This window comes from Janthinobacterium sp. MP5059B, from assembly GCF_001758645.1.
GTDB classification, from domain to species: Bacteria; Pseudomonadota; Gammaproteobacteria; order Burkholderiales; family Burkholderiaceae_D; genus Janthinobacterium; species Janthinobacterium lividum.
In genome coordinates, this window is sequence record NZ_LRHX01000002.1 from 1 (window position 1) to 57157 (window position 57157).

Consider the following 57157-nt stretch of genomic DNA (forward strand, 5'->3'; position numbering starts at 1 on the left):
AAGTTAGACGCCAATCCGAAGATTGACGCTGCACTTACATCAAATGCCCACACTTATCGACTGTTAATTGTTAAAGAACTGTATTCGGTTACTGCTTTCGCGCTATCGACAAAGCGTTGTGTTTGTCAGCTGCGAAGAAGGAAGAGTATGAAGCATTTCAGCACAATCGTCAACTCCTTCTTTTTTCTCACCGCACTCAGCATTTGCATGCGTCGTTCAGCGAGGGGGCGAATTATAGCCTTGCCCCGCACGCCCCGCAAGCGCTAATTTGCATCTGGGCAAATATTGCTGTGTGATATCGTAGTGCCGACCATACCTTGCCTCATCCATATAGATTCCCATGCCTATCCCACACATCTGCTCCACCGCCAATCCCGCACTGGCCAGCGCACTCGAACACGCCATCAATAGCAAGACCAAGCCGCTGGGCAGCCTCGGCATGCTGGAAACCCTGGCCCGCCAGATTGGCCTGATCCAGCAAAGCACGCAGCTGGCATTGCACCAGCCGGCCATCATCGTTTTTGCGGCTGACCATGGGGTCGTCGCCGAAGGCATTTCCGCCTATCCACAAAGCGTGACCTGGCAAATGGTGGAGAATTTCCTCGGCAACGGCGCCGCCATCAACGTTTTCGCCCGCCAGGCAGATTGCGCCCTCTATATAGTAGACGCCGGCGTGAACCACGCTTTCGGCCCACGCGACGGCTTGCTCGACCGCAAGCAAGGCCCCGGCACCCGTAACTTCGCCAAGGAACCCGCCATGAGCCAGCAACAATGCCTGGCCGCCATGCAGGCGGGGATGGATCTGGTCGCCACCCTGGATGGCAATGTGCTGGGCTTTGGCGAAATGGGTATCGGCAACACCACCGCTGCCGCAGCGCTGATGCACAAGCTGACGCAAACACCGGTCGCCGACTGCGTGGGCGCCGGCACCGGCCTGTCCAAGGAAGGCGTATTGCACAAACAGCAGGTGATCGAAGCGGCCGTCGCCCATCATGCGGCAGTCACCGCGCCGCTCGACGTGCTGGCCACTTTCGGCGGCTTCGAAATCGCCATGATGGCCGGCGCCATGCTCAAGGCGGCCGAACGGCGCATGATTCTGCTGATTGATGGCTTCATCGTCAGCAGCGCCCTGCTGGTGGCGGCCCGTCTGCAGCCGGCCATCCTCGATTACTGCGTGTTTTCGCACTGCTCCGATGAAAACGGTCATCGCCAGCTGCTGGCCAGCCTGGGTGCGCGTCCGCTGCTGCACCTCGATTTGCGCCTGGGTGAAGGGACGGGTTCGGCGCTGGCCTTGCCGCTGCTGCACGCAGCCGTCAATTTCATGCGCGAGATGGCGACGTTTGCCTCGGCCCAGGTCAGCGAAAAATCCACGCCAGATTAAGACCATGGCCAATCCCGTTTCCGCCGCAGTCCATCAGTGCCGCCTCTTCTTCATCGCGCTGCAGTTTTTCACGCGCCTGCCCATCCCCCGTTGGGTGGGTTTCGAACCGGCCTGGCTACAGCATGCCTCGCGCTACTTCCCGCTGGTCGGCGTGGTAGTGGCGGCCATTAGTGGCGCCGTGTATCTGCTGGCCAGCTGGCTCCTGCCGTCGGCGGTAGCCGTGCTGCTGGCCGTCGCCGCCGGCATCTATCTGACGGGCGCCTTTCATGAAGACGGCTTCGCCGACATGTGCGACGGCTTTGGCGGCGGGATGACGCGCGAGCGGGTATTGGAAATCATGAAGGATTCGCGCATCGGCGCGTATGGCGCCATCGGCATCCTCTGCCTGCTGGCCATCAAGTGCGCGGCGCTGGTTTCGCTGCCGCCCGCCGTCATCGTGGCGACGCTGTGCATCGCCCATCCGCTCTCGCGCATGGCCGCCGTCTCGCTGATCCGGTTCATGGACTATGCGCGCGACGAAGGCAAGGCCAAGCCGATGGCGCAGGAGATGAATACCGCTGAATTCCTCATCGCAGCCATCTGCGGCCTGCTGCCGGCCGTCGTGTGCGGCACCCTGGGAATCTTTTACTGGGCCACGCTGGTCTTCGCCGTCGTGGCGGCGGCCGCGGCTGCATTCTGGCTGGGCCGCAAGTGCCAGCAACGCCTGCAAGGCTACACGGGCGACTGCCTGGGCGCAGTGCAGCAAGTGGCGGAAGTGGCGGTCTATCTGGCCATCCTCTCCAGCTTCCAGCCTCCCCTGCGCTTCTATTAAAAAAGCATGCGCCTGATCCTCGTTCGCCACCCCGCACCGCAAGTGACCAGCGGCACCTGCTATGGCCGCAGCGACGTGGCGGTGGCGCCGCACGAACTGGCCACGGTGCGCGCCAGCCTGCGAGCGACTTTGCCAGCCGGCGTGCCGCTGTATACCAGTCCGCTGCGCCGCTGCGCCGGCCTGGCGGCGGCATTGGCGCAAGACTTGCCTGCGAGCGCCCTGCGCCTTGACGCGCGGCTGGCGGAGATGGATTTCGGAGCATGGGAAATGCAGCCCTGGCACGCGATTGCGCGCGCGGAAATCGATGCCTGGGCGACGGACCTGGCCTGGTACCGCCCCGGCGGGGGCGAGAATGTGCTGGCGATGGCCGCCCGCGTCGATGCATTTTTAGGCGATCTGTTGCGCGAACAACACGAAACGGTCGTCATCATCTGCCATGCGGGCACCATCCGCCTGCTGTCGGCACTGCAAGCCCGGCTGCCATTGGAAAAAACGGCCCTGCTGGCCGCCCATTCCGCCCATAAAATCGCCTATGGTGCGACGGTCGTCGTCGATTTCTGATATCGAATCGCCCAGCCAGCCATTTCAGTCCACGCCTGCTGCACGTATAATGGCGGGGTTTTGGTGCCCGCGCTCATGTCCATGAGCGCAGTTAAACGGGAAACACGATGCCGCGACTGCGGCGAACGTGTGCTGCCCCCGCAACGGTAAGCAAGTGTCGCCCCTCTCTACAGGAAGCGGGCGACAAGCTATCTCTGACAACCACTGTGCTTGCAATCATCGAGCATGGGAAGGTGGGATAGCCCTACTTGCCAGCCCGGATACCGGCCAGGACAGGTGGAAGTGCGGGCCTTGCCGGGCGCCGCGCCTTCCGTTGAATCTGGCTTGCGGGGACGCGAGCCGGGTGCTTTTTCCGAAGAAAACGATATCATGACTGCTCCCGTATTACACCGCCGCGCGCCGGCAATGGCGCCGCGCGCCCTGGTTTCCGCCATTTCCCTGTGCTTCATCGCCGCCGCTCCAGCATTCGCGCAAACCGCGAACAACACGCTGGACCAGATCGTTGTCACCGGCTCCCGCTTCAACAGCGACCCGGCATTGCAACCGATCGGCGCCACCGTCATCACGGCAGATGAAATCCGCCGCGCGGGCATCAGCGACGTGAACCAGGCCATCCGCAAGATCGGCGGCGTCTATGGCCGTCAAAGCCTCACCGGCAGTCCTGACTTTACCCTCGACCTGCGCGGCTTCGGCGCCACCGCCAGCCAGAACACGGTCGTGGTCCTCGATGGCGTGCGCCTGTCGGAAAATGAACTGACCGATCCAGTCCTGGCCAGCATCCCCATCGACAGCGTCGAACGCATCGAAATCACACGCGGCGGCAGCAGCGTCCTGTATGGCGACGGCGCCACGGGCGGTGTGATCAATATCGTCACCAAACGTCCAGGCAAGCAGGCTGGCCGTGGTACGGTCTTCGCCGAAGTGGGCCAACTGGGCCAGCGCGAAGTGCGCGGCTCCGTAGCCCAGACCTGGAATAACGTCACCCTCGACGCCGCTGTCGGCAAGCAGGAAACCGACAACTATCGTGACAATAACGAATACAAGCAGACCAACTTCGGCGGCGGCGCGCAATGGCAGGACAAGAATGTCCGTGCAGGTGTGCGCATCGACAGCACGCGCCAGGATAGCCGCTTCCCTGGCTCGATAACACTGGCTCAGTTTGAAGACAATCCGCGCCAGGCGAAAACACTGAAAGATTTCGGTTCGGTCGACAGCGACCGCTATACAGCCTTCGCCGAAGGCCGCCTGGGTACCGTAGATCTGGCCGCAGAACTGTCGCACCGCGAAAAGACGGCAAAGTCCACCTATTTCAGCAGCTTCGGCCCTTCCGCGTCGGAGCGCAAAACCAAGCAAAACCAGTTTTCGCCACGCCTGCGCCACTTGGGTCAATTCGACGGCATGCTCAATGAAATCGTCGCTGGCGCCGACTTCATCAAGTGGGACCTGGCAGTCGACGCTTCGTACTCCCAAGCCAAGGCAAAGCAGAAATCGCAGGCATTCTATGTGCGCGATGAACTGAAATTCGCTGGCCCGCAAAACTTCCGTATCGCCGCCGGCGTACGCCATGAAACTTTTGACAAGGACTCCGTTGATCCGGTACCGTTCACTACGGCTACCTACAAAATCAAGCAGAACTTCAATGCCTGGGATGTTCAAGGCAGCTTCGATGTCGTGCCGCAGGTAAACCTGTATGCCAAGGCCGGCCAGAGCTATCGCGTGGCAAATGCCGATGAAAACGGCTACACGCCAGTAGAAAACAAACCTCTGCAAGGCCAGACTTCGCATGACCTGGAACTGGGCGCGTCCTACAACAACAGCATCGTCAAGCTTGATGCACGCGTCTTCCGCCACAAACTGACCAACGAGATCTACTACGATCCAACGGCAGGTGCGTTCGGTTTTGGTGCCAATACAAACCTGGATCCGACCAAACATCAAGGTTTCGAACTCGATGCCAGCACCAATATCGCGGCTGACTGGCGCCTCAGCGGCCACTACCAGCACGTGAAGGCAACCTTCACCGAAGGCGTCAATTCGGGCAAGGAACTGACCCTGATCCCGAAAAACACCCTGTCGGCCCGTTTGTCGTGGGTACCGAAAGATGGTCAAAGCGCGGATTTCGGCGCGCAATGGGTGGACAGCCAGCGCTACGGCAGCGATTTTGCCAATACCTGCGACGCCAAAGTGCCATCGTTCACCACGTTCGATGCCCGCTATGCACGCAAGTTCGGCGCCTGGGAAGTGGCGGTGAATGCCTTGAACCTGACGGACAAGCAGTACTTCACCAACGCCTTCAGTTGCAAAGGCGGCATCTATCCTAGCAATGGCCGCCAGATGAAACTCTCGGCACGCTACGATTTCTAAAGCGGCCAGGAGTTGATTACAATGGCCCGTACGCGCAATCGCATGCGGGCCATTTTTCGTATACTCCCCACCAACGCATCTGAGGAAGTCCGCAGCCACTTGCACCGCTCCCGTTTCACCTAAGGCAGTACATGCACCCATTTTTCCGCAACATGCGCCACCGCGCCACCGTGATCCTCACGGTGCTGATCGTGTGCGCGGTTGCCAGCCTGATTTTCTCCGGCATGATCGGTTCGATCGCGATTCCGCTCGCCGACCTGCCTTCCGCCCTGTTCCATGTCGTGCAGGGCAAGACCGACACCCTCGCCGCCACCCTGCTCGACCTGCGCCTGGGCCGCGCGCTGACCGCGTTTGTCACCGGCGCGGCGCTGTCCTTGGCCGGCGTCATGATGCAGGCGCTGCTGCGCAATCCCCTGGCGGACCCGTATGTGCTGGGCATTTCCGCCGGCGCTTCCGTCGGCGCGCTGGCCGCGCTGCTGTTCATGTGCGCGCTGTGGGTGGTCGACGCGGCCGCCTTTGCAGGTGCCGTCGGCGTGTCCATGCTGCTGTATTTCTTTGCCCGCCGCGACCTGCGCGGCGGCACGGCCGCTGAAGGCGGCGCCTCGCTCTTGCTGCTGACGGGCGTGATACTGGCTTCGGCCTGCATGGCCATCGTCACCCTGATGCTCTCCATCGCCCCGGAAAGCCGCTTGCGCAGCATGGTGTTCTGGATGATAGGCGACCTGTCCGGCGCGCCCGCGCGGCTGATGCCGTGGCTGGTCCTGGCCGGCGCCATGGTCTTCGCGCTGCGCTGCGCGCGTTCGCTGAACGTCATGGCGCTGCACGCGGAAGCGGCCAGTACCCTGGGCGTGCGCGTGGGCGCCCTGCGCAAGGGCCTGTTCTTCTGCTCCGGCCTGCTCACGGCCAGCGCCGTCACCAGCGCCGGCAGCGTGGGTTTTGTGGGCCTGATCGTGCCGCATGCGCTGCGCTTTGCCTGCGGCCCCGATCATCGCCTGCTGATACCCGCCGCCGCGCTGGCCGGCGGCACCTTCCTCGTATTGGCCGATACCTTGGCGCGCACCGTGCTGGCGCCATTGCAGCTGCCCGTCGGCGTGGTGACAGCCATGATCGGTGCGCCCGTCTTCCTGTACCAACTGCACCGCTTGCGCCGCACATGATCCGCACCTACCAACTCGGCCTGAAGGCAGGCACGCGCTCCCTGGTGGAAAACCTCATCTGGCACATCAGGGATGGCGAATGCTGGAGCGTGATCGGCCGCAATGGCGCAGGCAAGAGCACCTTGCTGCGCACCCTGGCCGGCTTGCGCGAACCGGATGCTGGCCACGTGACGATACAGGGCCGCGCCCTGATCGACTGGCCGCTCGACGAACTGGCGCGCGAACGGGCCTTCCTGGCGCAGGCGCGCCACGATGCGTTCTCTTACCGCGTCATCGAAACCGTGCTGTCGGCGCGCCACCCGTACCACGACAACCATTACTGGGAAGGCAGCGACGACCAGCGCATCGCCCTGACGGCGCTGGCGGCGATGGAAGTGGAACACCTGGCCGAGCGCGACGTGCGCAGCCTGTCCGGCGGCGAGCGCCAGCGCGTGGCGATTGCCGCCATGCTGGCGCAGGATACGCCCCTGCTGCTGCTAGACGAACCGGCTAACGCGCTGGACCTGGCGCACCAGGTCAGCGTCATGGGCCTGCTGTCAAAACTGTGCCGCGAACAGAATAAAACCGTGGTGATGGTGGGGCATGACCTGAACCTGGCGCACAGCGTCTCGACCCATGCGCTGCTGCTGATGGGCGACGGCGGCTGGCTGGCCGGTCCCGTGGCCGATGTGATGCAGGCATCCATCCTGGGCGACTACCTGGGCCATCCGATCGAGATCATCGATCACGGCAAACGCAAGATATTCATACCGAAAGAGGATCAGACATGAGCGACAACAAACCTAGCGACGTAGAAACAGCCGCAATCAACGAACGCCACCGCGTGCGCATGGAACGAAAAAAGGCCATCATCGACGCGGCCATCGCCAAGGCCGACAAGGAAATCGGCATCATCATCGTCAACACGGGCAACGGCAAGGGCAAGAGCTCGAGCGGCTTCGGCATGGCCATCCGCGCCATGGGCCACGGCATGAAGGTAGGCGTGGTGCAGTTCATCAAGGGCGCCATGTCGACGGGCGAAGAAAAATTCCTGCGCCGCTTCCCCGATGAAATCAGTTTTCATGCGATGGGCGAAGGCTATACCTGGGAAACGCAGAACCGCGAGCGCGACATCGAAAAGGCCGAACTGGCATGGGAGCAGGCGAAGACCTTCCTGGCCGACCCCAGCTACGGCCTGGTGCTGTTCGACGAACTCAATATCGCCCTCAAGTACAACTACCTCGATGTGCACAAGATCATCGCCGACCTGCTGGAACGTCCGCAGATGCAGCACGTGGTCATCACGGGCCGCGGCGCACCGGACGAACTGATCGCGATCGCCGACACCGTCACCGAAATGGCCGTCATCAAGCATGCCTACGCGGCCGGCATCGGCGCACAAATCGGCACCGAGTGGTAACAGCGCCATGACGCGCACCCTGGTCTTCGGCGGCGCCCGTTCCGGCAAGAGCGCCCATGCGGAAATGCTGGCCCGCGAGTCCGGCAAGGAAGTGATCTACCTCGCCACCGCGCAGGCGGGCGATGCTGAAATGGCCACGCGCGTCAGGCATCACCGCGCACAGCGCCCGGCCGAGTGGACAACCCTGGAAGAACCGCTGCGCCTGGGCGACGCCATCCTGCGGGAAGCACGGTCCGGCCGTCTGCTGCTGGTCGACTGCCTGACCCTGTGGCTGACGAATCTGATGTTTTCCAGCGGCGAGACGTATCCGGACGTGGGCGATATCATCCTGCCCGAACTGTTCCACAGCGAGCGCGCGCACCTGCTGTATGCGCTGGCCGAAATCGGCGACACCGACTGCGACCTCGTTCTCGTATCAAACGAAGTGGGCATGGGCATCGTGCCGTATGGCGCCATCTCGCGCTGCTTCACCGACGAGGCGGGCCGCTTGAACCAGGCCGTGGCGGCCGTGTGCGACAAGGCTGTCTTTGTCGCCGCCGGCCTGCCGCTGTACCTGAAAGGCGGCCCATGCTGAGCGGCTTGTCGCTGCCAATGCTGGCCGCCTTGATGACGGCCGGCGTGCTGCTCGACATGCTGCTGGGAGAAACGCGCCGCTGGCATCCGCTGGTCGGCTTTGGCCGCATCGCCAGCACACTGGAACGCCTGCTGAACCGGGGACGCGCACGTTTTATGCGCGGCATGCTGGCATGGTGGCTGGCCGTGCTGCCCATCAGCTATGCCGCCTACTGGTTGTGCGGCCTGGCGGATGCCGCCCTCCACGTCTTCCTGCTGTATCTATGTCTGGGCCTGCACAGCCTGCGCGACCACAATCAACCGATTGCCAATGCCCTGGCCATCGATGACCTGGACAATGCGCGCCTGCTGACGGCGCGCATCGTCAGCCGCGACACGGCCGACGCCGATGCGGCCAGCCTGGCCAAGGCCAGCACGGAATCCCTGCTGGAAAACGGCAACGATGCCGTCTTCGGCACCCTGTTCTGGTTTGCCGTGGCGGGTGGCCCCGGCGCAGTCCTATTCAGGCTGGCCAATACCCTCGACGCCATGTGGGGCTACCGCAACGAACGCTACGACTGGTTCGGCTGCTGCGCCGCGCGCATCGACGACATCCTCAATTATCTGCCGGCGCGCCTGACGGCCCTGTCCTATGTCTTGCTGGGCAAGAGCATGGCGGACAAGAAGCGCGCCTGGCAGTGCTGGCGCACGCAGGCCCCAAACTGGGGCAGTCCGAACGCGGGTCCCGTGATGGCCAGCGGCGCCGGCGCCCTGGGCCTGGCCCTCGGCGGCGACGCCATCTACGATGGCGAACTGGAACGCCGCCCGCCGCTGGGCGCCGGCCGTCCCGCCGAAGCGCGCGACATCGACCGCGCCTGGCGCCTGGTGGCCGAGACGGCCGTGTTGTGGCTGATCTGGGTGGCGCTGCTGGCGGGCCTGTTCTACCTGAAAGGGAAATACCTTGCTTGAACATGGCGGCAACCTGCGCGACGCCGCGCGCGAGTATGGACGGCCCATCGCCGACTGGATCGACCTGTCGACCGGCATCAATCCGCACTGGTATGCAGCGCCGGCAGTCGATGCCAACGCCTGGCACCGGCTGCCGGAAGCCGATCCCGCGCTGGCCGCTGCCGCCTGCGCGTATTACAACGCACCCGCCATGCTGCCGGTTGCCGGCACGCAGGCCGCCATCCAGGCCCTGCCCCGGCTACGCGCGCCGTCGCGCGTGGCGGTGGCCGCGCCGTCGTATGCGGAACATGCGCACCACTGGCGCCAGCACGGCCACGCATTACACCAAGTGCCATATGCGCGGCTGGCCGATGCCGTCGACCACTGCGACGTGCTGGTCATCTGCAACCCGAACAATCCCACGGGCGAACGCATCGCCCCCGCACTGCTGCTGGAATGGGCTGGAAAATTGGCCGCGCGCGGCGGCTGGCTGGTGGTCGATGAAGCGTTTGGCGACACGGAAACGCACGCCAGCCTGGGGCCGCATTCGGGCCAGCCTGGCCTGATCGTGCTGCGCTCCATCGGCAAATTCTTTGGCCTGGCGGGACTGCGCCTGGGCTTTGTCGCCGCCCATCCCGCACTGCTGGCACAACTGGCCGATATGCTGGGCCCGTGGACCGTCAGCGGCCCGGCGCAGCAAGTGGCACTGGCCGCCTTGAACGATACGCACTGGCAGGAAGCGATGCGCGAGCGTCTGCGCGGCGAAGGCGCCCGTTTGCAACAGCTATTGGCCGCGCACGGCATCGCCAGCAGCGGCACGGCGCTGTTTCAATGGTGGCCGGACACGCGCGCCGAAGCGTTCTGGCAGCACATGGCAGAATCGGGCATCTGGGTACGCCTGTTCCGCCATGCGGCCCACGGCATCCGCCTGGGCCTGCCCTCCGACGAACACGCCTGGCTGCGCCTGCAGCAGGCCCTCACCGCATGGAAGCACACATGAAAATCCTGAAAATATCGCTGCTGCTGGCTGGACTGGTCTCGCTGCAGGCGCATGCCGCCATCACCGTGCGCGACGATGACGGGAATACCGTCACCGTGGAAAAACCGGCACAGCGCATCCTGGCGCTGGCGCCGCACGTGACGGAACTGCTGTTCGCAGCCGGCGGCGGCGAGAAGATCGCCGGTGTCGTCAGCTATAGCGACTACCCGGAAGCGGCAAAGAAGATCACGCAAGTGGGCGACAACCGCCAGTACGACATGGAGCGCATCATCGCCATGAAGCCGGACCTGATCGTCGTGTGGATGCACGGCAGCGCCGAGCGCCAGATCGCCATGCTGCGCCAGCTGAAGGTGCCGATCTATCACAGCGAACCGCGCAAGCTGGCCGATATCCCCGACAGCATGGAGCGCCTGGGGCAATTAATGGGCACGGAAAAAACCGCCAAACCGGCCGCCGCGCAGCTGCGCGCCAAACTGGCCAGCCTGACGGCCCGGTATGCGCAGCGTCCGCCCGTGCGCGTGTTTTACCAGGTGTGGGACAAACCCTTGTATACCTTGAGCGGCGCGAGCATCATCAGCGATTCCATGCGCGTGTGCGGCGGCCAGAATGTCTTTGCCGCGATGAAGGTGGTGGCGCCCGTCGTCACGCCGGAAGGCGTGCTGCAGGAAGATCCGGAAGTCATCTTCGGCACCAGCGAAAAAAGCGATCCGCGCAGCGAAGGCGGCCTGGCCATGTGGCGCGCCTTCCCGTCGATGACGGCCGTGCGCCGGAATAACCTGTTCCGCCTGAATGGCGACCTGCTGAACCGCGCCGGCCCGCGCATGATCGAAGGCACGGCCGCCATGTGCGAACAGCTGGAAGCGGCCCGCCAGCGCCGCAACGCTCCCGCAGCCAAGGCAGCGCCATGAGCCACTACCAGCGCATCGCGTGCCTGTCGACGGAAGCCGTGGAGACACTGTACGCGCTGGGCGCGGAAGACGTCATCGCGGGCATTTCCGGCTTTACCGTGCGCCCACCCCGCGCGCGCGAGGAAAAAACCAAAATCAGCGGCTTCTCCTCCTCGAACCTGGAGCGCATCCTGGCCGTCCAGCCCGACCTCGTGATCGGTTTTTGCGACATGCAGGCCGATATCTGCCGCGACCTGGTCAAGGCCGGCATCGAAGTGCACCAGTTTAACCAGCGCACGGTGGAAGGCATCCTGCGCATGATCGCCGTGCTGGCCGCACTGGTGCGGCGCGAGGAAGCGGGACGCGCACTGATCGCCAGCCTGCGCGCGGACATCGCCGCCGCCCGGGCCCGTGCCGCAGCCTGGACACGCAAGCCCGTGATCTACTTTGAAGAGTGGAACGATCCCCTGATGAGCGGCATCGGCTGGGCGGCCGAATTGATCGGCATCGCCGGCGGCACGGACGCCTTCCCGGAGTTGTCCGCGCATCCGGGTGCAAAAGAGCGCATCATCGCCGATCCTTTGACCGTGGTGCGGCGCGCGCCCGACATCATCATCGCCACCTGGTGCGGCAAGAAGTTCCAGCCGGCGCAGCTGACGGCACGTCCGGGCTGGGATGCGATTCCCGCAGTACGCAATGACATGCTGTTCGAGATCAAATCGCCCGACATACTTTCTCCCGGTCCGGCCGCCATCACGGAGGGACTGCGCCAGATCAGCGACATCATCGCGCAATGGCAGGAGAATCAGAAAGAGCAGCAGGCATGAAGAGTCCCTTCCCCGCCCTGATGGTGCAGGGCACGACGTCCGACGCGGGCAAGAGCACCGTCGTCGCGGCCCTGTGCAGATTGTTGAAACGCCGTGGCGTGACGGTGGCCCCGTTCAAGCCGCAAAACATGGCCTTGAACAGCGCCGTGACCAGTGACGGCGGCGAGATCGGCCGCGCGCAAGCCCTGCAGGCGCTGGCCTGCGGCATCGCGCCGCACACGGACATGAACCCGGTGCTCTTGAAACCGTCTTCGAACACGGGCGCGCAAGTGATCATCCACGGCAAGGTGCGCGCCGAGATGGATGCGCGCGACTACCAGCAATATAAAACCATCGCCATGGGCGCCGTGCTGGAATCCTACACACGCTTGCGCCAGCAATACGACGCCGTCGTCGTCGAAGGCGCGGGCAGCCCCGCCGAAGTCAACCTGCGCGCGCGCGACATCGCCAATATGGGCTTTGCGGAAGCCGTCGACTGTCCCGTGATCCTGGTGGCCGACATCGACCGGGGCGGCGTCTTCGCCCACATCATCGGCACCCTGGCCTGCCTGTCCGACAGCGAACGGGCGCGCATCCTCGGCTTCGTCATCAACCGCTTCCGCGGCGACATCTCGCTGCTACAACCCGGCATCGACTGGCTGGAACAGCAGACGGGCAAGCCCGTGCTGGCCGTGCTGCCCTACCTGCAAGGCCTGTTCCTCGACGCGGAGGACGCCGTCGAAGCGATGCAGGCGGAACGCGGCGCCTTCAAGGTGGTGGTGCCGCAACTGCCGCGCATCAGCAACCACACGGACTTTGACGCGCTGCGCGTCCACCCCGATATCGACCTGCAATTCGTCCAGCATGGGCAGCCGATTCCAGCGGCCGACCTGGTGATCCTGCCGGGCAGCAAGAACACGCGTGGCGACCTGGCCTGGCTGCGGCAGCAAGGCTGGCCCGCCTATCTGGCGAAACACCTGCGCTATGGCGGCAAGGTGCTCGGCATCTGCGGCGGCTTCCAGATGCTGGGACAAAGCGTGTGCGATCCGCTGGGCGTGGAAGGCGCGGCGGGAGAGTCAAAGGCACTGGGCCTGCTCGACATGGTGACGGAGCTGACGAGCGACAAGCGGCTGGCACAGGTGCGCGGCCGCTGCGCGTTTGCCGTCGCGGCCGATGCGCCCGTGGCAGGCTATGAAATCCACATGGGTGTCTCGCATGGCGCGGCGCTGGCACAGCCGGCCTTTGTCATCGATGGGCGGCCGGAAGGGGCCGTGTCGGGCGACGGTCAAATCCTCGGCAGCTATTTGCACGGCATGTTCGACACACCTGCCGCATGTTCGGCGCTGCTGCGCTGGGCGGGGCTGGACTCCGGCCACACGGTGGACACCGCCGCCCTGCGCGAGGCCAGCCTGGAGCGCATCGCCGATGCCGCCATCCCGCTGCTGGCGGCCCTGGATGACCTCAAACGCTAGCGGCTATTTTTTCAGGCACACGCCCATGTATGAGCGGTCGGTCGAAAACTCGACCGCCATGCTCGACGACACCGGCATGAACATCGAATAGTCGGCCGGCACGTCGGCCGGGTCCTTGAGCACGGCGATACCATCGAAATCGGCGGCCTGCGCGCCCAGGCCCAGCCTGTTGACGGTGATGGTTTCCGCATGCGTCTTGCCGGTCGTGTTATTCGTCAGGGTGGCGGTGCTGCCGGCAACCTCGATCTTGGCGCTGATGCCCTGCGCCGCACAGGCGTAGCTGCCGTTGATTTCCGTGCCGATCTTTTGCTGCCTGGCGGCCACGATGGTACCCACGCGCAGCACGTTTTCCTGGTTGCGGCTGTAGCGGTCGATGAACAGCGCCAGCCCCCGGTCCCCCGCATGCACGTGCACGATGCCAAAGTCCTGGCCACCCTGGCGGGCGACGATCAAGCCGTTCTTCGCATCCTTGACCAGGGTCAGGCTGGCGTTTTCCGCTTCCAGCTGCGGCGATACTGCGGAGCACACGCCTTGCGCATTGAACACGCCGCCATTGCACAGTTGGGCCGCTCCGTCGGCGGAGATCTTGAGACTGCCTTTCGGATTGAAACGGTCGCCGCCGTTCGAGGCATTGCGCATGGCACCCAGAAAAATATAGCTGCCGGCCAGTTTGGCCACGTCACCCACCGCATAGCCGGTGCCGCTGACGGTCGAGACCATATTACCCAATTTGATATTGCCCGACAGAAGACGCGTGCGCGCATCGACGGTGACGCTGAAATCCGTTGCCGTGTAAATAGTGAGATTGCCGCTGGTGGATGCGGTAAACGTGCCGCTGCGGTCGCTCAAGCCGAACTGCGTCGACAGCACGCGGATGGTGTAGGTTTTCCTGGCGCTGTCCAAGGTGATGCGCCAGGTGTCGCCGATATCGGCAGCCACGTCATACACGCTTTCATCGGCGCTGGCGCCGGCAATGACGCTCAATCCCGCCTCTTTGGCCACGGCGGCGGACGCCACCGTCACGCTGTCGGCGGAGGGAATGGCGGGCGTGACGACGACAGGCGGCGTGATGGGCGCTTCCGGCGCGCCGCCATCACTGCCGCCACCGCATGCGGACAGGGCCGCGCCCAGGACGAGGAACGTAAGTGCATTTTTCATGTGATGTGACTTTCGGGGAAAGGAGACCGGAACTGCCGGAAACACATGCTAGCCTTGCCCGCAATCTATTGCCATAGAACAAATGTTCCATGGACGATGCCACCGGCACGAGGTCAAAATGGATGGCGCGGGCGGCACGCCTGCGCCATTTATGTAACAATTCATCGTACTGTCGGCTCCGTTTTTCCTCCTCAGGCTCGCATCCATGACCAGTTCCCCGATCAAAAGCTACCTTCCCTGGGTGGTCGCCACCGCCCTGTTCATGGAGCAACTCGACTCCACCATCGTCAACACCGCCATCCCTTCCATGGCCGCCAGCCTCAACGTGACGCCACTGAGCCTGAAGGCCGTCGTCACCAGCTACATCCTGAGCCTGGCCGTGTGCATTCCCATCAGCGGCTGGATGGCCGACCGCTTCGGCACACGGCGCGTGTTTTCCGCCGCTGTCGCCATCTTTACCATCGCCTCCATCCTGTGCGGCCTGTCCGTGAATGCGCCCATGCTGGTGGCTGCGCGCCTGCTGCAAGGGGTGGGCGCGGCCATGATGATGCCGGTGGGCAGGCTCACCATCATCCGCACCTTTCCCAAGTCGCAATTGCTGGCGGCCATGAATTTCGTCATCATTCCGGCCCTGATCGGCCCCCTGCTGGGGCCCACGGTGGGCGGGCTGATCGTGCACTGGCTGTCATGGCGCGAGATTTTCTTCGTCAACGTGCCTGTCGGCCTGGTGGCGCTGTACCTGGCGCACCGCTACATGCCCGATTACTATGGCGACAAGCCCCGGCCGCTGGACCTGATCGGCCTGGTGCTGTTCGGCACGGGCATCGCGCTGCTGTCGTGGCTGCTGGAAATCTTCGGCGAACACCGCATCGACGGCACCTCGTTTGCCGTACTGCTGTTCATTTCCATCAGCCTGCTGGCCGCGTATGTCTGGCATTCGAGCGAAGTGCTGCACCCACTGCTGCGCCTGACCCTGTTCAAGATCCGCACCTTCCGCGTCTCCGTGGTGGGCGGCTTCGTCACGCGCCTGGGCGTGGGCGGCCTGCCCTTCCTGCTGCCGCTGCTGTATCAGCTGGGCCTGGGCTTGCCCGCCTGGCAATCGGGCTTGCTGATGATGCCGTCGGCCGCGGCCGCCATGGGCATGAAATTCATTTCCGCGCGCGTGCTGGCCCGCTTCGGCTACCGCCAGGTACTGATCGTCAACACCGTGCTGATCGGCGTCACCATCGCCATGTTTTCGCTGGTGGGCGTGGGCACGCCCCTGTACGTGATCGTCGCCATCAGCCTGTGCATGGGCTTTTTCAATTCGCTGCAGTTTTCCAGCATGAACACCATCGCGTATGCCGATGTCGACAAGGCCGATTCCAGTATGGCCAGTACCATCGCCAGTTCGATGCAGCAGCTGTCGATGAGCTTTGGCCTGGCTTTCGGTTCGCTGATCACGGGCTGGTACCTGGGCGACATGCCGCAATCGGACCGCGCCATGCTCAGCACGGCCCTGCACCATGCCTTCCTCACCCTGGCGGCCCTGACGGTGCTGTCCTCGCTGACTTTCTGGACACTGCGCCGCGACGATGGCGAAAGCATCAGCAAGGGCACGGACAGTGACGAGGAGGATGCGGCCGACGTGACGGCACAGGCCGTTGTGCAGACGGAAGTGCAAACCACAAAAGGCTGAGCCACATCAAGCTTGCCGCCAGCGCCGCTGGTGCTTTTTCCCGGCCCTGCTACCGTGACGGCAGGAGGTGCACATGGCGGCCGAGCGGCGCTTTGCGTGGAAGGGCACGGACCGCCATGGCAGGGCGGTCGATGGCGTCTTGCGCGCTGCCGACGCCAGCGCCGCCAAGGTCGCGCTGAGACGCGAGGGTATCCTGGCCACCCGGGTGCAGGCTGAACGCGCCGCGCCCGGCAAGGCCATCACGCGCAAGGATATCGCCCTGTTCACGCGCCAGTTGTCAACCATGATGGCGGCCGGCGTGCCGCTGCTGCACGCCTTCGACATCGCCGGCAAGGGGCACGCCAAACCTGAGGTCACGGAACTGATGCGCGACTTGCGCCACGACATCGAAGCGGGCAGCAGCCTGCAGCAGGCATTCCGCCAGTTCCCGCTGCTGTTTGACGAGCTGTACTGCAACCTGCTGGCGGCAGGCGAACAGGCCGGCATCGTGCAGGATTTGCTGGCGCGCCTGGCCACGCACCAGGAAAAGGCCATCGCCCTGCGGCGGCAGGTGCGCGGCGCACTGATGTATCCGCTGGTCATCGTGCTCGTCGCCATCGTCGTCACGGCCATCATCATGAGCGTGGTCGTCCCCGCTTTCCGCCAGGTCTTCGACAGCTTTGGCGCGCCCTTGCCGCTGCCCACCCTGGTCGTCATGGGCTTGTCCGCCTTTGTTGTCCGCTACTGGCTGGCCTTGCTGGCGGCGCTGCTGCTGGCCTGCCTGCTGCTGCACCTGGCCTGGCGCCGCTATCCCGCGTGGCGGCGCAACATCCAAATGCAGGCCTTGCGCCTGCCCGTGTTCGGCCCCCTCCTGCGCAAGGCGGCAATCGCCCGCTGGACGCGCACCTTGGCTGCCATGTTCGCCGCCGGCGTGCCGCTGCTCGACTCGCTCAGCCTGGTGGGCGCCGCCTCCGGCCACACGCTGTACCAGGAAGCGACGACACGCATCGAACGCGAAATCCGCGCCGGCGGCAGCCTGGCCCTGGCCATGGAACACAGCGGCGTATTTCCACCCTTGCTGACGCAGCTGGCCCTGATCGGCGAGGAATCGGGCGCGCTCGACGCCATGCTGTCGCGCGCGGCCGATATCATCGAGGCGGACATCGACGCCACGGTCGCCACCCTTTCCACGCTGCTGGAGCCGGCGCTGATGGTGGTGCTGGGCGTGCTCGTCGGCTCCCTCGTGATCGCCTTGTATTTGCCGATTTTCAAGCTGGGCGCCGTGATTTGACAGCGCACGCTGCGCAAAACGTCCCCATGTACTGGCAGATGTTTTACACTGCGGCAGTGCCAGGCAATGTTTGCGCGGCAACATCATTACCTCAGACAAATCCACCATGCTGCAAGATACCCTGCTGTTCGCCGCGCCCGGCAACCTGCCCGTCACCCTCGTCGCCGCCCTGTTCGGCCTGATCGTCGGCAGCTTCCTCAACGTGGTGATCCACCGCGTGCCGAAAATGATGCAGCGCGAATCCGATAATTACGTGGCGGAAGAAAGCGGCTTGCCCTTGCCGCACACGGACCGCTACAACCTGATGCTGCCGCACTCGAACTGCACCGCTTGCGGCCACCGCATCACGGCCATGGAAAACATCCCCGTCATCAGTTACCTGCTGCTGCGCGGCAAATGCAGCGCCTGCCAGGCACCGATCTCCGTGCGCTATCCGCTGGTCGAACTGCTGACGGGCGCCCTGTCGGCCCTTCTGGTCTGGCACTTCGGCAGCGGCTGGACGGGTCTCGCCACCCTCGTGTTTGCCTGGCTGCTGATCGCCATGACCTTCATCGACGCCGATACGCAAATGCTGCCCGACGATCTCACCTTTCCCCTGCTGTGGGCGGGCCTGCTGGTCAATATCAATGGCACTTTCGTGCCCCTGCAAGACGCCGTCATCGGCGCGGCCGCCGGCTACCTGGCCCTGTGGGGCGTGTACTGGGCCTTCAAGCTGGCGACAGGCAAGGAGGGAATGGGCTATGGTGACTTCAAATTACTGGCGGCGCTCGGTGCGTGGCTGGGCTGGACGATGCTGCCAACGATCATCTTATTGTCATCGCTGGTCGGCGCCGTGGTCGGCATCGGGCTGATCGTGTTTGCCAGGCGCGGGCGCGACAAACCGATTCCGTTCGGCCCCTACCTGGCTGCGGCGGGCCTGATCGCCTTGCTGTACGGCACGCCCCTGTCCCGCCTCACGCTGGGCCTGATTGGCTGACCGGCGCAGCACTGCCCCCTATGGATAAATACATGCAAAGACAAAACGTCCCTTATTTCAGCGTGGGTCTCACCGGCGGCATCGGTTGCGGCAAGAGCACGGTGGCCGACCTGTTCGCCGCGCATGGCGCCTCCATCGTCGATACCGACCAGATCGCACACAGCCTGACGGCGCAAAATGGCGCAGCCATGCCAGCCCTGGTGGCGGAATTTGGCCCCGACTACGCCGATGCGCGCGGCGCCCTCGACCGCACCAGAATGCGCAACCTCGTGTTTTCCGATGCCACCGCCAAGGCGAAACTGGAAGCCATCCTGCATCCGCGCATCCGCCAGGCGACCCTGACGGCGGCCGCCGAAGCGACAGGCAGCTACGTGATCTTTGCCGTGCCCCTGCTCGTCGAGTCCGGCGGATGGGTGGAGCGGGTCAACCGGGTTCTCGTCATCGACTGCCTGGAAAGCCTGCAAGTGTCGCGCGTGATGGCGCGCAATGGCTTATCGGAAGAACAAGTCAAAGCCATCATGGCCACGCAGGCGACGCGCGCCATGCGCCTGGCGGCGGCGGACGATGTGATCGACAATAATGGCGATTTGGCCGCCCTGGCGCCGCAGATTGCCCAGTTGCACGATTTATATCTGGCATTTTCAAAAAGAATGGCCGGAATCGGGCCGCAACGTTTGTAATTTGTCGACGCTTGGTTCAAAATCACGGGATTGTTTGCAGGTCCTTACTTAAGGGAATTATTTTGATTGTCTACGAATACCCTTTCAACGAACGCATACGTACCTTGTTGCGGCTGGAAGACCTGTACGACAAATTCAAGTTCTTCATCCAGCAAGAGCATGCAATGCAGCATCATGTTGCCTTGGCAACTATTTTCGACATGCTCGAAGTGGCCGGCCGCGCCGACCTGAAGTCAGACCTGTTGCAGGAACTCGAGCGCCAGCGCCAGAGCCTGCTCGGCTACCGCAGTAATCCAAATGTGGAACCGGAAACCCTCGATGCCATCTTGGGCGAACTCGACAGCGTCAGCGGCGCCCTGGTGGCGGCGCAGGGCAAGACGGGCCAGAATATCCGCGACAATGAATGGCTGATGAGTATCCGCGGCCGCACCATTATTCCGGGCGGCGCCTGCGAATTCGACTTGCCGTCCTACTTTGCCTGGCAAAAACGCAGCTCCGAGCAGCGCCTGACCGATATCCACGCGTGGTTTGCCCCGCTGGCGCCCCTGTTCGATGCGCTGGCCCTCGTATTGCGCCTGCTGCGCGATTCCGGCGGACCCGTTAAACTGATCGCCAATGGCGGCAGCTACCAGCAAATGCTGCAAGGCAAGGTGTACCAGATGCTGCGCCTGAGCCTGGATGAAAACAGCGGCGCCATCCCAGAAATTTCCGCCAACAAATATATGCTGTGGGTGCGCTTTACCACCCAGGGCGGCGACTTGAAACCCAAGCCGCTGGAAGAAGATGTTCCGTTCGAGCTCACGCTCTGTAATTTTTAATTGTTACTTATTTTGCCCCATCATGACCGTCGTTAATTGCCCTACCTGTGCCGCCAAAGTCGAATGGACTGAAGCCAACAAATACCGCCCCTTCTGCTCGGAACGCTGCAAGCAGATCGACCTGGGCGCCTGGGCCGAAGAGAAATACACGATCCCCGCCGCCGATCCGTTCGAAGATCCCCTCGCGGACGAAGACAACAAGCCGCAATAATTCTCAGCGAAACGGATTTTCCAGGCGCAGCCCTTGCGCCACGAAACTGTCGAGCCTGCCACTGACCACCGTCAAGCCATAGGCGATGCCCATCGCCGCAATCTGCCCATCAACGCCATGCGCGTGGCCGCGCGCATGCAGGCGCGCGCACACGAGCGCGCAATCGAGGTCGAATTCCAGCAGCCGCGGCGCATATTCTGACAGCACGGCTTCCAGCCAGCCCTCCAGCGCCAGTGCTTCCAGCGCCGCTTCGCGCCGCCAGCTGCGCTGTATGCCTGCGCGCAGTTGCGCAATCACCTGCACGGGCACATAGCGCATTTCCGGTGCCACCCGCTCAAAAAAATCGAGCACGCCCGCCGGCGCAGCGCTGCCCTTGCGCCCTGCAACAATCACATCCGTATCGACCAGGTAGGCGGGCATGGCTCAAGAGCGGCGCTCGAAATCCGCATTGTGTCCCACGTCGGGCATGCCGCGCAAAATATCGTCGAGCGGGCGCTTCGGCAGCGGCCGCAAGGCGCTGCGCAGGATGTCGCGATGCTCGTCCTCGATGCTGCGTCCATGCGCGCGGGCACGCTTGTGCAAGGCGGCAATCAGCAATTCATCGGTATCGGTAAAGGTCAGTGTCAGCGGCATGCGAGACTCCCCAATGCGTGATGAAAGCACTGTAGCGCAAAGCGCGCGCGATACAAGGAAAGTAACAGGAAAGCTTGCGCCAGCACGCAGCATGCTGCTGCCTGCTGGCACAAGTTGGGATCAGGCAGGCGCCAGCGATTCGCGGCGTACCTCGTCGAGCCATTCCAGCAGGGGAATGGTGGCCGGCAGCAAGGGTTCCACGCCGACCGTGCCTTGCCAGGCGAACGCTTGTCCTTCCAGGCTTTGCGGCTCGCCCCGCCACTCGCGGCTGATATAGAAATGCAGGCGCACATGGGCGTGCGGATACACATATTCGACGCCGCACCAGGCTTCGGCAGTATCGATATGCAAGCCCAGCTCCTCGACAAACTCGCGTTTCAAGGCATCAAAAATGGCTTCTCCCGGTTCGACTTTGCCGCCAGGAAACTCCCAATAGCCGTCATACGGCTTGCCGGCCGGGCGTTGGCCCAGCAGCACGTCGCCATTCGGCTTCATCAGGATACCGACGGCGACATCCACCGGTGTGACTTTCACTTCGCTCATTGCGGCAACTTTCCCGCAGGTAGTTTCCCAGCATAATCGCGCGCGAATTGCCACGCCACCCGGCCTGAACGGGAACCGCGCTGCAGTGCCCAGCGCAGGGCGTCGCCGCGCGCAGCGGCGATCTGTTCCGGCGTGCAGCCGAACGAAGCGAGCCAGTGCGCCGTGATATCGAGGTAATCGTCCTGCTTGAACGGGTAGAACGACAGCCACAGGCCGAAGCGCTCGGACAGCGAGATTTTCTCTTCCACCGTCTCGCCCGGATGCAGGTCGCCATCGTCGTCCGTCTTGTAGCTGCTGTTGTCCGACATGCGTTCCGGCATCAGGTGACGGCGGTTCGAGGTGGCGTAGATCAGCACATTGTCCGATTGCGCGGCGATGCTGCCGTCGAGCGCCACTTTCAGCGCCTTGTAGCCGCTCTCGCCCTCTTCGAACGACAGGTCGTCGCAAAAGATGATGAAGCGCTCGGGGCGCGCCGCCACCAGGTCGACGATGTCGGGCAGGTCGGCCAGGTCCGCCTTGTCCACTTCGATCAGGCGCAGGCCCTGGTCGGCGAACTGGTTCAGACAAGCCTTGATCAGCGAGGACTTGCCCGTGCCGCGCGCGCCCGTCAGCAGCACGTTGTTGGCCGGACGGCTGGCCACGAACTGGCGCGTGTTCTGCTCGATCTGTGCCTTTTGCGTACCGATATTGTGCAAGTCATCCAGAGCGATGGACGACACGTGGGCCACTGCCTGCAGATGGCTTGCCGCGCCCTGGCGCCGGCGCCAGCGGAAGGCAAAGCTGTTCCAGTCGGTCGCCGGCAAGGCCGGCGGCAAGATCGACTCGAGGCGCGCCAGCACCCGCTCGGCGCGGATCAGGAATTGATCGAGGCTGGTCATGAGCGGTAGTCGGCGTTGATCGACACGTAGTCATGCGACAGGTCGCACGTCCACAGGGTGGCCGTGGCGTCGCCGCGCGCCAGCTTGACGCGGATGGTGATTTCGCTTTGCTGCATCACGCGCTGGCCGTCCTGCTCCTGGTAGTCCGGGTTGCGGCCGCCATTCTTGGCCACCCACACGTCGTCCAGGTACAGGTTCAATTGGCCCACGTCCAGGTCGTCCACGCCCGCATAGCCGATGGCGGCCAGGATGCGGCCCAGGTTCGGGTCGGAGGCGAAGAAGGCCGTTTTCACCAGCGGCGAATGGGCGATGGAATAGGCGATCTTGCGGCACTCTTCCACGTTGCGGCCGTCTTCCACCGTCACGGTCATGAACTTGGTGGCGCCTTCGCCGTCGCGCACGATGGCTTGCGCGAGAAAAGTAGACAGTTCGGTCACGGCAGCGGCCAGTTCAGCATAGTGCGGCGAATCGATGGAATCGATCACCAGGCTGCCTGCGCCCGTGGCCACCAGCATGAACGAGTCATTGGTGGACGTGTCGCCGTCGATGGTGATGCAGTTGAACGATTTGTCGGCCGCCTGTTTCACCAGCTGGTCCAGCACCGGTTGCGCCACGGTGGCGTCAAACGCAAGAAAACCCAGCATGGTGGCCATGTTCGGCTTGATCATGCCGGCGCCCTTGCTGATGCCCGTCAGGGTGACCGCGTGGCCACCGATGGTGACCGTGCGCGAACCGGCTTTCGGCTGCGTGTCGGTGGTCATGATGGCTTCGGCGGCCGAGAACCAGTTGTCCGATGTCAGCGCGGCCACGGCTTGCGGCAAGCCGGCGACCAGGCGCTGCACAGGCAAGGGTTCGAGGATCACGCCGGTGGAAAACGGCAGGATTTGCTGCGGGGTGCAGCCCAGCAGCTCGGCCAGCGCGGCGCAGCTGGCCTGCGCGTCGGCCAGGCCCGATTCGCCCGTGCCAGCATTCGCGTTGCCCGTGTTGACCAGCAGCGCGCGGATCGGCGCGGCGCCAGCCGTCACGGCGGCCAGGTTGGCTTTCGAGATTTGCACGGGCGCGGCGCAGAAGCGGTTCAAGGTGAACACGCCAGCCACGGTGGCCGTCGGCGCCAGTTTCAATACCAGCAAATCCTTGCGGTTGGGTTTCTTGATGCCGGCTTCGGCAACACCGATTTCAATGCCGGCGACGGCTTTCAAGTCGGCGGCGACGGGCTTGGGAGAATTGACGGCCATGGTGATTTCTTCTGCGAGGGAAAAGGGAAGCGCTATTGTAGCGCCTTCGCGGCTCGGGTGAACATGCGGCAAGGGAATCGTCGCGCCGGCCAGGGCAGTCGCGAAGCCGGTCGGCAACATGACCAGGCTTGCGATTTATCAGAACGCCGCCGCCTGGCGGCGCTAAGGTGTAAGAACCGACGATCACGCGTCTCGCACAAGCGCCCGGGGAGGGGATGTCATGGCGCACGGAAAACCCTACCGCATGCATCGCAGCGATTCAGGCTCGGCACGCCCGTTGCGTCTATGGTGTTTATGCTGCCTGTTTTGCCTGCTGGCCTCGTTGACGGCCTGTACGCTGCCAGGTGAAGCGGCCGATCATGCCATCGGCCACGCCACCGATCTGGCATCCACAGCTCCGACGGCCGCTGAAACGCCGCCAGCCGCAGAATTTCCACCCACGACCGGGGTGGGACGGCCACCGCCAACCTTTCCATGGAGCAGCTCATGGTCAGGCATCGGCGGTTTGGTCGGCAACCTGGGTAACCTGACCGGCAGCAGCGGCATGCTCACGGGCAGTAGCGGCATGGCCAAGCCTGGCAACGATCCACCGCCGGCCGGCGCCGTGCACGTCACCGTGTACTACGCCACCGACAGGCAATACCAGGCCAGCAGCCGCAGCTATGGCTGGCAGCCCAACCGCGCCGCGCCCCACCTGAGCTACGGCAGCGTCCTCGTCAGCATCCCGGAAAAAAGAGCGCCGGGCGAACTGCCGCTGCCGCCCTGGTACGCCATCCTGTCCAGCGACAATGCGCAAAAATATGTGCTGATCAAGGAAGCCACGCGCCTGTCGCGCGAGGATTTTCTCGCCACCGTCAAGGCCAGGATACAGGCCGCCCCGGAACGGCACGCCGCCTTCATCTACATCCATGGCTACAGCAACTCCTTTGACGACGCCGCGCGGCGCACGGCGCAGATGGCGGTCGACCTCGATATCGGCGCCCTGCCCGTGTTCTACAGTTGGCCATCGAAAGGCACCCTGGCCGGCTATGAATTCGACCAGAATTCGGCCGAATGGACGCAGGCGCACCTGCAAGCCTTCCTGGCCGACTTCGCGGCGCACTCGTCCGCCACCGATATCTACCTCATCGCCCACAGCATGGGCAACCGCCCGATGACCGTGGCCCTGGCCAACCTGCTGGAAAAACGCCCCGAACTGCTGCCCCTGTTCAAGCAGGTGGTGCTGGCAGCGCCTGACATCAATGCCGATGTCTTCCGCGACCAGATCGCCCCCCGTTTTGCCAGCCTCAAGCTCCCCGCCACCCTGTACGCTTCCGCGAACGACAAGGCCATCCGCGCTTCCTACAATTTTGCCGACTGGGACAGGATAGGCGACATCCGCGGCCCCGTCGTCAGCATCCCCGGCATGGAGCTCGTCGATGCCTCGGCCGTCATCATGAACTTCATGGGGCACGACTACTTCGCCAGCAACCGCGTCTTGCTGACCGATATCGCCACCATGATCAAGACGGGGCAACGGGCAAGGAACCGTGGCGGATTGAAAGGCATTCCAGCTCAGGCGCCGCAATACTGGGCCTTTCCATGAACACTTAGGGCATGCCATTGCGGGCATAAAAAAACGGAGACCGTGGTCTCCGTTCTTGTTCAAGCTGTCAAACCGGCTTTACGCCAATTTTCCATGACAGGCTTTGTACTTCTTGCCGCTGCCGCAAGGGCATGGATCGTTACGGCCAACCTTGACGCCCATGCTCACGCTCATGTCGTCGACGTTGTCCATATTGCCGCCGGCCACAGGCGCCAGCAGCTCTTCCGGCGCAGCGTTCGGGTCGAATTCAGCGTGCTGGTAGTGCACGTTTTCCACGTGCGACTGTTGCATTGCCTGTTCGGCTGCATCGACTTCTTCGCGCGACTGGATGCGTACCGTCATCACGTGTTTCGTGACGTCGTTCTTGATCATGTCGAGCATCTGGCCAAACAGTTCAAACGCTTCGCGCTTGTATTCCTGTTTCGGGTTCTTCTGCGCATAACCGCGCAGGTGAATACCCTGGCGCAGGTGATCGAGCGCCGCCAGATGTTCGCGCCAGTGGCTGTCCACGCTTTGCAGCATGACATTGCGTTCGAAGCCGCCAAACGATTCCTTGCCGACGATATCGATCTTCGACTGGTACACGGCATCGGCCGCGGCCAGCACTTTTTCCAGGATCTCGTCGTCCGTCAGGGTCGAATCGGCTTCCAGCATCTGCTGCAGCGGCAAGTCGAGCTGCCATTCGCTCGCCAGGGTGTTTTCCAGGCCCTTGATATCCCACTGCTCTTCCACCGATTCATGCGGCACGTACTCGTGCACCAGATCGGTGAACACGCCGTGACGCAAGGAAGCGATCATGTCGGAAATATCGGTCGTTTCCAGCAGCTCGTTACGCTGCTGGTAGATGACCTTGCGCTGGTCGTTGGCGACGTCATCGTATTCCAGCAATTGCTTGCGGATGTCGAAGTTGCGCGCTTCAACCTTGCGCTGGGCCGATTCGATCGAACGCGAGACGATGCCTGCCTCGATCGGTTCGCCTTCCGGCATTTTCAAACGGTCCATCACGGCGCGCACGCGGTCGCCGGCGAAGATGCGCAGCAGCGCGTCGTCGAGCGACAGGTAGAAGCGCGACGAACCCGGATCGCCCTGGCGGCCGGCACGGCCACGCAGCTGATTGTCGACGCGGCGCGATTCGTGGCGTTCGGTGCCGATGATGTGCAAGCCGCCCGCATTGACCACGTGGTCGTGCAGGGATTGCCATTCATCGCGCAAGGTCTGCGACTGGGCGGCCTTGTCGGCATCGCTCAGTTCAGCATTGGCTTCGATGAACTTGATCTGGTTTTCGACGTTACCGCCCAACACGATATCGGTACCGCGACCGGCCATGTTGGTGGCGATGGTGATGGCTTTTGGACGGCCTGCCTGGGCGATGATTTCCGCTTCGCGGGCATGTTGCTTCGCGTTCAGCACGTTGTGCGGCAAACCGGCCTTGGTCAGGATGCCCGACAGCAGTTCCGAGTTCTCGATCGAGGTCGTGCCCACCAGCACGGGCTGGCCGCGCTCGTAGCAGTCGCGGATGTCGTTCAACATCGCGTTGTATTTTTCCGCCGACGATTTGTAGACCTGATCCTGGCGGTCCTTGCGCTGCAGCGGACGGTTTTGCGGGATCACGACCGTTTCCAGGCCGTAGATTTCCTGGAATTCGTATGCTTCGGTATCGGCCGTGCCGGTCATGCCGGCCAGCTTGGCGTACATGCGGAAGTAGTTCTGGAAGGTGATCGAGGCCAGGGTCTGGTTCTCGTTCTGAATCTTGACGCCTTCTTTCGCTTCGACGGCCTGGTGCAAGCCATCGGACCAGCGGCGGCCCGTCATCAGACGGCCCGTGAATTCATCGACGATCACCACTTCATTGTTCTGCACCACATAGTGCTGATCCTTGAAGTACAGCGCATGCGCACGCAGGGCCGCATACAGGTGGTGCACGAGGGTGATGTTGGCCGAATCGTACAGCGAAGCGCCTTCCGGCAGCAGGCCCATTTCCATCAGGATGCCTTCGGCCTTTTCATGGCCGGCTTCCGTCAGCAGCACCTGGTGCGCTTTTTCATCCTTGGTATAGTCGCCCGGCACGTCAACCTTGCCCTTGCCGTCCGGCGTTTCTTCGCCGATCTGCAAAGTCAGGCGCGCAGGCACTTCATTGATCTTGTGATACAGGTCCGTATGGTTCTCGGCCTGGCCCGAAATGATCAGCGGCGTACGCGCTTCATCGATCAGGATCGAGTCGACTTCATCGACGATGCCGAAGTTCAGGCTGCGCTGCACGCGCTCGCGCGCTTCGTAGACCATGTTGTCGCGCAGGAAGTCGAAACCGAATTCGTTATTCGTGCCATACGTGATGTCGGAGTTGTACGCCTGTTGCTTGGCGCTGTGCTCCATCTGCGACATGTTCACGCCCGTCGACAGGCCCAGCCATGCATACAGGCGGCCCATGGTCTCGGCATCGCGCTGCGCCAGGTAATCATTGACGGTGACGATATGCACGCCCTTGCCCGACAAGGCATTCAGGTAGGCTGGCAAGGTTGCCATCAGGGTCTTGCCCTCGCCCGTGCCCATCTCCGCGATCTTACCGAAATGCAAGACCATGCCGCCGATCATCTGCACATCGAAATGGCGCATGCGCAGGACGCGCTTGCTGGCCTCGCGGCAGACGGCAAATGCTTCCGGCAACAAGGCATCGAGCGATTCGCCAGCGGCGATGCGTTCCTTGAAGGCAGGCGTCTTCGCTTGCAGCTCGGCATCCGACAGCTTTTCGATGGCCGGCTCGAGCGCATTGATCTCGCGTACCGTTTTTTGGTATTGCTTGAGCAGCCGCTGGTTGCGGCTACCGAAAATCTGGGTCAGTAATGACATGCTTGAATTCTTGAAAAAACGCCGTTAAAAAAAGCTCGGTAGGGAACAACGAGGTAGTAATCGCGTCACCGCACGGAGTTCGACTATGGCAAAAGACGATGATTTTATCATGCGTTCCCGACATGGTTGGGGTAATGCGCCATATAACAATAGCTTAATGACAAACAAATGGCAGAAATTGCGGACATTTTCCATACTGTAAGGCAATACGGCCCGCCCGCCTGCGCCGCACCCGCCGCCGCACTCGTCATGCGCGGGCGAGTGTGCTATGTTTCGGCCATGCGAACTCCCACTTATTCTCCGGCACCGCGCCGCGGCTACGGCTTTGCCCGTTCAGGCCCGGCCGTCACGGGCGCAACCGATTTTCTGCGCGGCAACGCGACGATGGCCTCCCTGATGCCCACCGTCACGCGCCTGGCCGCCCTGCAAAAAGATTGCGCCAAGGCCTTGCCGGCCATGTTCGAGCATTGCGACATCCTGCAATTCGAGGGCGGCCAGCTCGTGCTGGCCACGCCGAACGCGGCGCTGGCGGCCAAGCTCAAGCAGCAATTGCCGAAACTGCAAGGGGAACTGGAAAGAAAGGGCTGGCAGATTTCAGGCATCAAGCTGAAAGTGCAAGTCATCAAGAGCATCACGCCCATCGTGCATACGCGGGCGCTGGTCTTGCCGGAAAAAGCCATGTCGGCCCTGGAAGAGCTGAGCACGGCCCTGCCCGCGTCGAAACAGAACGAGCAATTGATCGCGGCGCTGCGCAATATGGTCCGCCACCACCGCGAACCTGGGAACACCTGAGAAAAAGTCCATGGCGGCGTTGCATTGCCTGGCCGTACTATTCGTACTGCCTGCGGCAATGCGCCTTGCCCTGAACATTTTTCAGGTGCTCCCTAGCCCTAAAATTATTTAAAAACAGCAACGGCCGTCAAGTCAAGGACCACTCGCGTTCCATCTGGCGCAGGTAGGATTGCGGCGCCGCCTCATTCGTGGCGAACGACACGATTTCATAGGATTCCGGCTGTTCCAGCAGCGCCAGCAGCAGCTGGTTATTCAGCGCGTGGCCCGACTTGTGCGCCGTGTAGTACGCGAGCAGGGGATGGCCCACCAGGTACAGGTCGCCGATGGCATCGAGGATCTTGTGGCGCACGAACTCGTCTTCATAGCGCAAGCCATCGGCGTTGAGGATGCGGTACTCGTCCATGACGATGGCGTTTTCCAGCGAACCGCCACGGGCCAGGCCCATGCCGCGCAAGCTTTCCACGTCCTGCATGAAACCGAAGGTGCGCGCGCGCGCCACGTCATGCACATACGACACGTCGCCAAAATCCACGGAAGCGCGCTGCATCGTGCCATCGACGGCAGGATGGTTGAATTCGATGAAGAAATCGAGCTTGAAGCCGTCGTACGGCGACAAGCGCGCCCATTTCTCGGCGTCGCCCTTGCCGTGACGCACTTCCACCGGCTTGATGACCTTGATGAATTTCTTTGGCGCCTGCTGCTCTTCCACGCCCGCCTGCTGCAGCAGATAGACGAAGGACGAGGCGGAACCGTCCATGATGGGAATTTCTTCCGCATTCACATCGATGTACATATTGTCGACACCCAGGCCGGCCGCCGCCGACATCAGATGTTCCACGGTGGAAACCCTGGCGCCATCCTTGATCAGCACGGAAGCCATGCGCGTATCGCCCACCGCCATGGCGCTGGCGGGAAACTCGACGATGGGATCGAGGTCGATGCGGCGAAACACGATGCCCGTATCGATCGCGGCAGGACGCAAGATCAGCTCGACCTTGGTGCCAGAGTGCAAACCGACACCGATGGTGCGGACCTGTTGTTTGATAGTGCGTTGTTTTAACATCTGTCGATTATATCTATTTGCCGGATTTTCGTTGCGGCGCGGCATCGCCCACGCCAGAAATACCACAACGGCTCATCACGGATGTTCGCTTTCCGCATGCACGGCTTCGCGGCGCACCAGATAAATGCCGCTGCCGATGATGATGGCCGCGCCGATCAAGGTGTATTCGTCGGGCAAGGCACGCCACAGCATCCAGTCCAGGGCCATGCCCCATGCCAGGGCCGAGTATTCGAACGGCGCCACGCTGGACGCCTTGCCATGGCGAAATGCTTCCGTGATGGCCAGCTGGCCCAGGAAGCCACTCAGTGACAAGCCTGCCAGCAGCCACCAGTCTTCGCGGCGGATACTCACCCACTCATGCGCCGACAGGGCCACGCCGCCGAGGGCCATCATCACCATCAGCCAGAAGACCATGCTTTCGCTGGCGTCCGTGCGGCTCAGGATGCGTCCCGTCACGGCGGAAATGGCGTAACAGGCGGCCGAGCCCAGCACGGCCAGCCCGGCCAGCGAAAAGAATCCCGAACCGTCGGGGCGCAGCGCCACCAGCACGCCCAGCAGGCCCACGGCGATGGCGCACCAGCGCGCGAAGTCGACTTTTTCCTTGAGGATAAACACCGACAGGACGGTGATGAACAAGGGGGCAACAAAGAACAGCGCATATGTCTCGGCCAGCGACATGCGCTTCAAGCCGTAGGCGAACAGCGTGATCATCAGCACGCCCAGGGCGCCGCGCAGCAAGTGCAGCGGCCAGCGCACCTTCAGCACGTTCTTGAAGGCGCCGCGGTATAGCAGGTACAGGCAGACGAGCGGCAACGACGACAGGGCGCGCAAGGCCGTCACCTGCATGGGAGGATAATGGGCGGACAACAGCTTCATGGCCGTGTCCATCAGGGAAAACATGGCGACGGCGATCAGCATCACATAGATGCTGCGCAGGTTTTGATTGCGGGGTATCAGGACAGACTCCTGGCGAAAGAGCGGGACCGTCATCATGGCGACGGCCGGAGCCAGGACAGCATGGTCTGGAAAGGCAGGGCCAGGCGGTCAGCCAGATTATAACAAGCGCGGCCGTTTTACCTTATGACACAGGCAACAGCATCACCAGTTTCAGTTCATGCTGGCGCGCCAGGTGCAGGGTCACCTGATTGAACGCAAGCAGTCCCTGTTGCGCATGCTGGAACTGGCGCAATCCGCCATCGCGGCCCTGCACCTGCTGCGCGCCCCACCATTGGCGGAATTCAAAGCTGGCGTCAGCCAGTTCCGCGATCAGGCCGGCCAGCGGGGCCTGGTCCGCCTGCCGGCCGATATCGGCGCGGAACTCCGCCACCAGGCGCTGCGCCCGTTCAGGCCAGCCGATGACCAGGTCGCGCGCCCCCGCGTCCAGGAACATGAAGCGCAGCTGGTTCGGTGCGGATGCATCGTCATGCAGCCAGCCGGCAAACAAGGTGGATGCCGCCCCGTTCCACGCCACGGCATTCCATGCGCGGTCGAGGATGTACGCGGGCGCGTCGATGGCGGCAACGATGGCGGCCAGCTCGGCGGCCGCAGGACCACTGCCCTCGCCCGTCCCGTGGCTGGGGTCATGCTTGTCGGCCACCTCGAACAGATAGGCGCGCTCGGCCGTGCTCAGTTGCAGCACCTGCGCCAGGCGCGCCAGCATCCTGGCCGAGGCCGACACGGGCCGCCCCTGCTCCAGCCACGTCAGCCAGGTGGGACTGACATCGCACAGCTGTGCCAGCTCTTCGCGCCGCAAGCCCGGCGTGCGCCGGCGCCCGCCGCCGGGCAAGCCAGCCATGGCGGGGGTGACGGCTTCGCGCCGGGCGCGGATGAATTCAGCAAGTTTGTTCGACATGACGGCGATGCATGGTAGTAGATATACCAGTATAAGTTATGGTCTTGTTACAGGATAATTTTATCCCTATTCTGCAGGAACTCACCCATCAACAGGAGAAAACCATGCAGCAGCACGATGTCGTTACCGAACAGTTTGGCAAGACGGCGAATGCCTACCTGAGCAGCGCCGTACATGCGCAAGGCGCCGACCTGGTGCTGATGCAGGAATGCGCGCGCCGCCACGGCAAGCCCGTCGTTCTGGACCTGGGCTGCGGCGCAGGCCATGCCAGCTTTGCCGTCGCCCCCGTGGCAGCTTCCGTCGTCGCCTATGATCTGGCGCAACCCATGCTCGACGTGGTCGACCACGCCAGGGCGCAGCGCGGCTTGCACAACGTCAGCACGCAGCAGGGCGATGTGGCCCGCCTGCCGTTTGCCGACGCCAGCTTCGACATGGTCGTCACGCGCTTTTCCGCGCATCACTGGAACGATGTGGCGGGAGCCCTGGCCGAAGCGTGGCGCGTGCTGCGCCCGAACGGCACCTTATTAGTGGTCGACATCGTCGCGCCGAAAACGGCCCTGTACGACAGCACGCTGCAGGCGGTGGAAATGCTGCGCGACGCTTCGCACGTGCGCGACTACCGCACCTGCGAATGGGGCGCCAAGTTCGATAACGCGGGCTTTACGCACAGCTTGCGCAGCGTGTGGAAACTGACGATGCAGTTCGACGAGTGGGTGGCGCGCATGCGCACGCCGATCGAAAGAGTGGCGGCCATCCGCAACCTGTTCGATGGCGCGCCCGAGGAAGCGCGCCGGTATTTCGCGCTGCAGGACGATTATTCGTTCAGCATCGATGCGGCCATGTTCGAGGCGACGAAACCCTCAGTACAGTAAATGTAAAAACGGCGCCGATGGCGCCGTTTTCATGCGAACAGGAAGCGCTTAAGCCAGCTGGCCCAGCAGCGTCTCGGCATTCGACACTTCAAACTTGCCGCCCTGCTCGATGTTCAATTGCGTCACGACGCCATTGTCGACCAGCAGCGAGTAGCGCTGCGAGCGCGTACCCATGCCATGCTTGGAAAAATCGGCGTCCAGGCCCAGGGCCTTGCTGTAGGCGGCATTGCCGTCAGCCATCATGCGCACCACGCCGGTGGCTTTCTGGTCACGGCCCCAGGCACCCATCACGAACGCGTCGTTGACGGAGATGCACCAGATTTCATCGACGCCCTTGGCTTTCAGGTCGGCAGCGTGCTTGACGTAGCCTGGCACGTGCTGTGCGGAGCAGGTCGGGGTGTACGCGCCTGGCAGGCCGAAGATAGCGATCTTCTTGCCCTTGACCAGGTCTTGCACGTTGAACGTGTTCGGGCCCAGTGCGCAACCTTCGGTTTCGCTTTCGATGAATTCGGCCAGGGTGCCTTCTGGCAGGGTGTCGCCGATCTTGATGGTCATGTTGACTCCTTGTGTGCTGTCGGTGGAAAACGCTCGCCGCCCGGCCGGGCGGAAAACGCGTGTATTCTGGTTCGGCTAGCATGATGCTGGCTCAGCGCGATAGTATGCCTGACTTGCCGTATTTGTGCAGAAAATGGCCGGAAAGGCAAAGTCAAAAGTCAAAAACCGGCAAAAAAAACGGCGACCCTCAGGCCGCCGTCATGTTTGCTGACATCAGATCACCTCCGGTCACCTAATCACATGAAAAATGCGCAGGGCAAGGCTATGCAACGCCGCCATGGGCTTTTTTCACTGTGATTAGTCGGCCTGTTTGCGCAGGAAGGCAGGAATGTCATACGTCTCCATGCCATTCTTTTCCATCGCGCGTACTTGCTCGGAAGCCGATTCGCGACGCCATACCGCCGGCGCCTTCATGCCGTCGAAACCAGCAGCCGGCGTAGCCACGCCAACCGTCGTCGTCGCCGCTTGCGCGCTACCCATGGCAGCCGACGGGGTCAGCGGGCTGTTGTGGGTGCCGGTGCGCAGCACTTGCTGCGGTACCAGCTGGATGTTTTTCTTGGCACGGCCCAGGCCCGTGGCCACCACGGTAACGCGGATGTCGTCGCCCATGGCGTCGTCGTAGGCGATACCTTGCGCGATCGACGCGTCCGGCGCGGCAAACGCGCGCACGGCAGCCATGACTTCCTTGATCTCTTTACCTTTCAAGCCACGGCTGGCCGTGACGTTGACCAGCACGCCGCGCGCGCCGGACAGGTCGATGCCATCCAACAGCGGCGAAGCGACAGCCTGTTCGGCGGCGATGCGCGCGCGGTCGACGCCGGAAGCCGTCGCCGTGCCCATCATGGCCTTGCCCTGCTCGCCCATGATGGTTTTCACGTCGTTGAAGTCGACGTTGATATGGCCAGGTACGTTGATGATCTCGGCAATACCAGCCACCGCGTTGTTGAGCACATCATCGGCGTGCTGCATCCATTCCAGCATGCTTTCATCTTCGTAGATCTCTTCCAGCTTTTCGTTCAGGATGATGATCAGCGAATCGACGTGCAGGGACAGCTGCTCCAGGCCTTCGTCGGCGATGTCCATGCACTTCTGGCCTTCGTACGAGAATGGCTTGGAGACCACGGCCACCGTCAGCGCGCCCAGTTCCTTGGCCACTTCGGCCACGATAGGAGCGGCGCCCGTGCCCGTACCGCCGCCCATGCCGGCAGCGATGAAGACCATGTGCGCGCCGCGCAGCGAATCGGCGATGCGCGCGCGCGATTCTTCCGCCAGCTGGCGGCCGACGGCAGGCTTCATGCCGGCGCCCAGACCGGTATCGCCGATCTGGATGATGTTGTGGGCCTTCGATGTCGACAGGGCCTGTGCGTCGGTGTTGGCGGCAATGAACTCCACGCCCGACATGCCTTTGTTGATCATGTGTTGGACTGCATTGCCACCCGCACCGCCGACGCCGACGACCTTGATGACGGTACCTAAAGCTGTGTTATCGACCATATCGAACTCCATGATGTGCTCCTATCAGATGCGGTTTCCAAGCGCCAGGCCTCATATTGGTAGGAGAACTGGAGATTGAAAACTGCGGTTAAATATAAAATAAAGTTATGTGTGTGTACCTGCGATGCTGCCAAAAAACCTGTCCTGCCGGGCGAAAATCATGCCCTTAAAAATTCCCTAAAAACCATTCCTTCATGCGCTGCCAGACTGCCTTCACCGAGCCGTCCTGACGCGTCACGATGTGGCCGCGCAGGTATTGCTTCTTCGCTTCCAGCAGCAGGCCCAAAACCGTGGCATAGCGCGGACTGCGCACCACGTCGGCCAGCTGTCCCCGATACTCGGGCGTGCCCAGACGCGCCGGTTTCAGGAAAATATCCTCCGCCATTTCCACCATGCCGGGCATGATGGAGGTGCCGCCCGTGAGCACGATGCCCGACGACAGCACGCCTTCATAACCGGATTCGCGCACCACCTGGTGCACCATGGCGAACAGCTCCTCGACGCGCGGCTCGATCACTGCCGCCAGCGCCTGGCGCGACAGGTTGCGCGGGCCGCGGTCTCCCAGGCCAGGCACTTCCAGCGATTCGCCGGGGTCGGCCAGGACCTGCTTGGCCACGCCATAGCGGATCTTGATTTCTTCCGCTTCCGCGGTCGGGGTGCGCAAGGCCATGGCGATGTCGTTGGTGATCTGGTCGCCGGCGATGGGGATGACTGCCGTATGGCGGATCGCGCCATCGGAAAATACCGCCACATCGGTCGTGCCGCCACCGATGTCGATCAGTACCACGCCCAGTTCCTTCTCGTCGGGCGTAAGCACCGCATCGGCGGACGCCATCGGCTGCAGGATCAGGTCCGACACTTCCAGGCCGCAGCGGCGCACGCACTTGACGATGTTCTGCACCGCCGACACGGCGCCGGTGACGATATGCACCTTCACCTCCAGGCGGATGCCGCTCATGCCGATAGGCTCGCGCACATCTTCCTGGCTGTCGACGATGAACTCTTGCGGCACCGTGTGCAGCAATTGCTGATCGGTCGGAATGTTAACCGCTTTTGCCGTCTCGATGACGCGCGCCACGTCGGTCGCCGTCACTTCCTTGTCCTTGATGGCCACCATGCCGCTGGAATTGAAGCTGCGGATATGGCTGCCCGCAATGCCCGCGTACACATTGCGGATCTTGCAGTCGGCCATCAGCTCGGCCTCTTCCAGCGCGCGCTGGATGGACTCCACCGTGGCCTCGATATTGACCACCACGCCTTTTTTCAGGCCCTTCGATTCGTGCTGGCCCAGCCCGATCACTTCGTGGCGCCCGTCGGACATCACTTCGGCTACCACCGCCACCACTTTCGAGGTGCCGATGTCGAGGCCGACGATCAGGTTTTTCGCGTCTTTTGTCATTTCTGTCGCCTACTGTATGGGCTATAAATTAAAATTATTGGGTTACGTCGGTTTTTTAATCGGACTGCTGTTTTTCTTCTTCATGACTGGCTTTCCATCCTTGCCTTCGGCCGGTATCACCAGGCCGGCGGAACTGAGCGCCAGGCCATTCTGGTAGCGCATATCGATCGTGTCGATATTTTCCAGCCGGCTCGCCAACTGCGGGTAAATGCCCACCAGCCGGTCGACCCGCGCCTTCAGCGTCGTGTGATTCTGTTCGCGTCCCAGTGCCACGCTCATGCCGTTATCCAGTTTCACCGTCCACGCATAGCGGCTCGACAGCGACAGGGTTTCCGGCACCATCTTCAGCGGCGCAAACCACTTTGCCAGCTGCACGTAGGTAGCCAGTACTTCCTTTTCGCTGCCATCGGGGCCGGCAAACGCAGGCAACTCATGGTCGTCTTCGGCTTCGGCCACATTCGCCGTAAACACGTCGCCCTTGACCGACAGCAGGCGTCCATCCTCGCCCCAGGTGCCCAGCGCTTCGTGTTCTTCCAGCGCCACGATCAGCTGGTTCGGCCACTCGCGCCGCACGCTGGCACGGCGTACCCAGGGCACCGATTCGAACACGCCGCGCACGCTTTCCAGGTTGGTCGTGAAGAAATTGCCCTTGATGCGGCCCAAAGTGCCGCTGCGCAGGGTCAGGTAATTCACGTGGCGCAGGCCTTTGTCGTCCGCGCTTTCCACCTTGATCGTGCGCAGGTCGAACATGGGACGCTGCGACACCCACCAGACGCCGGCGGCCACGCACACGACCAGAACCGCGGCCAGCAAGCCGTTGGCAGTCGTATTGAGGCTTTTAGCGTCATGCCACATATCAGCGCTGTCCCTTGTGCATTTTCAGACGCGCACCAGCGACGATTTCCAGGCACAGGTCTTCATAGCTGATGCCCACCGCGCGCGCCGCCATCGGCACGAGCGAGTGGCCCGTCATGCCGGGAGAGGTATTCACTTCCAGCAAAAACAGCTTGCTGTCGGCCGCGCGCATCAGCACGTCCACACGTCCCCAGCCTTCGCAGCCGAGGGCGCGGTAGGCTGCCACGGCGATGCGCTCCATCTCCGTCACGATCGCCGGGTCCAGCTGCGGCGGGCAGAAGTACTGCGTATCGTCCGTGAAGTACTTGTTCTGGTAATCGTAATTGCCTTGCGGCGCGACGATCTCGATCGGCGGCAGCGCGCGCGCAGTGGCGCCCTTGCCCAGGATCGCGACGGTGAACTCGCGGCCCTTGATGAACTCCTCGGCCAGCACCGAATCATCGAGGCCGGCGGCGATGTCGTAGGCCGCCTGGAAAGCCGATGCTTGGTTGACCGTCGTGATGCCGATGCTCGAACCTTCATGCGGCGGCTTGACGATCAGCGGCAAGCCCAGTTCGGCGGCGACCTTGGCCAGGTCGGAGCTGTCATCGAGCACCGCGTACTTTGGCGTTGGCAGCTGGTGCATCAGCCAGATCATCTTGGTGTAAACCTTGTCCATGCCCACCGCGCAGGCCATCACGCCGCTGCCCGTGTAGGGAATGCCCAGCTGCTCCAGCGCGCCCTGCAGACTGCCGTCTTCGCCGAAGCGGCCGTGCAGCGCGATGAAGACACGGTCGAATTGTTCAGCGGCCAGTTCGGCCAGGCTGCGTTCGCCCGTGTCGAACGCGTGCGCGTCCACGCCGCGGCTTGTCAAAGCGGCCAGCACGCCCGTGCCGGACATCAGCGACACTTCGCGCTCGGCCGAGCTGCCGCCGAACAGGACGCCGACCTTGCCCAATTGTTTTACGTCGATAGCTGAAGCTTGGTTCACATCAGGCCTTTACAGTGTTGGATGGATACGTTGTCAGTTGTTGCGGGATGCCGCTGATCGAGCCGGCACCCATGGTCAGCACGACGTCGCCGTCGCGCGCCACGCTCATGATGGTGTCGGCCATGTCTTTCATGGATTCGACGAAAATCGGTTCGATCTTGCCGCGCGCGCGCAGCGCATGCGCCAGTGCGCGGCCGTCGGCGGCGACGATGGGCGCTTCGCCCGCCGCATACACTTCGGACAGCAGCAGCACGTCGGGCGCGCCCAGCACTTTCACGAAATCCTCGAACAGATCGCGCGTGCGGCTGTAGCGGTGCGGCTGGAACGCCAGCACCAGGCGGCGGCCAGGATAGGCGGCGCGCGCGGCGGCCAGGGTCACTTCCGTTTCCACCGGATGGTGGCCAAAATCGTCGACCAGCGCAAAAGTGCCGCCGTTCGGCAGCGCCACGTCGCCGTAACGCGTGAAGCGCCGGCCCACGCCGGAAAACTCGGCCAGGCCTTGCTGCGTGGCGCTGTCGGCGATGCCGATTTCGCGCGCGATGGCAATCGCCGAGCAGGCATTCTGCACATTGTGCATGCCGGGCTGGTTCAGCACCACGTCGAGGTCCGGATAGCCTTCCTGCAGCACGGTGAAATGCATTTCCAGGCCCACGGCGCGCGCGTTGATGGCGCGCACTTGCGCGTCTTCCGCGAAACCGTAGGTGGTGACGGGCTTGGTGACGGACGGGATGATGGCGCGCACGTGCGGATCGTCGATGCACAGCATGGCGCGGCCATAGAAAGGCAAGCGGTGCGTGAACTGCACGAACGCCTGCTTGAGCTTTTCAAAATCGTGCTCGTAGGTGTCCATGTGATCGGCATCGATATTCGTGATCACTTCGATCATCGGCGTCAGGTTCAGGAACGAGGCATCCGATTCATCGGCTTCGGCTACCAGGTAGTCGCCCGAGCCCAGCTTGGCGTTCGCGCCGGCGCTGGTCAGGCGGCCGCCGATGACGAACGTCGGATCGAGGCCGCCCTGCGCCAGCACGGAAGCGACCAGGCTGGTGGTCGTCGTCTTGCCGTGCGTGCCGGCGATGGCGATACCGCGCTTCAGGCGCATCAATTCACCGAGCATCACGGCGCGCGGCACCAGCGGAATCTTGCGCGCGCGCGCGGCCGCCACTTCCGGATTGTCTTGCGGGACGGCGCCCGACGTCACCACCGCATCGGCGTCGCCGATGTTCTCGGCCGCGTGGCCCAGCATGACGGTCGCGCCCAGGCTCGCCAGGCGCTGCGTCGCCGCATTGCTGCCCAGGTCGGAGCCCGACACCTTGTAGCCGAGGTTGACCAGCACTTCGGCGATGCCGCTCATGCCGCTGCCGCCAATGCCGACAAAGTGGATATTGTTTACTTTATGCTTCACAGAGCTAACCTCATGCCAGTTTTTCCAATACGTGTGCGATCGCCTCATTGGCGTCGCGCTTGCCTGCTGCCAGTGCCGCTTGCGCCATATGCTGGCAGGTATCGCGGCTCAGCGATGCCAGCAGGGTGCTCAGCGACGCCGCACTCATTTCCGTCTGCGGCAGATGAATCGCCGCGCCTTGTTTTGCCATCCATTGCGCGTTGTCGCGCTGATGGCTGGTGGTCGACGCCACCAGCGGCACGAGCACGCTGGCCACGCCGGCCGCCGTCAATTCCGACAGGGTGATGGCGCCCGCACGGCAAATCACCAGATCGGCCTCGGTATATGCCCTGGCCATGTCGTCGATGAAGTCGACCACATTGGCTTGCACGCCCGCCTGCGCATATGCGGCATGCAGGGCGTCGATATTCTTCTTGCCCGACTGGTGCGTCACCAGCGGGCGTTCGCCCTCCGGCATCAGCGCCAGCGCGGCGGGCAGATTGTCGTTCAGCGCTTTCGCGCCCAGGCTGCCGCCCACCACGAGGATGCGCAACGGTCCGCTGCGGCCCGCGAAACGCGTGGCTGGCGGCGCCATGGCGAGGATCTCGGCGCGCACGGGATTGCCGGTGACGACGGCCTTGCCGGCGGCGCTGCCGAAATCGGCGGGAAAGCCGAAGCACACCTGCTGCGCCAGCGGCACCAGGGTCTTGTTCGACAGCAGCAGCGCCGCGTCGGCATTGACCAGCACCAGCGGCACGCCCTTCAGGCGCGCCATCAGGCCGCCCGGCACGGTGACGTAGCCGCCCATGCCCATCACCACGTCCGGCTTGCGGCTGGCGATGAAACGGCGGATGGCAAAAAAGCTGGCCAGCATCTTGAAGCCGCCTTTGACCGTGTGCGCCAGGCCTTTGCCGCGCATGCCGGAGAACGCGATGGCATCCATGGGAATGCCGCTTTTCGGCACCAGTTCCTGCTCCATGCCGTGGGTCGTGCCCAGCCAGCTCACTTCCCAGCCACGCGCGCGCATGGTCTGCGCAATCGCCAGGCCCGGGAAAATATGGCCGCCGGTGCCGGCCGCCATGATCATCAGTCTTTTCGTCGTTTTCAAGTTCGTCACGCTGTTCATAGCCGGCCTCCCCGCATCAGGATCCGGTTTTCATAATCGATGCGCAGCAAAATCGCCAGGCCGATACAGTTAATCAGTACGCCCGTGCCGCCATAACTCATCAAGGGCAAGGTCAGGCCCTTGGTCGGCAGCAGGCCCAGGTTCACGCCCATGTTGATGAAGGTCTGCACGCCGATCCAGATGGCGATGCCTTTAGCCGTCAGGCCGGCAAAGGTCTGGTCGATGGCGATCGCCTGGCGGCCGATGTCAAATGCCCGCTTGATAATCCAGTAGAACATGCCGATCACGATCAGCACGCCCACCAGGCCCAGCTCCTCGCCGATCACGGCCAGCAAAAAGTCCGTATGCGCTTCGGGCAGATAATGCAGTTTTTCCACGCTGCCGCCCAGTCCCACGCCAAACAGTTCACCGCGTCCGAAGGCGATCAGCGAATGCGTCAGCTGGTAAGCCTTGTTCAGCGCATTGTCTTCCTGCCACGGATCGAGATACGCAAAAAACCGCTCGCGGCGGAATTTCGACAAGGCGATGATGGTGACGAAGATCGCCGTCAGCATGGCGCCGATGCCGCCGAACCAGATGGCGTTCACGCCGCCCAAAAACAGGATGCCCATGGCAATGCAGACGATCACGCCGAAGGCGCCAAGATCGGGCTCCATCAGCAGCAGCAAGCCGACGAAGCTGACAGCCAGCGCCATCGGCATGAAGCCCTTGGTCAGCTTGTGCATGTACTCCTGCTTGCGCACCGTGTAATCGGCCGCGTACAGCACCATCACCACCTTCATCAGCTCGGACGGCTGCGGCCGCAGGCCCGGCAGGTTCAGCCAGCGGCGGCCGCCATTGACCGACACGCCCAGGCCCGGTATCAAGACCATCACCAGCAGCACCAGGGTGCCGATGAACAACCACGGCGCCATCTTTTGCCAGGTGGCGACGGGGATGCGAAATACCAGCGCGCCAACGACGATCGAAATACCGATGAACAGCGCCTGGCGCACGACAAAATAATTGTTCGTGTAGGCGGCGAACTTGCGCGCATCCGACAGCGAGATCGACGCCGAATACACCATCACCATGCCCAGCAACATGAGCAGCAGGACGACCCACACCAGCGGCTTGTCATAGTCCATCATCTTCGACTGCCGCGCGCGGCTATCCAGCGGCTTGGCAGCCGAGCCGGAACCAAAGCTGAAGGGCAGTTGGAAGGCCATCAGATATCCTGTCCGTTTTCCAGGGCGATGTCGCGCACGGCGCCGACAAACACCTGCGCGCGATGCGCATAATTCTTGAACATGTCCAGGCTGGCGCACGCAGGCGACAACAGCACGGCATCGCCGGCCAGCGCCAGGCCGCTGGCGCGCTTGACGGCTTCCGGCAAGGTGGCGCAATCGATGATGTCCACGCCGGCCGGTTCGAGGGCCGCGCGCAAGGCAGGCGCATCGCGGCCGATCAGCACCACGGCGCGTACATAGCGCGACACGGGTTCGGCCAGCGGCGAGAAATCCTGCCCCTTGCCGTCGCCGCCGGCGATCAGCACCAGGCGCTGTTCCGCGCCGCCAAACGCCTTGCCCAGGCCGAACAGGGCGGCTACCGTCGCACCCACATTCGTGCCCTTGCTGTCGTCGTAGTACTCGACTTCATTGACGGCCGTGATCAGTTCCACGCGGTGCGGTTCGCCCTGGTATTCGCGCAAGCCATGCAGCAGCGGCGCGAATGGCAAGCCGATGGCGCGGCATAGGGCCAGCGCCGCCAGCGCATTCGAGGCATTGTGCTGGCCGCGGATTTTCAGCGCGTCGGCCGGCATCAGCTTTTTCGCCATCGTCGGCACCGGTTCCGGCGCCGGATCATTCTTCCTGCGTTTTTTCTCGACCACTTCTTCGCTGGGCACGGCTTGCGCCAGCCAGAAGATGCCCCGTTCATTCACCAGGCCAAAGCTGTCCACTTCCACGGGTTCACCCGTGCCGAAGGTGATCGTTTCGGTCAGCGGGTCGGCCATGTGCATCACCGCCGCGTCGTCGCGGTTCAATATGCGCACGGTCTGCTCGCCGAAGATGCGCGCCTTGTCGGCAGCATAGGCAGCCATGTCGCCATGCCAGTCCAGGTGATCCTGCGACAGATTCAGGACCGTGGCCGCGTCGGCTTGCAGGCTGAACGTCGTGTGCAGCTGGAAGCTGGACAATTCCAGGATCCACGCCTGCGGCAAGGTGCTGGCGACGGGTTCCGCCACTTCAGCTTCCGCATCCACAGGCTGCGGCGCAGGCTCCGCATCGAGCACTTCGCGCAGCACGTCCAGCGCAGCGGGACTGATATTGCCAGCCACGCGCGTGGCCAGGCCCGCGCGTTCGCACAGCAAACCTACCAGGCTGGTGACGGTCGTCTTGCCATTCGTGCCCGTGATGGCGATGACTTTCGGCGCATAGCCGCGTTCCGCCTTGAGCGCGGCCAGGGCCTGCGCGAACAGTTCGATCTCGCCCCACACGGGGATATTTTTCTCAAGTGCGGCAGGCGAAATCTGCGCCAGCTCGCGGCCCGGCGCCAGGCCAGGGCTGACGGCGACGAAATCGACGCCATCGAGCAATTCGGCCGTGAAGGCGCCGGCGATGAACTGCGCCTGCGGCACGGCGGCCTGCAACGCTGCCAGGCGCTCGGGCGCCTGGCGCGTATCGGCCACGCGCACGCAAGCACCGCTGCGGGCCAGCCACAGGGCCATGGCCAGCCCCGACTCGCCGAGGCCCAGTACCAGTGCGGTTTTAGCGTCGTATATCATCAGCGCAGCTTCAAGGTGGTCAGGCCGAGCAGCACCAGCATCATGGTGATGATCCAGAAACGCACGACAACCTGCGTCTCCTTCCAGCCTTTTTGTTCAAAATGGTGATGCAACGGCGCCATCAGGAAGACGCGACGGCCCGTGCCATAGCGCTTCTTGGTGTACTTGAACCAGACGACCTGGATGATCACGGACAGCGTTTCGACGACAAAGATGCCGCCCATGATGAACAGGACGATTTCCTGGCGCACGATGACGGCGATGGTGCCCAGCGCACCGCCCAGTGCCAGCGCGCCCACGTCGCCCATGAACACTTTCGCGGGATGCGTGTTATACCAGAGGAAGGCCAGGCCGGAACCGGCCAGCGCGCCGCAGAAGATCACCAGTTCGCCGGCGCCCGGGATGTGCGGGATGAACAGGTAGCGCGCATATGTGGCGTTACCCGTCAGGTAGGCGAACAGGCCCAGGGCCGTGCCCACCATCACGGTGGGCATGATGGCCAGGCCGTCAAGGCCATCGGTGAAATTGACGGCGTTGCTGGTGCCGACGATGACGCAATAGGTCAGCGCGATAAAGCCCCATACGCCCAGCGGATAGCTGATGGTCTTGAAGAACGGGACGATCAGGTCGGCCTTCGGCGGCAAGTCCATGGCGAAGCCCGATTGCACCCAGGCGTAGATCAGATTCCATACCTGGCCAGCATTGGGCTCGGAGATGGAGACGGAAAACGCCAGGTAAAACGCGGCGGCGATGCCGATCAGCGATTGCCAGAAGTATTTCTCGCGCGAGCGCATGCCTTCCGGATCCTGGTGCACCACCTTGCGGTAGTCGTCGGCCCAGCCGACTGCGCCAAAGCCCAAGGTGACGATCAGCACGGGCCAGATGAAGCGGTTCGACAGGTCAGCCCACAGCAAGGTGGAAATGCCGATGGCGATGAGGATCAGCACACCGCCCATGGTGGGGGTGCCGTGTTTTTTCAGGTGCGTTTGCGGGCCGTCCGTACGCACGGCCTGGCCGACCTTCATGCGCGTAAGCATGCGGATCACGGCGGGACCGGCGCACAGGCCGATCAAAATCGCCGTCAGGGTGGCGAAGACGGCGCGGAACGTGATGAAGTTAAAGACCCGCAGTGGGCCAATGTCGTCCTGGAAATAATGAGCGAGCCAGAGCAGCATGATTAGTGAGCTTCCTTGTTATTGTTGTTTGAACCAATCAAATGCTGCACGGCCCGTTCCATCTTCATGAAACGGGAGCCCTTGATCAATACTGTTGCATCCGAACGGCCGGACAAATGCGCATCGAGCGCCGCCAGCAAACCGTCGAACTGTTCGAAATACTCCACGACCGTGCCTGATTCCTGGCTGGCGGCTTCCTGCGCCGGATTCACCAGATGGCGCGCCAGTCCGCCCGTCGCCAGCACGTGTTCGATGCCTTTGGCGGCGGCGTAGGCGCCGATCTCTTCGTGGAACTGCTGCCCCTGCGTGCCGACTTCGCTCATCTCGCCCAGCACCAGGATGCGCGGTGCCGCGGCCTGCGCCAGCACATCGATGGCCGCGCGCGCCGAATCCGGATTGGCGTTATACGTGTCGTCGATGATGGTGGCGCCATTGGCGGCCCGTTTTTTCTGCAGCCGGCCATTCACGGGAGAAAACGCCTCCAGGCCCTGCTTGATATGTTCTGGCGCGATGCCGGCGCCAATCGCGCATGCCACGGCCGCCAGCGCATTGCGCACATTGTGTTCGCCCGCCGCCTGCAAGCCGACAAAAAACTGACGCAAGCTGCCGTCCTGTGCCCGCACGCTGACGAACAGGTCGCTGCCAAAATCCTCGGCCGCGCGGTGCGTGCAACTCACATCCGCCTCTTTCGACAGGCCGAAGGTGATGACGGCGCGCGCGCCTGCCAATTCGCGCCACACGGGCGTGAATTCATCATCATGCGGGAAGACGGCCACGCCGTCATGCGCCAGGGCCGCCAGCGCGGCGCCGTTCTCGCGCGCCACCGCTTCCACCGTATGCATGAATTCCTGGTGCTCGCGCTGCGCGTTGTTGACCATCGCCAGGGTAGGCGCGGCAATCGCGGCCAGGCGGGCGATTTCTCCCGGATGGTTCATGCCCATCTCGATGACGGCCGCCTTGTGCGCGGCGCTCAGGCGGAACAGCGTCAATGGCACGCCGATTTCATTATTCAGGTTGCCGCGCGTGGCCAAACGGCCTTCTTCGCCAAAGGCCGCCGCCAGGATGGCCGAAATCATTTCCTTGACAGTGGTCTTGCCATTGCTGCCGGTGACGCCGATGACGGGTAAATTGAAGCGACCGCGCCAATGGTTGGCGATGCGGCCCAGCGCAACCCAGGTATCGGCCACCACGATGGCGGGTACCTTGGCGCTGTCCCAGCCTTCGGGCAGGCGCTCGACCACCACGGCGGCGACGCCGCGCGCAGCCACCTGGTCGAGGAAATCGTGGGCATCAAAACTCTCGCCGCGCAGGGCAACGAAGAGCGAGCCGGCTTGGGCGCTGCGGCTGTCGGTGGAGACGCCATCAAAGGATGCGTCGCCCGTCAGCTGCGCGCCGTCCAGCGACGGCATCAGTTCAAGCAGGCTTGCGTGCATCAGGCTATCCATCAGTTCGTCCTCATCATCGTCAGGCGCGCGGACAAGGCCAGCTGCGCATGGTCGGCATCGGAGAACGGCAGTTTCTTGCCCTTGATTTCCTGGTACGGCTCATGCCCCTTGCCCGCCAACAGGATCACGTCCGGCTTGGCCGCGTGCTTGATGGCCGACAAAATGGCGCCGGCACGGTCTTCGATGGCTTGCGGCTGCGGACCGTCGGCACGCATGCCGGCGACGATCTGCGCGATGATGGCGTGCGGATCTTCGCTGCGCGGATTGTCGCTGGTGACCAGCACGTGATCGGCCAGCTGCGCGATGGCGCCCATCTGCGGACGCTTGCCCGGATCGCGGTCGCCGCCGCAGCCGAACACGCACCACAGCTGGCCGCCCCGCTCCTGCGCCACCTGGCGCAAGGCAGCCAGGGTCTTTTCCAGCGCGTCCGGCGTATGCGCGTAATCGATGACGACCATCGGCGCTTCCTGGCCGCCCACCTGCTGCATGCGGCCGGGGGCCGGCTGCAGGGATTCGATGCCGTCGATGGCGGCGCGCAGGCCGGTGCCGTGCGCCAGCAAGGCACCCAGCACGGCCAGCGCGTTGCTGATATTGAAGTGGCCCACCAGCTGCGTCTTGACCAGCGCCACGCCCAGCGGACATTCCAGGTGGAAGTCGGTGCCGGCATGGCGGCTGCGGAACTGGCTGGCGCGCAGCATCAGCACGCCAGGCAGATCGGGCAAGCTGGCCGCGTCCTGCAAGGTGTAGCCGATGACCGGGTATTCACCGGCCAGCCTGCCGTCCACGTGGCGCGCCAGGCGCAAGCCCATGGCGTCATCCAGATTGATGACGGCTGTTTTCAGGCCGGGCCAGTCGAACAGCTTGACCTTGGCCGCCTCGTAGGCCGCCATGTCGCCATGGTAGTCGAGGTGGTCGCGCGTCAGATTGGTAAACATGGCGACGTCAAAATGCATGCCGGCCGCGCGGTCCTGGTCCAGACCGATCGACGACACTTCAATGGCAACGGCCTTGGCGCCAGCGTCGCGCATGGCGGCCAGTTTGCGCGCCAGCAGCACGGCGTCCGGCGTGGTGTAGCCGGTGACGTCGAATTCGATGGCGCCGCGCGGCTTGCACAAGCCCACGCCCAGGGTCCCGATGACGGACGAGGTTTCGCCCAGGCGCGCCAGGGCTTGCGCCAGCCACAGCGCGCACGATGTCTTGCCATTCGTGCCCGTCACGCCTGCGCTGAACATGGCGCTGTCGGGCATGTCGTAGAAAGCATGCGCCACGGAACCGGCCAGGCGTTTCAGGTCGCTGACCAGCAGGTGCGGCACGGCCCATGCGGCGTTCCACTCGACGGCATCATGCACGATGGCGGCGGCGCCCTGCTCGATGGCGGCGTCGATGAAATGGGTGGCGCCCGCGTAGGCGAAAAACACGTCGCCGCGCTGCACGCGGCGCGAATCGGACGTCAGCTGCCCGGACGGGGCAGCCGCTTTGATCCACAAACTGATATCTTGTATGGTCATGAGTGACTTCACATGGCCTCCGGGCCGGCATTGGCCGGGACCACGATTTCGGTAACGGAGGAATCGGGCGGTACGTTCATCGCGCGCAGCGCGTTGGTCGCAATCGCCGCGAAAGCGGGAGCGGCAACCTGGCCGCCATAGTGGGCGGGGCCGGTCGGTTCATCGATCATCACGGCAATGATGAAGCGCGGCGCCGACATCGGCACCATGCCCACGAACGAGCCGATGTATTTGCGCGGCATCGCGTAGCGGCCGTTTTCCACTTTATAGGCGGTACCCGTCTTGCCGCCCACGCGGTAGCCGGCAACCTGGGCGCGCTTGGCCGAGCCGTGCGCGCCGGAGACCACGAGTTCCAGCATGGCGCGCATTTCGGCGGCCGTCTTCGGCTTGATCACTTGCTGGCCCACGGGCAGTTCATTGACCTTCTGGAATGACAGGGGAATCGTGTCGCCATCACGCGCGAACATCATATAAGAGCGCGCCAGCTGGATCAGCGACACGGAAATGCCGTTACCGTAGCTCATGGTGGCCTGCTCCACCGGGCGCCACGATTTATACGGACGCACGCGGCCGGCCACGGCGCCAGGGAAGCCCCATTTCGGCTGCTGGCCGAAGCCGACCTTGGTAAACATTTCCCACATTTCCTGCGACGGCATGCCCAGCGCGATTTTCGAGGTGCCGATGTTCGACGACATCTCGATGATTTCCGAGACATTGATCACGCCGTGCGGCTTGGTGTCCGTGATCGTGCGGTCGGCGATGGTATAGCGGCCCGGACCCGTGTCAATCAGGGTGCCCGGCTTGACGCGGCCCGTATCGAGCGCCAGTGACACCGTGATCGGCTTCAGGGTCGAACCGGGCTCAAAAGTATCGGTCATGACGCGGTTGCGCAGCTGCTGGCCCGTCAGCTTGCGGCGGTCGTTCGGGTCGTAGCTCGGGTAATTGGCCAGGGCCAGCACTTCGCCCGTGTGCACGTCGAGCACCACGGCGCCGCCAGCCTTGGCGTTGAATTTCTCCACCGCTTCCTTCAGCTGCGTGAAGGCGATGTACTGGATTTTGCTGTCGACGGACAGGGTCAGGTCCTTGCCGTCATGCGGTTCGTGGATGAAGCCGATGTCTTCGACGATGTGGCCCAGGCGGTCCTTGATCACGCGGCGGCTGCCGGTGGTGCCGACGAGGGTTTTCTGCTGCGCCAGTTCCATGCTTTCCTGGCCCACGTCTTCCACGTTGGTAAAGCCCACCACGTGGGTCATCACTTCGCCCTGTGGATAGAAGCGCTTGTATTCCTTGCGCTCGTCGATGCCGTCGATGCCCAGCTTGGAAATCTTGTCGGCCACGTCCATCTCGACCTGGCGTTTCAGGTAAACGAAGCTGCGGTCCGAATCGAGTTTCTTGCGCAATTCGTTGACATTCATTTCCAGCAGGCCGGCCAGCGCATTGATTTTTTCGGGCGATGCCTGCAGCACGTCGTCGGGAATGGCCCAGATGGCTTTCACGGGGACGGACGAGGCGAGCACCTGGCCATTGCGGTCTGTGATCTTGCCGCGCGTGGCCGGCAATTCCAGGGTGCGCTCATAGCGCGCCTTGCCCTGCTTTTGCAGGAACTGCGTCGATACGCCCTGCAGCCACAGGGCGCGCGCGCCCAGGCCGGCGAAAGCGAAGAACAGCAGGAACAGCACGACGCGCGAACGCCAGACGGGCAGACGCACCGCCAGTACGGGGTTCTTCGAGAATGGCACGCCTTTCGATGCCGCCACCCGGCCGTTGCTATTACCGCCCAACTTCATTATTCGCCCTCCGTCAGGTATTGCGTACGCGCCGCCGTCAGCGGCGTCATGCTCAGGTCGCGCCGCGCGATCGATTCGATGCGTTCATGCTTGCCCAAAGTGGACTGGTCCAGCTGCAGTTGCGCCCAGTCGATGTCGAGCTGGCGCGACAGCGCTTGCGCGCGCTCCAGGTCGATCAGCAAGTGGCGCGACTGATACTGCGCATTCACCAGCGACAGGCCGCAGCACACCAGCAGGGCCGACAGCACGACACACAGCTTGCCAGTCATCGGGCGCCGCCACGAACTGGAATGGGCAAACGCTGCGCCACGCGCATCACGGCCGAACGCGAACGCGGATTGCCCTCGATCTCGGCATCGGACGGCTTCATCTTCGAAATCAGCTTCATTTCCGGCTGCGGCAAGTCGATCGCGCGGATCGGCAGGCGGCGGTCAGGCTGCTCCACGTTCGCCTTCGAGGCGAAGAAGCGCTTGACCATGCGGTCTTCCAGCGAGTGAAAACTGATCACGGCCATGCGCGCGCCGGGCGCCAGACAGGCATACGCCTGGCTCAGACCGATCTCGAGATCCTCGAGCTCTTTGTTAATGAAAATGCGTATGGCCTGAAAGGTGCGGGTAGCGGGGTCCTTACCCTTCTCGCGGGTCTTGACGGCGCCTGCCACGATGCCGGCAAGCTGTCGTGTGCTTGAAATTGGCTGGACTGCCCGGCCAGCAACAATCGCCTTTGCAATCTGAAAAGCAAACCGTTCTTCCCCATAATCGCGTATCACTTTCTCTAAATTCTGCTCGGTTTCCACCGCCAGCCATTCGGCCGCGGAGATGCCGCGCGTGGTATCCATGCGCATGTCCAGCGGTCCGTCGTTGCGGAAGCTGAAACCGCGCGCCGCGTCGTCGACTTGCGGCGACGAGATGCCCAGGTCAAGCAGGATGCCATCGACCTGCTGCACGCCGCGTTCGGCCAGGCTGGCCGTCATGGTGGCAAAACTGTCGTGGACGATTTCAAAGCGGGGGTCGCCGATCTGTTCGGCCGTGGCGATGGCTTGCAAATCCTTGTCGAAGCCGATCAGGCGCGCGTCGGGCGCCAGGCGCGACAAGATCAATCGGCTATGGCCGCCGCGGCCAAACGTGCCATCGACATAAATGCCGTGCGCGCGGTCGCCCGACAGGTCGAGCGCATCGACCGCTTCATCGAGCAGCACCGTGCGATGCTGAAATTCCGGCACCGTGAGTTGTGTCATTACGGAGCCTTAGAAAGAAAAATTGGAAAGTACATCGGGGGTGCCGGCATCGATCGCCTGCTGTTCTTTGTCGGCCAACTTGGCGGCATCCCATATTTCAAAGTGGCTGCCCATGCCGATCATCATGACTTCGCGCGCCAGTCCGACGGCGTTGCGCAATTCGGGCGAGATCAGCACGCGGCCGGCCGAGTCCAGCTCGACGTCGACGGCGTTGCCGAGGAAGATGCGCTGCCAGGCGCGCGCCGACATGGGCCAGGCGGCGATTTGCTGGCGGTGGCTTTCCCACACGGGACGGGGAAAAAACAGCAGGCAGCCATCGGGGTGTTTGGTGAGTGTCAAGCGGCCTTCGCATTGAATCGCCAGCGCGTCACGGTGCTTGGCAGGGATAGACATCCTGCCTTTGGCATCGAGATTGATTGCGGACGCGCCTTGAAACACGGAAGACCTTTTTGAGCTTGGGTTGCGACGCTTGCGCATCGCGATGAAAAGGGAAAATTTCCCACAAAAACACACTTTTTCACACAGTTGCCCACTTTAGAGGAAGCAAAGATAGTGGTCAAGCGGTTTCCGATTGGCAAAACAGGAATTTTATTAATGAAATTAAGGACTTAGCGCATATCGTTGAAGGAGTCTCAAATAAAAATATATCGATAAATTAGATACTTATGAAAGATAGTGAATGTGCTACCTCATCTGCACACATGTGTTTTCCTACCGTAAACATCGAAAAAAACGAAATCAAAAAATTGAATTTTTTACAGTTAGTTGACACATGACAATAGTTTCGTCATCCGGACACAACAGCAATCAAGCATCGGAAAAGACTTGGTTTAAAGCAAAAGAAAATCATCCTTGGCGCGTATCGCCCCTGTTTTCCGGGCCTGGCCTGTCACAGGAAAACTATTTTTGCAACGCAGCAATTAATTGTAAACAGGAAACTTTAACCAATTGTTCATTTTTAGTTGTCTATACAACTTTATCGTGGATGCTATATTTTTAGAAACAAAAAAAGCCCCGTTGCGGGGGCTTTTTGGACGGCGCACAGCATGAAAAACGCTGCGGACGATACGCTCCCTGGCAAGCCAGGAAACAGGAATTCAAGTGAAGCAGGCCGGTAGGCCGGATTTTGTTACGGCGCCTTCCCTTGCAGGTTGGCGCTATGACAGTCATTCCTCTAGGCGCCAGATTACTCGGGCGCTCAAGCTTTCTACCCGCACGCTCCGCGAGCAGCATCATCGCGTGCCTATTTGAAATTGCACCAGGTGGAGGTTACCGCGTTTCACCGTAACTTAATACGCTCGTCTCTGTGGCCCTATTCCTCGCCTTATACCTTGCGGCTTTCGACGGACGGCCGTTAACCGTCACCCCGCTCTATGGAGTCCGGACCTTCCTCCCGCCAGCGCATTGCTGCGCCGGCCAGCGACTGTCTGGCCTGCTTCACCCGCCATTGTACCGCGCCGCAGCATGTTTCTGCAAAAAGGCCTGTGCACGCGCGACACCGCTCGCCGGGCCCCTCGTCGGGTCCCGGCCCGGGGGATTGTGTAATTCGGTGTCGCCATTTCAAAAGCCGGGCCAAATCGGCTCACATAGAATGAGGCAAGCTGCTTGCATGCAGGCGCATGCGCACCGCTTGCCCCATTTCTTTGCCACCCACTAGAATATAAAGAGCCGAACATGACGCAACAACCCCGTACCGGCGGCCAGATCCTGGTCGATGCCCTGCAGATCCACGGTGTCGACACCGCCTTTGGCGTGCCTGGCGAAAGCTACCTCGACGTGCTCGACGCCCTGCACGATTCGGGCATCCGCTTCATCATCAACCGCCAGGAAGGCGGTGCCGCCTTCATGGCCGAAGCCTACGGCAAGCTGACGGGCAAGCCGGGCATCTGCTTCGTCACGCGGGGACCGGGCGCCACCAACGCCTCGATCGGCGTGCACACGGCCTACCAGGATTCCACGCCGATGATCCTGTTCATCGGCCAAGTGGGCAATGATTTCGTCGACCGCGAAGCATTCCAGGAAATCGACTACCGCCGCATGTACGGCCAGATGGCCAAGTGGGTGGCGCAGATCGACCGCGCCGAGCGCATTCCCGAATACCTGGCGCGCGCCTTCCAGGTTGCCACCAGCGGCCGCCCCGGCCCCGTCGTGCTGGCCCTGCCGGAAGACATGCTCATTGCGCTGGCCACGGTGGCCGACACGCGCGCCTACCAGCCCGTGCAGGCGGCGCCATCGAATGCCCAGCTGCAGCAGTTGCGCGGCATGCTGGCGACCGCGAAGCAGCCGCTGGTCTTGCTGGGCGGTACCACCTGGACGCCGCAAGCTTGCGCCGACCTGCAGCAGTTCGCGGAAAGTAACCACCTGCCCGTCGCCTGCGCCTTCCGCTTCCAGGACTTGCTCGACAATGCTCACCCGAACTACATCGGCGACGTCGGCATCGGCATCAACCCGAAACTGGCCGCGCGCGTGAAAAACGCCGACCTGGTCATCGCCATCGGCCCGCGCCTGGGCGAAATGACGACAGGCGGTTACACCCTGTTCGACTCGCCCGTGCCGCGCCAGCGCCTGGTGCACATCCATACGGATGCCGAGGAACTGGGCAGCGTTTACCAGGCCGAGCTGATGATCAACAGCGGCATGCCGCAAGTCTGCGCCATGCTGGCCGCCATGGCGCCCGTCGATGCATCCGCCTGGCAGCATACGCCAGCCGAAGCCAAGGCCGAGCTGGCCGCCTACCAGGAGCGCCCGCCCATCTTCCAGGATGGCCAGGCGCCGCTGGACCTGTGGCAAGTCACGCAAGAGATCATGGCGCAGGCCCCCGCTGACACCATCCTGACGAACGGCGCCGGCAATTACGCCTCGTGGGCGCACCGCTTCTATCGCTACGGCGGCATGCGCACCCAGCTGGCGCCAACCAACGGCGCCATGGGCTACGGCGTGCCGTCCGGCGTGGCAGCGAAGATCGTGCACCCCGAGCGCACCGTGATCACGTTCGCCGGCGATGGCGAATACATGATGAATGGCCAGGAGCTGGCCACGGCCGTGCAATACCAGGCGGGCGTGGTCATCATCGTCTTCAATAACCAGATGTTCGGCACCATCCGCATGCACCAGGAGCGCGACTACCCGGGCCGCGTGTCGGGCACGACCCTGCACAACCCGGATTTTGCGGCGTTGGCGCAAGCGTATGGCGCGCATGGCGAAGTGGTGAATACGACAGAAGAGTTCGCCCCCGCCCTGCAACGGGCGCTGGCGCACGCCAAGGCCAACAACTTGCCGGCCTTGATCGAACTGCGCTACGACGGCAACCTGATCACACCGAACGCGACGCTGGCAACCATCCGCGCCACGGCGGAAAAGGCGCAGGCCGCCAAATAAGCCTCCTGCAAGGCGAGAAATAACAAAGGCCCGGTCGATACCGGGCCTTTTTCTTTTTAACCGCAGCAATCGCTCAGGCTGCGGGCACGGGCGCGCTTTCCTCGGCAGGTACTGCCTCGGCGGGCGCTTGCGGCACCGGCGGGCATGGCGTGCAATGCTTCAGGGGACGGCCGAAATCGCGCACGCGGCTCAGTTTCATCGGCATGCGCACGTTACCGCCGCAGTAATCGCCTTCCAGGGTCAGGGTCTGGCCATCTTTGGAAAACTTGCCGACGATGGTGCGCTCTTCGCTGTCGGCGCCGGCGATGGTGAAATCGAAGGCGCCCGTGGCGGCGTCCAGGTTGACGTCGTTGGCCACGATGGGCCAGCTCAGGGCGCCTGCCGTGAATTCATAGATGACGGAATCGGCTTCGGCAAAGCGGTGCAGCGTCACGCGCTGGCCGCCGATTTCGCCGCTATCCTTTTGCAGGCACAGGTCGGAGTAGACGGCCACGCCGTAGCGCTCCAGTCCGGCCGGCTTCTTGCCCTTGACGGCAGCGACAGCGGCGCCCGTGGCGCCAGCAAGCAGCAGCGCAGCCAGCAAGGCGGCCAGGCGCGGCGAGGTGAATGAATACATGGCATTCCTTTACTTGAGTAACGGCGTCATTATAACTGGCGCCGCACATGCAAAAACGCGCTGCCAGGCCGAAGCCAGACAGCGCGTTTCCTTGCTTATCAGCATCCCCGAAGGGATGCTGGCAGCGGTACTAAGCTTCGCTTGCGCGAATATTAGAACGAGTGACGAACGCCAACGTTGAAGGCTTTGTCGCCCGTACCAACATTGCTGTTGTTACCAACGGTGTAGCCTGCGCCGTTTTTGTTCTTGATCTTGGCGTACGAAGCGTAGGTGCTCGTGCGCTTCGACAGAGCGTAGGAGTAACCCAGTGCCCATTGATCAGCGTCAGCGTTAGCGATGCCTTTGTCGTTCGTGCGGATGAACGAAGCCATTACGGTGCCAGCTGGGCCAACAGGTACGGTTGCGCCGACCAGGATGTTGTTGCTGTCGGTGCTGAAGCCAGCCGAAGTGTAGTTAAACGCGTTAACGTTGCCGTTGTTGCGGATGGCGCTGTTTTGGCCTTTGTTCACGCCGTAAGCGACGTAAGCTTTTGCAACTGCGAAATCGTAGTTAACAGCAGCCAGGTAGTTACGGCCGCTACCGGTTTCGGTCAGCGCGGTGTCGTTAGCGGTGTTGTTGTAAGCGATACGAGCGTTCAAAGGACCGTTCGAGTAGCCAGCCGACGCGCCGATTTTGCGGCCGATTTTGTTCGACTCAGCGTTTTCGCCGAAGGTGTAAGCCACGTCAGCGTCAAAGCCGTTGAAGTTTGGCGAGGTGTACAGCACGGTGTTGCTGGTGCGGGTGTTCGCTGGGAACAAGTTTTTAGCGGAACCAGCGTAGCCAGCTGCGAATGGATCAGCAACTTTCGACAGGGTGTTGTACCAAGGGGTGTATTGACGACCCAGGGTCAAGGTACCGGTCGTTTTGCTGCTCAGACCAACGTAAGCTTGACGATTGAACAAGGTACCTGCAACGTCTTGTTGACCGTTGTCAACGCCGAAGCCCGATTCCAGAACGAACAGAGCCGACAGGCCGCTGCCCAGATCTTCGGTGCCTTTGAAGCCGATACGGGAAGCCGAAGCAATGCCGCTGTCCAGTTTGTTAACGTTGCCGTTAACACCGCCGCGCTCGCTGACGAAACCAGCGTCAACGGTACCGTAGATAACAACGCTCGATTGAGCTTGGGCTACGCCAGTGGCTGCTGCCAGAACTGCCAGGGTGATCAGAGTTTTTTTCATTGCGATTTCCTTTAATTTTTGAAGCAAAAAGTAATACAGCCTATGCATCTCGAGCTGCGCTCTAACAGAGCGCTTTTTATGAGTGAGGGCAAGGTCTCCACCTGCCACATTGCTGTTCCGGTCAGGGGAACAATTCACATCGGTATCGGCACGCTATTGCACCGATAAGCTTGAAGGTTGCAGAGCGACCGTATTTTCATGCGCCGGTTCGGTGCTCAAAGGGCACCGGAAGCGGCACTATAACGACCGTTTCACATTCCATCAAGTTCCAACATGTTACTTCCGGTACCAGGCCGAGTGCTTTTTCAGGCATCCCGGCCATCGCCAACCGTACTACGCGACAGAGCCAGTGCCCCTTGCCAACCAATGCATTGGCCTGATTGACCATTCCATCATAGCGCATGCCTTGTCGACACCCGTTGTATTAGTGCAACAGTATCAGGCGCGTGATTAAAACATCAACATGCTTTACCCATCATTTACCCTGCATGACTTACGCGACAAAGGGCACAATTTGTCAGGCGATAATGGATAAACGGAACGAAGCATACACGGCATCGCCAATGTTTGCTGCCGGATGCCCAAAAACGGGAAATATCACGCTCTGTTTTGGTGCGTTGCCGCATTATTCAGGGGCGTAGACGCCATTTTTGACGTCGGCGCGCGTGTCAGGAAAATAGGCAGAGTATCAATACAATTACTGACTTTCCGGTAATTTAAATTGCTCACATAGAAATGTTTTCCATGTTTTCCGGCTAACTCTTCAGCCACCCGCCTAGAACCGATGAGGACGACTCTTGCTTGCAAATTGCGCATCAGTTGAAACAAATTCTTACAATGTTGCCTTCTCAATATTTCGACATATTTGTGTCTAAAAAACGACACATTGACCGAAATCAAGTTTTCGCTTCCCCCATTCCACACAATTTACTTTTTCTTTTTCGCATTTTTTGCTTATAAGCATCAAAAATCAGCCTTAACGCTGGCTTGCGCGGCGGAGCATGCGCATTAAAGGGCCCAGCACCGGCAGTTTTTCATACAATTCTTCCGCCGCATCCCAATAATCGCGGTGCAATACCACCCGTCCCTGCGCATCGAAACGCACATGGGTTGCGCCACGAATGCACTGTTCGCCAGATACCAGGCGTTTCATGCGAAAGCGAAACTCCCACGTCAGGAACGCTTGCTGCCCCTGCCCCAGGCTTTCCAGCACGACAAACCGTGGCGCATCGACTTGCACGAACATGTGCTCGAAGATGGCCAGGATGGCGGCATGCCCCACCACCTCATTGAACGGGTCCTTGAAATGGGCGTCTGGCGCATACACGGCGCCCAGTTGGGCCAGGCCTTCCAGGCTCAGGTGTTCGTAAAACGCCACCAGGCGCACCAGCGCCTCTTCCATGCCTTCCGTGTCCAGCATGCTTGTACTCATACGCCCGTCACCTTGCGGATCAGCCAAAAATAGGCGCGGTACGGCAACAGCCGCGCCAGGCGCATGACATTGGTAAAGCGCTTGGGAAAGTGGATGTGGAACTGGCCCCGCTCGATGCCGTCGAGCATGGCGGCGGCCGCGTCACGCGCCGTCATCAGGGCCGGCATGGGGAAATCGTTGTCTGCCGTCAGGGGCGTGGCGACAAAGCCGGGGTTGATCTGGTACACGCCGATGCCTCGCGGATGCAAGTCCAGGTACAGCGACTCCGTCAGGTTGATCAGCGCCGCCTTGCTGGCGCCGTACGCGAGCGCCTTGGGCAAGCCGCCATAACCGGCCACCGAAGCGACGATGCCGATGCCGCCACTGCCCTGGCGCAATAGCCACGG

General features: G+C 62.4%; 53 protein-coding genes, 1 other RNA gene and 1 riboswitch (1 of these 55 cut by a window edge). Of the genes, 23 read left to right on the top strand and 31 right to left on the bottom strand.

Features of this window, described 5'->3' with window-relative positions:
* The first annotated feature begins 340 nt into the window (after positions 1-340).
* From cobT to JAB1_RS00685, 13 genes are all read left to right on the top strand, one after another.
* Positions 341-1381: a nicotinate-nucleotide--dimethylbenzimidazole phosphoribosyltransferase gene (gene cobT, locus JAB1_RS00625; RefSeq protein WP_070278101.1), complete on the top strand. Its 1041-nt coding sequence runs from the start codon at positions 341-343 to the stop codon at positions 1379-1381.
* A gap of 4 nt (positions 1382-1385) precedes the next feature.
* The gene (locus JAB1_RS00630) at positions 1386-2192 is read left to right on the top strand and encodes an adenosylcobinamide-GDP ribazoletransferase (RefSeq protein WP_070278103.1); all 807 of its coding nucleotides are present in this window, start codon (positions 1386-1388) and stop codon (positions 2190-2192) included.
* A 6-nt stretch (positions 2193-2198) separates the two neighbouring features.
* A complete protein-coding gene (locus JAB1_RS00635; RefSeq protein WP_070278106.1) occupies positions 2199-2753 on the top strand; it encodes a histidine phosphatase family protein in 555 nt (184 codons plus the stop codon).
* Positions 2754-2797: 44 nt separating this feature from the next.
* Positions 2798-3040: riboswitch (cobalamin riboswitch) on the top strand.
* An 82-nt stretch (positions 3041-3122) separates the two neighbouring features.
* Entirely contained in the window at positions 3123-5117 is a 1995-nt protein-coding gene (locus JAB1_RS00640) for a TonB-dependent receptor (protein ID WP_070278341.1), read from the top strand.
* A gap of 131 nt (positions 5118-5248) precedes the next feature.
* On the top strand, positions 5249-6274 hold the full coding sequence (locus JAB1_RS00645) for an iron ABC transporter permease (protein ID WP_034785028.1): 1026 nt from the start codon (positions 5249-5251) through the stop codon (positions 6272-6274).
* A complete protein-coding gene (locus JAB1_RS00650) occupies positions 6271-7044 on the top strand; it encodes an ABC transporter ATP-binding protein (protein WP_034785025.1) in 774 nt (257 codons plus the stop codon). The genes JAB1_RS00645 and JAB1_RS00650 overlap by 4 nt, the downstream gene beginning before the upstream one ends.
* A complete protein-coding gene (cobO, locus tag JAB1_RS00655; protein ID WP_034785013.1) occupies positions 7041-7673 on the top strand; it encodes a cob(I)yrinic acid a,c-diamide adenosyltransferase in 633 nt (210 codons plus the stop codon). The genes JAB1_RS00650 and cobO overlap by 4 nt, the downstream gene beginning before the upstream one ends.
* 7 nt (positions 7674-7680) lie before the next feature.
* Positions 7681-8247: a bifunctional adenosylcobinamide kinase/adenosylcobinamide-phosphate guanylyltransferase gene (cobU, locus tag JAB1_RS00660; RefSeq protein ID WP_070278108.1), complete on the top strand. Its 567-nt coding sequence runs from the start codon at positions 7681-7683 to the stop codon at positions 8245-8247.
* Positions 8241-9194, top strand: a complete 954-nt coding sequence (cbiB, locus tag JAB1_RS00665) for an adenosylcobinamide-phosphate synthase CbiB (protein ID WP_070278110.1) — start codon at positions 8241-8243, stop codon at positions 9192-9194. The genes cobU and cbiB overlap by 7 nt, the downstream gene beginning before the upstream one ends.
* Positions 9187-10173 carry a threonine-phosphate decarboxylase CobD gene (cobD, locus tag JAB1_RS00670; protein ID WP_070278112.1) on the top strand — a complete coding sequence of 329 codons (987 nt, stop codon included), beginning with the start codon at positions 9187-9189 and terminating at the stop codon, positions 10171-10173. Before cbiB ends, cobD begins: the two co-directional genes overlap by 8 nt.
* A complete protein-coding gene (locus JAB1_RS00675) occupies positions 10170-11081 on the top strand; it encodes a cobalamin-binding protein (protein WP_070278114.1) in 912 nt (303 codons plus the stop codon). Before cobD ends, JAB1_RS00675 begins: the two co-directional genes overlap by 4 nt.
* Complete coding sequence (locus tag JAB1_RS00680; RefSeq protein WP_034785001.1) at positions 11078-11887, top strand: ABC transporter substrate-binding protein; 810 nt, start codon at positions 11078-11080, stop codon at positions 11885-11887. The genes JAB1_RS00675 and JAB1_RS00680 overlap by 4 nt, the downstream gene beginning before the upstream one ends.
* On the top strand, positions 11884-13338 hold the full coding sequence (locus tag JAB1_RS00685; protein WP_070278116.1) for a cobyric acid synthase: 1455 nt from the start codon (positions 11884-11886) through the stop codon (positions 13336-13338). Before JAB1_RS00680 ends, JAB1_RS00685 begins: the two co-directional genes overlap by 4 nt.
* 3 nt (positions 13339-13341) lie before the next feature.
* Here the strand turns inward: JAB1_RS00685 and JAB1_RS00690 are convergent, their stop codons facing one another.
* Entirely contained in the window at positions 13342-14496 is a 1155-nt protein-coding gene (locus JAB1_RS00690) for a hypothetical protein (RefSeq protein WP_070278119.1), read from the bottom strand.
* A gap of 205 nt (positions 14497-14701) precedes the next feature.
* Between JAB1_RS00690 and JAB1_RS00695 the strand changes: the two genes are divergently transcribed.
* From JAB1_RS00695 to yacG, 6 genes are all read left to right on the top strand, one after another.
* Positions 14702-16174, top strand: coding sequence for a DHA2 family efflux MFS transporter permease subunit (locus tag JAB1_RS00695; RefSeq protein ID WP_244965394.1), 1473 nt, complete (start codon positions 14702-14704; stop codon positions 16172-16174).
* A gap of 73 nt (positions 16175-16247) precedes the next feature.
* The gene (locus JAB1_RS00700) at positions 16248-17444 is read left to right on the top strand and encodes a type II secretion system F family protein (RefSeq protein WP_070278121.1); all 1197 of its coding nucleotides are present in this window, start codon (positions 16248-16250) and stop codon (positions 17442-17444) included.
* Positions 17445-17550: 106 nt separating this feature from the next.
* Positions 17551-18420 (top strand): A24 family peptidase, encoded by an 870-nt coding sequence (locus tag JAB1_RS00705; RefSeq protein WP_070278345.1) that lies wholly within the window; start codon positions 17551-17553, stop codon positions 18418-18420.
* A 32-nt stretch (positions 18421-18452) separates the two neighbouring features.
* A complete protein-coding gene (gene coaE / locus JAB1_RS00710; protein WP_070278347.1) occupies positions 18453-19100 on the top strand; it encodes a dephospho-CoA kinase in 648 nt (215 codons plus the stop codon).
* A 62-nt stretch (positions 19101-19162) separates the two neighbouring features.
* Complete coding sequence (gene zapD / locus JAB1_RS00715) at positions 19163-19918, top strand: cell division protein ZapD (protein WP_034748811.1); 756 nt, start codon at positions 19163-19165, stop codon at positions 19916-19918.
* A gap of 19 nt (positions 19919-19937) precedes the next feature.
* Positions 19938-20129 (top strand): DNA gyrase inhibitor YacG, encoded by a 192-nt coding sequence (gene yacG / locus JAB1_RS00720; RefSeq protein ID WP_034785391.1) that lies wholly within the window; start codon positions 19938-19940, stop codon positions 20127-20129.
* A 3-nt stretch (positions 20130-20132) separates the two neighbouring features.
* Here the strand turns inward: yacG and JAB1_RS00725 are convergent, their stop codons facing one another.
* The 5 genes from JAB1_RS00725 to argJ form a co-directional block, all read right to left on the bottom strand.
* A complete protein-coding gene (locus JAB1_RS00725) occupies positions 20133-20549 on the bottom strand; it encodes a PIN domain-containing protein (RefSeq protein WP_070278123.1) in 417 nt (138 codons plus the stop codon).
* A 3-nt stretch (positions 20550-20552) separates the two neighbouring features.
* The gene (locus JAB1_RS00730; protein ID WP_070278125.1) at positions 20553-20762 is read right to left on the bottom strand and encodes a hypothetical protein; all 210 of its coding nucleotides are present in this window, start codon (positions 20760-20762) and stop codon (positions 20553-20555) included.
* Positions 20763-20882: 120 nt separating this feature from the next.
* On the bottom strand, positions 20883-21305 hold the full coding sequence (locus JAB1_RS00735) for an NUDIX domain-containing protein (protein ID WP_034784991.1): 423 nt from the start codon (positions 21303-21305) through the stop codon (positions 20883-20885).
* Positions 21302-22183, bottom strand: a complete 882-nt coding sequence (locus JAB1_RS00740) for an ATP-binding protein (protein WP_034784990.1) — start codon at positions 22181-22183, stop codon at positions 21302-21304. Before JAB1_RS00740 ends, JAB1_RS00735 begins: the two co-directional genes overlap by 4 nt.
* Positions 22180-23418: a bifunctional glutamate N-acetyltransferase/amino-acid acetyltransferase ArgJ gene (gene argJ, locus JAB1_RS00745; RefSeq protein WP_034784989.1), complete on the bottom strand. Its 1239-nt coding sequence runs from the start codon at positions 23416-23418 to the stop codon at positions 22180-22182. The genes JAB1_RS00740 and argJ overlap by 4 nt, the downstream gene beginning before the upstream one ends.
* A 220-nt stretch (positions 23419-23638) precedes the next feature.
* Here argJ and JAB1_RS29095 point away from each other — a divergent pair, with 220 nt between their 5' ends.
* Positions 23639-25003 (top strand): alpha/beta hydrolase, encoded by a 1365-nt coding sequence (locus JAB1_RS29095; protein ID WP_083299508.1) that lies wholly within the window; start codon positions 23639-23641, stop codon positions 25001-25003.
* 78 nt (positions 25004-25081) lie between these two features.
* On the opposite strand, the gene secA is transcribed toward JAB1_RS29095, so the two are convergent.
* Entirely contained in the window at positions 25082-27850 is a 2769-nt protein-coding gene (gene secA / locus JAB1_RS00755) for a preprotein translocase subunit SecA (RefSeq protein ID WP_070278127.1), read from the bottom strand.
* A 279-nt stretch (positions 27851-28129) separates the two neighbouring features.
* On the opposite strand from secA, the gene JAB1_RS00760 reads away from it, so the two are divergent.
* Positions 28130-28642 (top strand): DciA family protein, encoded by a 513-nt coding sequence (locus tag JAB1_RS00760; RefSeq protein WP_070278129.1) that lies wholly within the window; start codon positions 28130-28132, stop codon positions 28640-28642.
* Positions 28643-28769: 127 nt separating this feature from the next.
* Here the strand turns inward: JAB1_RS00760 and lpxC are convergent, their stop codons facing one another.
* From lpxC to JAB1_RS00775, 3 genes are all read right to left on the bottom strand, one after another.
* On the bottom strand, positions 28770-29705 hold the full coding sequence (lpxC, locus tag JAB1_RS00765) for a UDP-3-O-acyl-N-acetylglucosamine deacetylase (protein ID WP_070258868.1): 936 nt from the start codon (positions 29703-29705) through the stop codon (positions 28770-28772).
* Positions 29706-29780: 75 nt separating this feature from the next.
* Positions 29781-30623: a DMT family transporter gene (locus JAB1_RS00770; protein ID WP_070258932.1), complete on the bottom strand. Its 843-nt coding sequence runs from the start codon at positions 30621-30623 to the stop codon at positions 29781-29783.
* A 160-nt stretch (positions 30624-30783) separates the two neighbouring features.
* Entirely contained in the window at positions 30784-31557 is a 774-nt protein-coding gene (locus JAB1_RS00775; protein WP_070278132.1) for a helix-turn-helix transcriptional regulator, read from the bottom strand.
* Between the two features lie 104 nt (positions 31558-31661).
* On the opposite strand from JAB1_RS00775, the gene JAB1_RS00780 reads away from it, so the two are divergent.
* Positions 31662-32429 carry a class I SAM-dependent methyltransferase gene (locus tag JAB1_RS00780; RefSeq protein ID WP_070278134.1) on the top strand — a complete coding sequence of 256 codons (768 nt, stop codon included), beginning with the start codon at positions 31662-31664 and terminating at the stop codon, positions 32427-32429.
* 48 nt (positions 32430-32477) lie between these two features.
* On the opposite strand, the gene JAB1_RS00785 is transcribed toward JAB1_RS00780, so the two are convergent.
* The 17 genes from JAB1_RS00785 to rnpB all read right to left on the bottom strand — a co-directional run bounded on the left by JAB1_RS00785 (position 32478) and on the right by rnpB (position 51567).
* Complete coding sequence (locus tag JAB1_RS00785; protein WP_034784976.1) at positions 32478-32984, bottom strand: peroxiredoxin; 507 nt, start codon at positions 32982-32984, stop codon at positions 32478-32480.
* A gap of 297 nt (positions 32985-33281) precedes the next feature.
* The gene (ftsZ, locus tag JAB1_RS00790) at positions 33282-34490 is read right to left on the bottom strand and encodes a cell division protein FtsZ (protein WP_034784974.1); all 1209 of its coding nucleotides are present in this window, start codon (positions 34488-34490) and stop codon (positions 33282-33284) included.
* 154 nt (positions 34491-34644) lie between these two features.
* A complete protein-coding gene (gene ftsA / locus JAB1_RS00795) occupies positions 34645-35877 on the bottom strand; it encodes a cell division protein FtsA (protein ID WP_010394955.1) in 1233 nt (410 codons plus the stop codon).
* A gap of 42 nt (positions 35878-35919) precedes the next feature.
* Positions 35920-36732, bottom strand: a complete 813-nt coding sequence (locus JAB1_RS00800; protein ID WP_034784973.1) for a cell division protein FtsQ/DivIB — start codon at positions 36730-36732, stop codon at positions 35920-35922.
* A 1-nt stretch (position 36733) separates the two neighbouring features.
* Complete coding sequence (locus tag JAB1_RS00805) at positions 36734-37702, bottom strand: D-alanine--D-alanine ligase (RefSeq protein ID WP_070278137.1); 969 nt, start codon at positions 37700-37702, stop codon at positions 36734-36736.
* 1 nt (position 37703) lies between these two features.
* Entirely contained in the window at positions 37704-39107 is a 1404-nt protein-coding gene (gene murC / locus JAB1_RS00810) for a UDP-N-acetylmuramate--L-alanine ligase (RefSeq protein ID WP_034784971.1), read from the bottom strand.
* Between the two features lie 10 nt (positions 39108-39117).
* Positions 39118-40212 carry an undecaprenyldiphospho-muramoylpentapeptide beta-N-acetylglucosaminyltransferase gene (murG, locus tag JAB1_RS00815; protein ID WP_071653277.1) on the bottom strand — a complete coding sequence of 365 codons (1095 nt, stop codon included), beginning with the start codon at positions 40210-40212 and terminating at the stop codon, positions 39118-39120.
* Positions 40209-41420 carry a putative lipid II flippase FtsW gene (gene ftsW / locus JAB1_RS00820; protein ID WP_034784970.1) on the bottom strand — a complete coding sequence of 404 codons (1212 nt, stop codon included), beginning with the start codon at positions 41418-41420 and terminating at the stop codon, positions 40209-40211. Before ftsW ends, murG begins: the two co-directional genes overlap by 4 nt.
* On the bottom strand, positions 41420-42976 hold the full coding sequence (gene murD, locus JAB1_RS00825) for a UDP-N-acetylmuramoyl-L-alanine--D-glutamate ligase (RefSeq protein ID WP_070278139.1): 1557 nt from the start codon (positions 42974-42976) through the stop codon (positions 41420-41422). Before murD ends, ftsW begins: the two co-directional genes overlap by 1 nt.
* Complete coding sequence (mraY, locus tag JAB1_RS00830; RefSeq protein ID WP_070278142.1) at positions 42976-44151, bottom strand: phospho-N-acetylmuramoyl-pentapeptide-transferase; 1176 nt, start codon at positions 44149-44151, stop codon at positions 42976-42978. The genes murD and mraY overlap by 1 nt, the downstream gene beginning before the upstream one ends.
* Positions 44152-44153: 2 nt before the next feature.
* Positions 44154-45584 (bottom strand): UDP-N-acetylmuramoyl-tripeptide--D-alanyl-D-alanine ligase, encoded by a 1431-nt coding sequence (gene murF / locus JAB1_RS00835; RefSeq protein ID WP_070278351.1) that lies wholly within the window; start codon positions 45582-45584, stop codon positions 44154-44156.
* Between the two features lie 11 nt (positions 45585-45595).
* Positions 45596-47104, bottom strand: a complete 1509-nt coding sequence (locus tag JAB1_RS00840) for a UDP-N-acetylmuramoyl-L-alanyl-D-glutamate--2,6-diaminopimelate ligase (RefSeq protein WP_070278144.1) — start codon at positions 47102-47104, stop codon at positions 45596-45598.
* A gap of 8 nt (positions 47105-47112) precedes the next feature.
* Positions 47113-48891 (bottom strand): penicillin-binding protein 2, encoded by a 1779-nt coding sequence (locus tag JAB1_RS00845; RefSeq protein ID WP_034748891.1) that lies wholly within the window; start codon positions 48889-48891, stop codon positions 47113-47115.
* Positions 48891-49160: a cell division protein FtsL gene (ftsL, locus tag JAB1_RS00850; protein WP_034748894.1), complete on the bottom strand. Its 270-nt coding sequence runs from the start codon at positions 49158-49160 to the stop codon at positions 48891-48893. The genes JAB1_RS00845 and ftsL overlap by 1 nt, the downstream gene beginning before the upstream one ends.
* Positions 49157-50128 carry a 16S rRNA (cytosine(1402)-N(4))-methyltransferase RsmH gene (gene rsmH, locus JAB1_RS00855; RefSeq protein ID WP_034784964.1) on the bottom strand — a complete coding sequence of 324 codons (972 nt, stop codon included), beginning with the start codon at positions 50126-50128 and terminating at the stop codon, positions 49157-49159. Before rsmH ends, ftsL begins: the two co-directional genes overlap by 4 nt.
* Before the next feature lie 9 nt (positions 50129-50137).
* The gene (gene mraZ, locus JAB1_RS00860; protein ID WP_034748899.1) at positions 50138-50566 is read right to left on the bottom strand and encodes a division/cell wall cluster transcriptional repressor MraZ; all 429 of its coding nucleotides are present in this window, start codon (positions 50564-50566) and stop codon (positions 50138-50140) included.
* Positions 50567-51227: 661 nt separating this feature from the next.
* An RNA gene (gene rnpB / locus JAB1_RS00865) (RNase P RNA component class A) lies at positions 51228-51567 on the bottom strand.
* Positions 51568-51802: 235 nt separating this feature from the next.
* Here rnpB and JAB1_RS00870 point away from each other — a divergent pair.
* Complete coding sequence (locus JAB1_RS00870) at positions 51803-53506, top strand: thiamine pyrophosphate-binding protein (protein ID WP_070278146.1); 1704 nt, start codon at positions 51803-51805, stop codon at positions 53504-53506.
* 73 nt (positions 53507-53579) lie between these two features.
* Here the strand turns inward: JAB1_RS00870 and JAB1_RS00875 are convergent, their stop codons facing one another.
* From JAB1_RS00875 to JAB1_RS00890, 4 genes are all read right to left on the bottom strand, one after another.
* Positions 53580-54122 carry a hypothetical protein gene (locus tag JAB1_RS00875; RefSeq protein WP_070278148.1) on the bottom strand — a complete coding sequence of 181 codons (543 nt, stop codon included), beginning with the start codon at positions 54120-54122 and terminating at the stop codon, positions 53580-53582.
* A gap of 152 nt (positions 54123-54274) precedes the next feature.
* A complete protein-coding gene (locus JAB1_RS00880; RefSeq protein ID WP_070278150.1) occupies positions 54275-55339 on the bottom strand; it encodes a porin in 1065 nt (354 codons plus the stop codon).
* A gap of 976 nt (positions 55340-56315) precedes the next feature.
* Positions 56316-56771, bottom strand: a complete 456-nt coding sequence (locus tag JAB1_RS00885) for a nuclear transport factor 2 family protein (RefSeq protein WP_070278153.1) — start codon at positions 56769-56771, stop codon at positions 56316-56318.
* Positions 56768-57157, bottom strand: partial view of an SDR family NAD(P)-dependent oxidoreductase gene (locus JAB1_RS00890; RefSeq protein WP_070278155.1) — the 3' portion only. 378 nt of this gene lie beyond the right edge of the window; the window shows 390 of its 768 coding nt (coding positions 379-768); the start codon falls outside the window, past its right edge; the stop codon is at positions 56768-56770. Before JAB1_RS00890 ends, JAB1_RS00885 begins: the two co-directional genes overlap by 4 nt.

Bases quoted from the DNA above. Each gene is read 5' to 3' on its own strand.
- JAB1_RS00680 (WP_034785001.1), top strand. From the start codon at position 11,078: ATGAGCCACTACCAGCGCATCGCGTGCCTGTCGACGGAAGCCGTGGAG.
- JAB1_RS00845 (WP_034748891.1), bottom strand. From the start codon at position 48,891: ATGAAGTTGGGCGGTAATAGCAACGGCCGGGTGGCGGCATCGAAAGGC.
- rsmH (WP_034784964.1), bottom strand. From the start codon at position 50,128: ATGACACAACTCACGGTGCCGGAATTTCAGCATCGCACGGTGCTGCTC.
- JAB1_RS00640 (WP_070278341.1), top strand. From the start codon at position 3,123: ATGACTGCTCCCGTATTACACCGCCGCGCGCCGGCAATGGCGCCGCGC.
- lpxC (WP_070258868.1), bottom strand. From the start codon at position 29,705: ATGTTAAAACAACGCACTATCAAACAACAGGTCCGCACCATCGGTGTC.
- JAB1_RS00780 (WP_070278134.1), top strand. From the start codon at position 31,662: ATGCAGCAGCACGATGTCGTTACCGAACAGTTTGGCAAGACGGCGAAT.
- coaE (WP_070278347.1), top strand. From the start codon at position 18,453: ATGCAAAGACAAAACGTCCCTTATTTCAGCGTGGGTCTCACCGGCGGC.
- JAB1_RS00645 (WP_034785028.1), top strand. From the start codon at position 5,249: ATGCACCCATTTTTCCGCAACATGCGCCACCGCGCCACCGTGATCCTC.
- JAB1_RS00690 (WP_070278119.1), bottom strand. From the start codon at position 14,496: ATGAAAAATGCACTTACGTTCCTCGTCCTGGGCGCGGCCCTGTCCGCA.
- JAB1_RS00770 (WP_070258932.1), bottom strand. From the start codon at position 30,623: ATGCTGATCGCCGTCGCCATGTTTTCCCTGATGGACACGGCCATGAAG.
- JAB1_RS00675 (WP_070278114.1), top strand. From the start codon at position 10,170: ATGAAAATCCTGAAAATATCGCTGCTGCTGGCTGGACTGGTCTCGCTG.
- JAB1_RS00695 (WP_244965394.1), top strand. From the start codon at position 14,702: ATGACCAGTTCCCCGATCAAAAGCTACCTTCCCTGGGTGGTCGCCACC.
- JAB1_RS00875 (WP_070278148.1), bottom strand. From the start codon at position 54,122: ATGTATTCATTCACCTCGCCGCGCCTGGCCGCCTTGCTGGCTGCGCTG.
- JAB1_RS00725 (WP_070278123.1), bottom strand. From the start codon at position 20,549: ATGCCCGCCTACCTGGTCGATACGGATGTGATTGTTGCAGGGCGCAAG.
- JAB1_RS00735 (WP_034784991.1), bottom strand. From the start codon at position 21,305: ATGAGCGAAGTGAAAGTCACACCGGTGGATGTCGCCGTCGGTATCCTG.
- ftsZ (WP_034784974.1), bottom strand. From the start codon at position 34,490: ATGGAGTTCGATATGGTCGATAACACAGCTTTAGGTACCGTCATCAAG.
- JAB1_RS00635 (WP_070278106.1), top strand. From the start codon at position 2,199: ATGCGCCTGATCCTCGTTCGCCACCCCGCACCGCAAGTGACCAGCGGC.
- JAB1_RS00630 (WP_070278103.1), top strand. From the start codon at position 1,386: ATGGCCAATCCCGTTTCCGCCGCAGTCCATCAGTGCCGCCTCTTCTTC.
- cobT (WP_070278101.1), top strand. From the start codon at position 341: ATGCCTATCCCACACATCTGCTCCACCGCCAATCCCGCACTGGCCAGC.
- argJ (WP_034784989.1), bottom strand. From the start codon at position 23,418: ATGGCCGTCAATTCTCCCAAGCCCGTCGCCGCCGACTTGAAAGCCGTC.
- JAB1_RS00885 (WP_070278153.1), bottom strand. From the start codon at position 56,771: ATGAGTACAAGCATGCTGGACACGGAAGGCATGGAAGAGGCGCTGGTG.
- JAB1_RS00800 (WP_034784973.1), bottom strand. From the start codon at position 36,732: ATGTGGCATGACGCTAAAAGCCTCAATACGACTGCCAACGGCTTGCTG.
- secA (WP_070278127.1), bottom strand. From the start codon at position 27,850: ATGTCATTACTGACCCAGATTTTCGGTAGCCGCAACCAGCGGCTGCTC.
- JAB1_RS00650 (WP_034785025.1), top strand. From the start codon at position 6,271: ATGATCCGCACCTACCAACTCGGCCTGAAGGCAGGCACGCGCTCCCTG.
- mraY (WP_070278142.1), bottom strand. From the start codon at position 44,151: ATGCTGCTCTGGCTCGCTCATTATTTCCAGGACGACATTGGCCCACTG.
- cobO (WP_034785013.1), top strand. From the start codon at position 7,041: ATGAGCGACAACAAACCTAGCGACGTAGAAACAGCCGCAATCAACGAA.
- JAB1_RS00760 (WP_070278129.1), top strand. From the start codon at position 28,130: ATGCGAACTCCCACTTATTCTCCGGCACCGCGCCGCGGCTACGGCTTT.
- JAB1_RS00840 (WP_070278144.1), bottom strand. From the start codon at position 47,104: ATGACCATACAAGATATCAGTTTGTGGATCAAAGCGGCTGCCCCGTCC.
- JAB1_RS29095 (WP_083299508.1), top strand. From the start codon at position 23,639: ATGGCGCACGGAAAACCCTACCGCATGCATCGCAGCGATTCAGGCTCG.
- ftsL (WP_034748894.1), bottom strand. From the start codon at position 49,160: ATGACTGGCAAGCTGTGTGTCGTGCTGTCGGCCCTGCTGGTGTGCTGC.
- JAB1_RS00880 (WP_070278150.1), bottom strand. From the start codon at position 55,339: ATGAAAAAAACTCTGATCACCCTGGCAGTTCTGGCAGCAGCCACTGGC.
- murG (WP_071653277.1), bottom strand. From the start codon at position 40,212: ATGAACAGCGTGACGAACTTGAAAACGACGAAAAGACTGATGATCATG.
- JAB1_RS00705 (WP_070278345.1), top strand. From the start codon at position 17,551: ATGCTGCAAGATACCCTGCTGTTCGCCGCGCCCGGCAACCTGCCCGTC.
- murD (WP_070278139.1), bottom strand. From the start codon at position 42,976: ATGATATACGACGCTAAAACCGCACTGGTACTGGGCCTCGGCGAGTCG.
- cbiB (WP_070278110.1), top strand. From the start codon at position 8,241: ATGCTGAGCGGCTTGTCGCTGCCAATGCTGGCCGCCTTGATGACGGCC.
- JAB1_RS00730 (WP_070278125.1), bottom strand. From the start codon at position 20,762: ATGCCGCTGACACTGACCTTTACCGATACCGATGAATTGCTGATTGCC.
- murF (WP_070278351.1), bottom strand. From the start codon at position 45,584: ATGCACGCAAGCCTGCTTGAACTGATGCCGTCGCTGGACGGCGCGCAG.
- JAB1_RS00870 (WP_070278146.1), top strand. From the start codon at position 51,803: ATGACGCAACAACCCCGTACCGGCGGCCAGATCCTGGTCGATGCCCTG.
- ftsW (WP_034784970.1), bottom strand. From the start codon at position 41,420: ATGGCCTTCCAACTGCCCTTCAGCTTTGGTTCCGGCTCGGCTGCCAAG.
- JAB1_RS00685 (WP_070278116.1), top strand. From the start codon at position 11,884: ATGAAGAGTCCCTTCCCCGCCCTGATGGTGCAGGGCACGACGTCCGAC.
- JAB1_RS00700 (WP_070278121.1), top strand. From the start codon at position 16,248: ATGGCGGCCGAGCGGCGCTTTGCGTGGAAGGGCACGGACCGCCATGGC.
- JAB1_RS00785 (WP_034784976.1), bottom strand. From the start codon at position 32,984: ATGACCATCAAGATCGGCGACACCCTGCCAGAAGGCACCCTGGCCGAA.
- ftsA (WP_010394955.1), bottom strand. From the start codon at position 35,877: ATGACAAAAGACGCGAAAAACCTGATCGTCGGCCTCGACATCGGCACC.
- cobU (WP_070278108.1), top strand. From the start codon at position 7,681: ATGACGCGCACCCTGGTCTTCGGCGGCGCCCGTTCCGGCAAGAGCGCC.
- JAB1_RS00775 (WP_070278132.1), bottom strand. From the start codon at position 31,557: ATGTCGAACAAACTTGCTGAATTCATCCGCGCCCGGCGCGAAGCCGTC.
- JAB1_RS00740 (WP_034784990.1), bottom strand. From the start codon at position 22,183: ATGACCAGCCTCGATCAATTCCTGATCCGCGCCGAGCGGGTGCTGGCG.